Raw genomic sequence first — 46,448 nt, 5'->3', positions numbered from 1 at the left:
GCCCTGAGGAGGGGCGGCCCGACGGCGTTCACGGCGCTTCAGCGCTCGGCCAGCCTCATGACACCGGCGCCGGCCGGTCCGGCGCCCGGCTCACCGAGCGAGCCGATCCGGCCCAGCAGGTCGACGATCCGCGACTGCACGTCCGCGGTGGTCGAGCGCTCGGCCAGGAACAGCACCGTCTCGCCCGTCCGCAGCCGGGGCAGTTCGCTCCGGTCGAGGCCGTCCGTCGTGTAGACGACCAGCGGGGTGCGGTGCAGCCGGTCGTTGGCGCGCAGCCAGTCCAGCAGGCCGACCCGGCGGCGCCGGATCTGCACCAGGTCCATCACCACCAGGTTGGGCTGCACGCTGCTGGCCCGGGCAACCGCGTCGTTCTCGTCCGAGGCGTGCTCGACGTGCATGCCGCGCCGCTCCAGCGAGCCGATCATGGCGGCCGCGATGTCCGGGTCGCCCTCGACCAGCAGCACCCGGGGCGCGTGGTTCTCGCCGTCGCGCGGCGCGAGGGCGCGCAGCAGGACGGCCGGGTCGGCCCCGTACGCGGCGTCCCGGGTGGCCTGGCCGAGCCCGGCCGTGACCAGCACCGGCACCCGGCTGTTCAGCGCGGCCGTCCGCAGTGACTGCAGGGCGGTGCGGGTGATCGGGCCGGTCAGCGGGTCGACGAAGAGCGCCGCCGGGAAGCCGGAGGCCTGCGCGTCCACCTCCTCGCGGGAGCGGACGATCACCGGGTGGTAGCCGCGGTCCTCCAGGGCCTGCCGGGTGGCCGGGTCGGGCTCGGGCCAGACCAGCAGGCGGCGCGGGTTCCCGTCGACGGCGGGAGTGATCATCGTCGGCGGGTCCGCCGCCGGGGCGGGCGCGCCCTCGCCGGTGCCGGCGGGCGCCAGCTCGGCCATCGGACGCGGGGGAGTGCGGGCCTCCACCGCCCCCCCGCCCTCTGCCTGTGCGGCGGGCGCGGGAACGGGCGGAGCGGCCGGGAAGGCCGCCGGGAAGGCACCGGCGAAGCCGCCGCCCGGGGCGCCCATCGGACGCGGCGGGCTGAGCTCGCCCAGCCCGCTGCCCACCGGCTGCGGCGGCGTCGGCTCGCTGTCGCCGGCCTCGGCCGGCAGGGCGGCCTGCGCCGTCGCGGTCGTGGTCGCGGGCAGCGCCGGCCGGGCGATCTCCAGCTCGCCGGATGCAGCCGGACCAGCGGCCGCCGCAGGGGCCTGCGCCGGGGCGCTCTGCTCCTCGGGGCGGGCGTCGGCCTCGCCGCCGGGCGGCACGGCCAGCCGGCGCCGGCGGCCGGTGGGCTGCACGGCGCCCGCCTCGGGCGGAGCCGGGGCCGGGCCGGTGGGCAGCGCGTTCTCCAGGCCGGGGTACAGGGGCGTGCCGGGGTCCGGGACACCGGGGAGTGAGAACGTGGCCGGCTGTTCCTCGCCGGACGGCAGCGCCCGCCGCCGCCGGGAGGGCTGGGCCGGGACGGGCTCGCCGTCGGCGGCCGGGCCGCCCGGACCGAGGGCCAGCGGTCCGCGCTCGGCACCACTCGCGGCGGGCGCCGGCACCGGCTCGGCCGGCGCCGCCGGAGCGGGCACCTCGGCCGGGGCGGACGGCCCGGGGCCGAGCGCGATCGGTCCGAGGGCGGGCTTCTGCGCCTGCGACTCGGCCTGCGCCTGGGCCTGCTCACGGCGCTCTCGTCTGCGGTCGCTGCCCCCGACGGGCAGGGCGTACGCCGTGCCGCTGCCGTCGTCGCCGCGCCAGGGGTCGTCCTGCTCGGGCTGCTCCGAGGCACCGGCGGCCGGCCGGCCGTAGGCGGGGTCGCTCCCGTCGCCGTTCCACTGGCCGGGGGCGGGGCGCCCGAGGGTCACCCCGCCGCCCGGGGCCGTCCTGGGCGCGGCGGGCGCCTCGTGCCAGTGCTCGGGGCCGGCGGGCCGCTGTGCGGCGGGCGCCTCGGCCTCGGGCGGCCGGCTCGCGGCCGGCTCCTCGGCGGCGGGCCGGGGGACGGGGGCGTCCTGAGCCGTCTTCTCGTCCTCGGCGTTCCCGCTGCCCTCGCCGTCCTGCGCGCGGGGCGCCTCCGGCAGCTGCGGGATGCCCGGCAGGTCGGGCAGCACCGCGGTGTCGCTCTCCTTGGGGGTGTCCCGGCGTCCGGTCGTGGCGGCGCGCTCGGCGGCGGCCTTGGCCGCGACCGGGTCCAGCGGCAGCTCGACCACGTACGTGGTGCCGGCCCGGTTCGGCAGCTCGTGCGACTGCAGCACGCCGCCGTGCCGCTCGACCACGCTGCGCGCTATCGGCAGGTGGACGGGGCTGCCACCGAGGCCGGGGCCGCGGATCTCGACCCGGGCCACCTCGCCGCGCTGCGCGGCGGCCAGCACCACGGTCGGCGCGTCCCCGCCGGTGGAGGGGAGCCCGGCCGGGGCGGGGGCGGCGCCGTCGGCGGGGGACACCGCGTCCAGTGACAGGGCGACGCCGCTGACGTCCGCGACCAGGTGGGCCAGCGCCTGCGCGAGCCGGTCCTCGTCCGCGATCACCTCGACGGCGGCAGCGTGCACGGAGAACCGCACCCGGCCCGCGCCGACCAGCTCCCCGGCGTCCGCGACGGCCTGCCGGACGACCTCGTCCAGGCCGACGGGCACGCGCTGGAGCGGGCTCTGCCCGTTCTCCGCGCCGTCCTCGAAGCGCTGGTACGAGAGCACGCCGTCGATCAGCTTGCCGAACCGCCGGCATTCGTCCGCGAGCCGGCGCAGCGTCCAGTTGGCCTCCGGCCAGAGCTGGCCGGCCGGGTCGCCGGCGAGGGCGTCGATCCGCCGGTGCAGAGCGGTCAGGGCGCCGCCGAGCTCGGACTCCAGGACGGCGGTGAGGTGCTCGTTGCGGGCGACCAGCGCCAGCTCGCGGGTGCGGTCGGTGAACGTCATCACCGCGCCGACCAGCTGGTCGCCGTCCCGGACGGGGGCGGTGGTCAGGTCGACCGTCACCGGCCGGCCGTCCTTGCGCCACAGCACGGTGCCGCGCACCCGGTGCTTGCGGCCCGAGGTGAGGGTGTCGAGGAGGGCGGACTCCTCCAGCGTCAGCGGGGTGCCGTCGGCCTTGGAGTGCTGGATCAGCGGGTGCAGCTCGCGCCCGCCCAGCTCGCTCGCCCGGTACTCCAGGATGTGCGCGGCGGCCGGGTTGACCAGCACGCACCGGCCCTCCAGGTCCACGCCGAGGACGCCCTCGGCGGCGGCCCGCAGGATCATCTCGGTCTGCTTGTGCTGGCGGCGCAGCTCCGCCTCCACACCGAGCCGGCTGGAGAGGTCGCGGACGAGCAGCAGCAGCAGGTCGCTGCCGGAGGACTGCCGCGGGCCGTCCCGGTACGGGTCGTGGGGCACGAGCGGCGACAGCGCGTAGCCGCGGCCCTCGCTCGCCCCGTCGTCCGCGAAGTCGTTGCCGGAGACCTCGACGGGGAAGGCAGTGCCGTCCGTGCGCCGGGCGGTCATCCGTACGGGTCGGTCGAGCTCGTCGTCCTCCCGCGGCGCGGGGCGCATCGACCCCGGGATGCGGCTGGGGTCGAACTCGGGCAAGAGATCGAGCACGCCCATGCCGACCAGCGAGGTGCCGGGTGCCTGCAGGCTCTGCACGGCGGCGTTGTTGGCATCGACGACGGTGCCGTTGCTGTTCACCAGCAGCAGCGCGTCGGGCAGGGCGTCGAGTATGGCGGCGAGGCGAGCAGCGCCTCGGATCGGCCTGCTGCTCACGTCGACAGGTCTCCTCGGCTCAGGGCAGCTCCTCCGGAGACGGAAGTATCTCATTGTTCTTTGCGGACGGGACGACCCGCCTAGTAACGTACGCAGTGGTTGGTGCCGGGCCGGTAGGTTGTGGCATCATCACTGGCACACGGAACGGATCCGCCATGCGGGAACGCTCCTTGTGTGGAGGAGGCTTCGCCTAGTCCGGTCTATGGCGCCGCACTGCTAATGCGGTTTGGGCCTTCAAGCCCATCGAGGGTTCAAATCCCTCAGCCTCCGCCTCCGAAAGCCCCGTCGGCCACCAGGCCGGCGGGGCTTTTCCGTGCGGGCTCCTGCGGCCCCGCCGGGGGCGGGATCAAACGATTTCGCCCCACGTCGCAGGTCATGTAATGTTGTTCCCGCACCGCCCCGGCAGAACGAACACCAGGGCGAGCGCTCATAGCTCAACGGATAGAGCACTTGACTACGGATCAAGAGGTTGCAGGTTCGAATCCTGCTGAGCGCACCGCAATCGTGAGGCCCCGGGCTCCGGCCAGGGGCCTCGCCGTTTGCACCGCACACGCCGGGCCGGGTGTGCGGGGAGGGCTCCCGGATCGGGTAGGCTTTCCCGAGTACCGCAGGGCGCCGCAAGGCATCCGAAAGCGCTCATAGCTCAACGGATAGAGCACTTGACTACGGATCAAGAGGTTGCAGGTTCGAATCCTGCTGAGCGCACCAGCTGAAACAGGAGCCCCGTCGGCCATCAGGCCGGCGGGGCTCCTGCGTTGTCCCCGGCGGCTCAGATCTCGACGTCCACCACGGCCGGCGCGGTCTCCTCCACGGCGGCCGGACGGTCGTCCGCCCCGGTGCCCAGCTCGGTGCGGTTGATCCACGGCACGTCCCGCTGGTCCAGGAACCAGTCGGACGGGACGAGCGGCCGGGTCCGGTTGAACGTCTCCGGCACCGGGTCGTGCCGGATCAGGGCGGGGTCGGCGCCCAGCCCGACCAGCAGCCCGGTGAGTTCGGGGGCGAGGTCGGGCGGCCCCGAGAGGTGGATGTCCCAGCCCTCCCAGTCGCCGCGCTCGGTCAGCCTGCTGGTGATCAGCCGGGCGCCCGTCTCGCGGTCCGCACGGTCGGCGGGGGCGGCCAGCAGCACCTCCAGCCGGTCGTAGCGCCCGACCAGCTCCCGGACGGCGCCCAGGTCGTACTGGTCGGCGTCGTCGCGGGCCGCGAGGAAGACGACGGCCCGGCGCGGCTCGGGCGCCCGGACGAGTTCCTCCAGCAGCGCCTTGACCTGCCCCCAGCCGGTGCCGCCGGCCACCGCGAGCAGCGGCCTGCGTGAGCCGGGCACCAGGCCCGCGTCGCCGAGCGCCGGGCCGAGCCGCAGCCGCTCGCCGGGCAGCACGTCGTCGACCAGGGCGGTGCTGAGCTGCCCGTTCCGCACCCGGCGCACGTGCAGTTCCAGGGTCCCGTCGGCGCGCGGCGCGTTGGCGATCGAGTACGGGCGCCACACCCGCGGCACCCGGGGCGAGCAGACGGTCAGGTACTGACCGGCCCGGAACGGGTACGGGCGTTCCGGCCTGAGCGTGAGCACCACGATGTCGGGGGCGCCCCGGCGGCGGCCGGTCACCTCGGCCTCCCACCAGGCGGGGGAGTCCGGCTCGGCCTCCGCCTCGGCGGCGGCGCCGGTCATCACCTCGGTGATCACCGCGTACGCGGCGGCCCAGGCGCTCTCGATCTCGGGCGTCCAGGAATGGCCGGAGAAATGCCGCAGGGCGGCGATCAGGCTGGCCCCGACGGCGGGGTAGTGCTCGGGCGCGGCCTGGAACTTGCGGTGGTCGCGCCCGAGCGCACGCAGGTAGCCGGTGAGCTGTTCCGGGGTCTCCAGCCGCAGGACCAGCTGGGTGAGCGCGGCGAACAGCCGGTCGCGCTGTTCCTCCATGTGTTCGGGAAAGAAGTCCCGGACGCCGGGATTGTTGGTGAACAGGTGTGCGTAGAAGTACTTGGCCATGTGGTCGGCGCGGCGCTCGACGACGGCGAAGCTGGCGCGGATGACCGCGGGGTCGAAGGGCACCGCGCCGGCCTCAGGAAGCGCTGTTCTTGGCGGCGGTGAGCGCCTCGGACATCGTGCCGGAGACGACTCCGTACACGGCCGTCCAGGACTCCTCGACCTCCGGCGTCCAGGCCTCCTCGCCGGCGAAGTGGGCCAGGGTCGCCAGCAGGCTCGCCCCGACGGCCGGGAAGTGCTCGGGCAGCGCGCCGTAGGCGGCGTGCCGGCGGCCGAGGTCCTGCAGGATGCCGACGAGCGTCTCGGTGTCCTCCAGGTGGGTGACCAGTGCGCCGAGCGCCGCCCAGAGGCGGTCCTGCTGGTCGCTCAGATGCTCGGCGAAAAGGCTGCGGACACCGGGGTTGTGCTCGAACAGGTGCTGGTAGAAGTACCCGGCGACGTCGGCGCCGTGGGGTTCGACGATCGCGAAACTGCTCTTGATGAGTACCGGATTTATGGTCACGGGCGCCGACTCTACTGAGCCCCCGGGCAATTCGAACAGATGGGGCCGATGAATGGTCAAATACTGGTCAGTAACGGGAGGTTGTCGCCAGGCCGGTACCGGCCGGAATATCTCACTCCGAGTGACATCACCCGCCACTGCGCCACTCGGTCGAGGACGGGGCCGGGAGGGGGGCGGCCATTTGGGTATGACCTGGACAATGCCGTTGGTGTCGCAGTATTACCGGCTCAGGATCGTGATTCCGTTTTGTCGGATCTTGTGCCCAGACTGCCCCCGGGCAGCCGACATCGAAGGAGAGCCGGATGAGCCGACAGTATTCCCACGACGCCATCCGGCCCGACCACGGTCCGCACCCGGCCGGCCCGCGCCGCGCACGCCGACGACTGCCGGGAGCCGCGGCGGCCGCCACCCTGGCGACCGGGCTGCTTCTTGGCTGGAACTCGCCGCTCTCCCAGGCCCAGCAGTCACCTGACGCCTGGTCCGCCCAGCGCGAGGCGAGACTGCCCTCCGGGCTCACCGTCCGACTCGACTTCGCCGCCGTTCCCGGCGTCACCGTCACCGCCGAACCCGGCCGGCTCGCCGACCGTCCCCCGGGTGCCGGCCGGGCCGCCGGCTACGCCGACGGGCGCAGGCCGGGCGACCCGGCCGAGACCTTCCGCAGCACCGAGGACCGCCCACTGGCGGACGGCTCCTGGCGGACCGTCGGGAGCCTCCAGATCTCCTTCTCCCGCGCGGTGCGCAACCCCAGGGTGCACGTCAGCGGCCTGGCCGGGCTCGCCACCGGCAAGGGCGGCACCACCGGCACCGCCACCCGGCTCACCGTCACCGGCGGCTCGCCCGCCGCACCCGCCCTCCTCGCCCGGACGGACTGGACCGGCTGGACGGTGGCCGGGAACGCGCTCGCCCCCGCCGGGGCCGACGGCGCCGCCGACGGCGCGCCCGACGCGGCGGCCGAGGGCAGCCTCGAACTCGCCGGCACCCTCACCACCGCCACCCTGCGGGTCGAGCAGCGCAGTACCGCCCGCGCGGGCAGCACCACCGAGCCCGCCGCGCTGAAGCAGGCCTACACCGTCACCCTCGACGAGCAGGTCGGCAGCGCACCCGCCGGCTACGCCAACGCCTCCCACCTCGCCACCGACCTCCTGCTCGGCTCGGACGCCCGCCCGGCGGCCAGGGCGGCGAGTCGGCCGGACACCGCCGCGCCGCCGGTCGAACGGGACGGCGGCGCCGGCCGCCGCAGCGTCTTCGCCGGCCAGCCGCCACCACCGGCACAGCCCGGGCGCACCGAGTACCAGGGCGCCGACCCCGCCGTCGGGTACCCGGCGGCCGCCGCCATCGGGCACTACTACCGGCTGAGCGTGCCGGTCGCCGCCGGCAGCGGCCCGGCCACCCTGGCCGGGTGGATCGACTTCGACCACAACGGGAAGTTCGACGCCACCGAACGCGTGCAGGCCGAGACCCCCGCCGGGGCCACCACGGCGGACCTGGAGTGGATTGTCCCGGCCGGAGCCGCGGCCGGTGACACCTGGGCCCGGCTCCGGATCGGCCGGGACGCCTCGCAACTGGTCGCCCCCGGCGGCTTCGCCGACTCCGGCGCGGTCGAGGACCAGCGGATCAAGCTGACCGTCGGCGCCGCCAGGCCCGAGATCGGCACCCCCGTCCCGGGAACCACGGTGGCCGACGCCCGCCCGGGGATCCACGGCGAAGGCGCCGTCCCGGGCGCGGGCCTCGACGTCCGGGAGGGCGACGCCACGCTCTGCCGCGCCACCGCCGACCAGGCGGGCGGCTGGAGCTGCCGCCCCGACGCCCCACTGGCCGAGGGCGTCCACCAGCTGACCCCGGTCGAGACCACCACCGGTGGCCTGGTGCTGACCGGCGACCCCGTCCGGATCACCGTGAAGACCCGCCCGCCGGCCGCCCCCGCCCTCACCCTGCCCGAGTACACCAACGACCCGGGCCTGCTGCTGACCGGCACCGGCGACCCCGACAGCACCGTCTCGGTCACCGACCAGCCGGACGGCGCCCGCCCGGTCGCCGAACTCTGCAGCACCGCCGTGCGCCCCGACCGCGGGTGGTCCTGCCTGCCGGTCGAGACCCTCGTGGACGGCCCGCACCGGCTCACCGCCACCGCCGTCGACGCGGCCGGCCACCGCACGCCCGGCCCGGCCACCCCCCTGGTCGTCGACACCGTCGCGCCGGCCCGGCCCGTCCTCACCGCCCCGGTGGCGGGCGAGACCGTCCGCGTCGCCCGGCCCCGCTTCACCGGCCGCGCCGAGCCGGGCACGACCGTGCTGGTCACCGCCCGCCTCGGCGCGCCCGCCACGGCCGTCCGGGCGGTGGCGTGCACGGCCGTGGCCGCCGTCGACGGCAGCTGGAGCTGCACGGCCTTCCGGGATCTCGCGGACGGCGACCAGGCGCTCGTCGTGACCGCCACCGACCGGGCCGGCAACGGAACGGCGGCCGACCCGGTGGCGGTGCGGGTGGCGGTCCCCGCCGCCGTCCCCGTCCCCGTCCCCGTCCCCGTTCCTGTTCCCACTCCGGTGCCCGCCGCCTCGCCGTCGCCCTCCCGCCCGGCTGCCGCCTCCCCACCGCCGTCCGGACGGCCTTCGGAGTCCGCGTCCGCGTCGGCGTCCGCGTCGGCGCCCCAGCTCGTCCCGTCGACCCCTGCCCCGGCGGTGTCCCCGTCGCCGGCGCCCGTGGTGCCCGGGCAGCCTTCGGCTGGGCCGAGCGCAGGGCCGAGCGCAGGGCCGAGCGCGGGCCCGAGCGTGCTGCCGAGCAGTCTGCCGAGTACGCCGGTGCCGTCCTCCGCGCCGGCCGGCGTCCCGGTCACGAGCCCCGTCGCGAGCCCGGCCGCAGGTCTGTCCGCAGGGCCCGCTCCGAGCCCGTCCGCCCGTCCGTCCGGCGGCCCGTCCGGCAGTCCGACGGCCGTCCTGACGACGGCTCCGCCCCAGTCCGCCCTCCCGGTCGCCCCGTCCCGCGCCGCGTCGCCCACGCCGTCGGCGGTTCCGTCCGGCACAGGCACCCCGTCCCCGTCCGCCCCGGCTGCCTCGTCCGCCCCGGCCTCGCCCCTGGCCACCCCGGCCACCCCGGCCCCGGCCGGGCCCAAGGGATCCACCCGGGCGCTCCCGCTGTCGGCCGACCTGCTGGGCGTGCCCGTCGCGGCGGCGGGGGAGGAGGCCGACCGTACGACCGGCGGGCCGGGCCGGGCGCTGGCCGCGCCGCCCGCCGGTGCGGCCCACCAGCAGTCCCGTCCGGCGCAGGGAGGCTGGCGGGCGGTGCTCTCCGGCGTCCTGTTGCTCCTTGCCGCCGTGGGGCTGATCACCCGCCGGGTGTTCGGACACGGCTCCGGACGCCGCAGGCGTACTACGTACGAGGACTGACTTCGTTCGCCAACCCACCAATCATGTGCCTGCGCGTCAGTTCGGACTCGGACGGTTCGTCAGCGGATGTCGACACGCTAAGCGTTAAATGTCGCATTTGATGACGTATGAACTTAGCCTGAGTCTGGCACTGCCCGTCAGATCCGGGCCGCCCGTTGCGCGACACACCGACCCTGAGGATCCGTGCATGGACGTCACCCGCGATTCTTCGCAGCGACCCGACAATCAGGCGAACGCCCTGCCCAGGGCGCTGGCCGAACTCCCCACGGCGGGTTCGAGCCCGCTCCCCAAGGCGGCGAAGCCGGCGATCGACACGCCCACCCGGCGGTCGGCGCTGCGGACCGTCGCCGACCCGCTGGAGGGCGGCCCGGTCACCGAGCCGACCGCCGTCCGGCCGGCGCCGCCCGTGAACGCCGTGCAGGCGCCGTCGGCCGACCGGCCGTCGCCACGGGGCCGGACGGTCAAGGCCGCCCCGCACGACGAGGACGCGGCGGTGCCCGCGACGACCTCCCGCCGCCCGCCGCGGATCGACCCCGTGCTGCGCGAGCACAGTGCGATCGCGCTGCCCGGCTGGATCGGCCTGCTCGCTCTGCTGACCGGTCTCGCGACGGTCCTCGTGGTGCTCAGCCGGGCGGGCGTGATCCCGTACTGGAGCGTGCTGCCCGACATCCGCACCGACGTCGCAAGGGCGAGCGGCAGCCCGGACGTCACCGTCCGGTCCGTCGCCGCCGTCAGCGCAGGCGGACTGCTGATCCTGTTCACCCTGGCGGGGCTGCTGGCCAACGCGGGCGGTGAGACCCGGGTCCTCACCCGCTGGGGCCGCTACCGCGGCACCGTCCGCCGGACGGGCCTGGTCTGGGTCAACCCGCTGCTGCGCCGCCGCCGGGTGGACGTCAGGCTGCGGCACTGGCGCAGCGAGCCGGTCAACGCGGTCGACCGGACGGGCACGCCGATCGTCGTCCGGCTGCTGATCGTGTGGCGGGTCAAGGACACGGCCCGGGCCCTGCTGTCCATCGCCGACCACGAGGACTACCTGCGCGAGCAGGTCCACGCGGTGTTGACCCGGACGGCGTCCGCCCTGCCCTGCGACAGCAACGCGGGCCCCGGGCCGGCGCTGCGGGACGGGCAGTGGTTCGCCGACGAGCTCACCCGCGCGCTGGCGGCCGAGGTCGCCCCGGCCGGCCTGGAGGTCTACTCCGTGCAGCCGATGGCGCTCGACTACGCGCCGGAGGTCGCCGACTCGATGCGCCGGCGCCGCCTCGCGGACCTCGACGCCGGGTTGCGCACCGTGCTGGTCGACGACGCGGTGGAGGCCGCCGCCCTCGCGGTCCGCCGCCTGGAGCGGGCCACCGCCCACGAGTTGGACGAGGCCGCCCGCAGCGCGCTGATGGAGCACCTGCTGGTGGCGTTCGTCGCCCCGGCGGGAGTGGCCGCCTCGGTGCCCTCTCCCGGTGTCCGGGCCGGGGGACCGTCCCCGGCCGTCCGGGCCGGGCGAAAGGAAGGACGACCCGCATGAGGATAGCCACCGCACCCGCGGCCGCCGATCCGGCGCTGGCCGGCTTCGAGGAGGGCCTCGGCGGCCTCCCGGTGATGGCGGGCTGCACCTGCCTCGACTGCCGTGCCCGGGCCCGCCGCCCCGGCCGCCCGGCCCCGGCGGGCCGCCCCGGGGAGAGCCGAATACACCGCACCGTACGGAGTACCTGCCTGGCCACCACGGTGGTCGCGGGCGCGGGCGTCGTCGGCCTGACGGCCGGTACCGGAGCGGCCCACGCCGCGCCGACGCCGGTCAAGCAGGGCTGGGACGGCTCGAAGTACTGGTTCAGGGGTGCCGGCGGCGAGTGGCGCTACACCAGCCACTACGACGTCTACCTGAGCCGGACGGCGGCCAAGGCCGCCGCCCCTGCCCCCGCCCCGTCGGCGCCCGTGGCCGCGAGCGGTGCGAACTCCGGTGTCAAGCAGGGCTGGGACGGCTCGAAGTACTGGTTCAGGGGCGTCGGCGGCGAGTGGCGCTACACCAGCCACTACGACGTCTACCTGAGCCGGGTCGGCCAGGGCGCGGCCCCCGCCGCGCCGGCCCCGGCCCCGGCGCCCGCGTCCGGCGCGGACGGCGGCTCGACCGGGTCGGGCAGTACCGAGGCGGCCGTCGACTTCGCCCTCGCCCAGCTGGGCAAGCCGTACGTGTGGGGCGGCAACGGGCCGGCCGGCTTCGACTGCTCGGGGCTCGTCCAGCAGGCCTACCGCAGGAGCGGGATCAGCCTGCCCCGGGTCGCCGACGACCAGTACGCGGCGACGTCCCCGATCGGGGCGGACGACCTGCGGCGCGGGGACCTGCTGTTCTGGTCGGACAGCGGCCGGGCCTCCGGCATCCACCATGTCGGGATCTACCTGGGCGGCGGCAAGTTCGTCGAGGCCCCCCGGCCGGGCCGCAACGTGCGGATCTCCACCATCAGCAGCGGGTTCTACCCGACCCACTTCGGGCGGCCGTAACCGGCCCGCCCGGAGCCGGGAAGTTGTCCACAGGCTGTGGACGGACTCGCCTCCCCGAGTCCGTCCACAGCCTGTGGACAGTGCGCACCGGCTACGCCGAGGCCTCGTCCAGCAGTGCCAGCTCCGCCGGGGCGAGCCGCAGGCCGGCGGCGGCCAGCAGCGGGGGCAGCTGCTCGACCGTCCGCGCGCTGGCGATGGGCGCGGCCACCGTCGGCCGCGAGGCCAGCCAGGCCAGGGCGACGGTGGCGAGCTCGACCCCGTGCTCCGCCGCGACGCTGTCCAGCGCCTCCAGCACCTTCGGACCGCGCGGTTCCTCCAGGTACCGGCCGGCGCCCTGCGCCCGCGCACTGTCGACCCCGGCGCCGCCCGGCCGGTACTTGCCGGTCAGGAAGCCCGAGGCCAGCGCGAAGTAGGGCAGCGCCGACAGCCCGTGCTCGGCGACGACGTCCGCGAGCGGGCCCTCGTACGTCGAACGGGAGACCAGGTTGTAGTGCGGCTGGACGGCGATGTACTTCGCGAGGCCCTCCCGCTCGGAGAACGCCAGCGACTCGGTGAGCCGCTCCGCGCTGATGTTGGAGGCCGCGATCTCCCGGACCTTGCCCTCCTTCACCAGCTCGTCCAGCGCGCCGATGAACTCCTCCACCGGGGTGTCGGTGTCGTCCCGGTGGGTGTAGAGCAGGTCGATCCGCTCGATGCCGAGCCGGCGCAGCGACTCCTCCGTCGCGGCCTTCACGGTGTGCGCCCGGAGACCCGTCGAGTCGGGGTGCGCGCCGACCTTGGTGGCGACCACGATCTCGTCCCGGTTGCCCCGGCTGCGCAGCCAGTTGCCGATGATGGTCTCCGACTCGCCGCCCGTGTTGCCCGGCACCCACGCCGAGTAGACGTCGGCGGTGTCGACGAAGTTGCCGCCGCCGGCCGCGAACGCGTCGAGCACGGCGAAGGACTGTGCCTCGTCGGCGGTCCAGCCGAAGACGTTGCCGCCGAGGGAGAGCGGGAACACCGCGAGGTCGGAGGTGCCGAGCGTCACACGGGCGCGGGAGTCACTGCGGTTATCGGTCATGACCGAAGTCAACCTGATCCCCGCGGCGGCCATTCCACCGCCGTCGAGGTCTTCACGAGGTTGTCGTACCGCCGTTGCACGACGCCGGCGGTCAATCCGGTGGGGGTCCGGGGTGTCGGCGGGGTGGCCGGATTCGTTAGAGTCCCTGCCATGGCTGACAACGACTACGACCCCGCCGGCAACACCCAGATGTTCCGGGCGTTCGTCGACGAGACCCCGGCCCCCCAGGCGCCCGGCTCCGTCTCCACCTATGGCAGCAGTCGCGGCAACAGCCGCACCGGCGTGATCGTCGGCGTGGCCGTCGTGGTGGTGGCCGTGCTGGCCGTCGTCGTCTGGCTGGCCGTCAAGTAATCCTCCGGCTCCCCGCGCCTGGCGGCTCAGGCACCACCCCGCTGCTCAGCAGGGCTGCCGCCAGGCGTCCAGTTCCAGGTGCTTGGACATCGAACTCAGGCCCAGTGCCTTGGCCTGGGGGCAGAACTTGCTCGTCGGTACCTTGTACTCGACGTGCAGGACGGCCTTGCCCGCCTTGATGAACGGGCTGAGCTTCTCGCACTCGTCGTACTCGGCGCACTGCTCGTTGACGGCGAAGTCGAAGTCGCCGACCAGGGCCGGGATCTGGTCGAGGTCGTTCTTCAGCGCCACCGCCAGGCCGCGCTCGTGCGCGAGTGCGGCGATCATGCGGTTGTACTTCAGCTGGTCGTCGGCGGTGAGCGGGAAGCCGGTCTCGTTGATGTAGGCGTCCAGCAGGTCGGGCTCCACGGCGTCGAAGCCCTTGGCCCGGCACATGTCGAAGCGGGTCGCCATCAGCGGCTTCAGCTTGTCGAGCTGCCGGATGTCGAACCACTTCTCGCCCTGCCAGCCGTTGCCCGAGCCCTGCAGGCTCTTGGAGAACGCGGCGGCGTCCGGCCGGAAGTCCTCCCAGGAGCCGGCGTTGACGTAGCAGATCACCTTGCGGCCCTTGGCGTGCAGCGCGGCGACCACCGAGGCGTCGTGCTCGAAGCCGTCGATGTCGTAGACGGGGACGTCCACCGACTGGTCGAGGGTGCCGCCGAGCTGCCACTGCCAGGTCACCCCCGGCTTGGGCTGCCAGACCGCTCCGCCGGGCTTCGGCGCCGGCGGCTGCCCCGCGGGCGAGGTGGGTGCGGCGCCCGAGGGGCTGCCGGGCGCCGGTGGCGTCGCGCCCGGTTTCGTCGCGCCCGGGGACGAGGGGGTGCCGGGCGCCGGGGTGGCCGGCGCCGTGCTGCCCGGCGGGGTCTCCGACGGCGTGGTGGCCGTCGGGGTGTCCGGGCCGGGGACGGCCGGGGCCGAGGCCGCCGGGGAGTCCGGGCCAGTCGCTTCGGCGGAGGTGTCGTCGTCGCCCTCGTCCGAGCCGCTGCACGAGGTGGCCAGCAGGGCGGTGGTCAGGGCGATGGCGGCCAGCATGGGCCTGGAACGGCGGGTCACAGTACTCGAACTCCGGGTCGGGTCGGTTCTGGAAACGGGCGCTGGATGCGGGTACGGGCCGGTCAGTGTTGCGGCTGGGCGGCCGACAGGCCGAACGGCAGGGACGACCAGGGGTTGTCCCCGGAGCCGGGGACGGCGCAGCCCACTCCGGCCCGGCGGGCCGTGATCAGCGCGAGGACGTCCTGGGCGGCCTCGGCCGGTACGTCGTACACCAGGTGGCAGAAGTGGGCGGCGGCATGACGGCCCGTCCACAGCGGGAGGGTCATCTCGCGGTACGCCTCCCAGTCTCCCTCGAAGGTGACCAGGAGATCGGCCAGGCCGATCTCGGCGTACCCCGGTTCGGGGTGGTCGCCGTGCCCGAAGACGACGGTGCCGCAGCCGGCCGCGCGGGCGGCGGTGGCCAGCCGGCGGTAGTGCGGCAGGGCGCCGGCGTGGGCGGCGACCTGGTCGAAGTAGACGCCGTCGGTGGTGTACCACTGGCGGTAGGTCAGCAGGTCGGCGACCACGGCCGCGTGGGGCCGGCGGCCGTAGTCGGTGTCGGAGTAGCCGAGCAGCGGTATGCCCGCCGCCCGGACTTCGTCGGCGGCGGCGGCGAACACGTTGTCCGGGGCGTCGCCGGGGCCGTCCGCGATGTTGAGCACGACCGCCGCGACCCTGGAGGGGCCGGCGGCGGCGACCGCCTGCCAGGCCGCCGGGTCCACCGCGGGGTGGACGTACAGCGGCACCAGCAGGCGGCCGTCGGTCGTGTGTCCGGCGGTCATCCGGCAGCCGGTTCGGTGCTCAGCCACAGGTCGCGCAGGGTGTCGCCGAGGGTGATCTCCGGCTTCCACCCCAGCTCCTGGGCGGCGAGCGAGATGTCGGCCTGCTGCCAGGAGACGGCGGCGGAGCGCTCCGAGCCCGCCCCGCTCTCGTCGATCCGGCCGTCGAAGCCGGCGGCCGCGACGAGCCCGTCCGCGATCGCGCGGACCTGCTGGGCCTGTCCGGAGGCCAGGTTGACCACCCGGGGCAGCGGCCGGTCGGCCTGCACGGTCAGCGCGACCGCCCGGGCGATGTCCCGGGCGTCCACGAAGTCGCGGTACGCGGAGAGGTCGCCGACCTCCACCACGCCGCCGGGCTCGGCCCGGCGCAGTTCGCCGGCGAGCCGGCCGGGCAGCGAGCCGGCCGGTGAGCCGGGGCCGACGGGGTTGAAGACCCGCAGGACGACGGCGTCCAGCGCCGAGCCGGCCACCGCGAGGCTGCCGGCCAGCTTGGTGGCGCCGTACACGCCGACCGGGCGGGCCTGCGCGGTCTCGGCCAGCGAACTGCCCGGGTCGCAGACGCCGTACTCGCCGGCCGAGCCGATGTGCACGAGCCGGGCCTGCGGGGCGCCCTCCCGGAGCGCCTCGCAGAGCACGGCCGGGCCACGGGCGTTGACCTCGGAGAGGGTGACGGCGCTGCCGGAGACGGCCCCGGCGAAGTTCACCACGACGTCGACCGAGAGCTGCCCGAGCCGGTCGGCGAGGTCGCCGGGTCCGGCCGTGGCGAGGTCCACGGCGAGGTCGTGCGTGGGTCTGCGGCCGCCGGTGAGCACGGTGGCTCCCGGCAGTTCCCGCAGGGCGGCGGAGGCGTGGCGGCCGAGGAAGCCGTCCGCGCCGAGGAGCAGGATTCTCACGCGGCCCGCCCGTCGGCGCCGATCGGCTCCGCCGCGTCCGCGGTGGCGTCCGGTGCGGTGCGGGCGGCCGGCACGGGTGCGACCGCGGGCTCGCTGCGGACGGCCGGTACGGAGTGCAGGCCCCCGGGGGCCTCGTCGCGCAGCAGCAGTCCGCGGTTCGCCGCGAAGTCGGCGTTGGCCCGGTCGTAGTCGTCCGGGCGGCCGATGTCGAGCCAGTAGCCGTTGAACTCGTAGGCGGAGGGCGGGGTGCCGGCGCCGAGGAGGTCCAGGACGAGCTCGTCGAAGCCGAGCGGCAGGCCGGGGGTGTAGCGGGCGAGGGTGGAGCGGGACACGCCGTACACGCCCATCGAGACGCGGTAGTCGATGCTCGGCTTCTCCTGGAAGCCGGTGATGCTGGTGCCCTCGGTGGTCAGCACGCCGAAGTCGATCTTGACCTGGCGGGCGTAGGTGGCGATGGTCAGCGGCGCGGCCGACTCCTCGTGGTGCTTGAGCACCCCGGCGAAGTCCAGGTCGGTCAGGATGTCGCCGTTCATCACCAGGAAGTGCTCGGGCAGCCGGTCCTGCATGGTGAGCAGCGGGCCCATGGTGCCGAGCGGAGTGTCCTCGACGGCGTAACCGACGCGCAGCCCCCACTGCGAGCCGTTGCCGACGTAGGCGCGGATGATGTGGCCGAGGTGCCCGATGGCCAGCGTCACGGTCTTGAAGCCCGCCGAGGCGAGCTGGCGCATCACGATCTCCAGGATCGCGTGCTGGTCGCCGATCGGGACGAGCGGCTTGGGCAGGGCGGTGGTGTAGGGCCGGAGCCGGACACCCTTGCCACCGGCCAGGATTACTGCGTGCATGGTATTTCCCCCACGAAGACGTTGTCTGAATGTTGCTGGACGGGTCAGACGATGTGGCGGTCGGACGGTGTGGTCGTCGGACGGTGTGGTCGCCGGACGACGGGATCAGACGTTGTACAGGTCGGTCTTGTAGCGGGCCAGGTTCGCCGGGTCGCGGAAGAACTCGATGGTCTGCTCCAGGCCCTCCTCCAGCGAGTGGCCCGGGGTCCAGCCGGTGGCGGTGCGCAGCCGGGTCGCGTCCGCGACCAGGCGCATCACCTCGGAGTTGGTCGGGCGGATGCGCTGCTCGTCCTCCTTGACGGTGACGTCGACGCCCATCAGCTTGCCGACCAGGGTGACCAGGTCGCCGACCGAGATCTCGCCGCCGGTGCCGGCGTTGAACGTCCGGCCGACGACGGTCTCGGCGGGCGCGGTGCCGACGGTGCGGAACGCGGCGGCGGTGTCCTTGACGAAGGTGAAGTCGCGGGTCGGCCGCAGGTCGCCGAGGGTGATCGTGGTCTCGCCGGCGGCGAGCTGGGCGATCACGGTCGGGATCACGGCGCGCATCGACTGCCGCGGGCCGAAGGTGTTGAACGGGCGCAGCGTCACGACGGGCGTCTCGAAGCTGGCGTGGTAGCTGTCCGCGAGGCGGTCGCCACCGGCCTTCGAGGCGGCGTACGGGGACTGCGTGTTGATCGGGTGGTCCTCGGTGATCGGCACGGTCTGCGCGGTGCCGTACGTCTCGCTGGTCGAGGTGTGCACCAGACGCGGGATGTCCAGGTGGCGCACGGCCTCCAGGACGTTGAGGGTGCCCGTGACGTTGGTCTCGATGTAGGAGTGCGGGGCCTGGTAGGAGTACGGGATCGCGATCAGCGCGGCCAGGTGGTAGACCGCCTCGGTGCCCTTGACCAGGCCGTTGACGGAGCCCGGGTCACGGACGTCGCCGAGGACGATCTGCACCGAGTCCAGCACCTCGCGGTCGAGGGTCTCCAGCCATCCGAAGGACGAGAAGGAGTTGTACTGGACCATCGCGCGGACGTGGTGGCCGTCGGCGACCAGGGTCTCGACGAGGTGGGAGCCGATGAATCCCTCGGCTCCGGTGACGGCGACGGTGCTCATGCTTGTGAGGTCTCTTTCCGGTAAGTGTGCGGCTGAGGGTGGGTGGTGCACCGGCCGGCCCGTGGTGGGGGCCGCCGGAGATCAGCGGTGTCTCGTGGTGCGGCCGAGCGCGGGCCCGGCGATGGAGGTGAGGACGAGGGCGGCCGCCCCGCAGCCGAGGAGCTGCAGGACGGTGGGGTCGTAGCCGGCCAGCAGCCCGGCGCACTCGGCGCCCGCCGCGGCCAGGCAGATCAGGGTGGTGCTCCAGCTGAACCCGAAGGCGTTCAGCAGCAGGGCCAGCCAGAGCGCCCCGCCGAGCACCAGCAGCGCGCCGAGCTGGACGATGCCGAGCGTCGGCGCTCCGGGCCAGAGCACCGTGGCGGCGGCGTCCAGGCAGGCGACCGTGGTGAGGTAGGTGAACAGGCAGCCGAGCAGCACGCTGCCGGTGCGCAGGACGAACCGGCCGGGGGTGTGGCTGGTGCGCAGCGAGGCCACCGCCATCGCCCGGTAGCGGAAGAGCAGCCACTCGGCGAGGCCGAGACTGAGCGTCAGCGCGACCATGGCCGGCCCGGTCGGGGTGGCGGCCGTCCCGGCGAGCACGCCGGGGCCGACGGCCTGCTCGATGGTGGTGCCGAGCCCGGCGATCAGCGTCAGGGTGCCGACCGCGAGCCCGAACAGGCCGTGCGGCAGCTCCTGGAACACCGGCAGTCTCAGCACGGTGGTCTCCTGCTCGGCCTTCAGGCAGCGCAGCACCTCGCGGGTGGCCAGCGCCAGCGCGAGCCCGAGCGTGGCCAGCAGCACGGCGGTGCGGACGGCCTGCGGCACGTCGACCGCCAGCACCACGCCCGCGCCGAGCGCCGACGGCGCCAGCGCGACCAGCAGGGACTTCTCGCGGCCGAGGACGAGCAGCACGGTGGCGGCCGCGAGGTAGCCGGACTGCCCGGCCGCGAACAGCAGGGAGGCGAGCGGCCCGCCCACCACGTACGAGGCGGTGGCGGCGACCAGGGCGCCGGCCGGTGCGCCGACGGCCAGGCAACGGCCGGCTGCCCGGCGCCGGCCGCGGCCGAGCCAGGCGTACGAGCGGTGCGCGAGGGCCTGGTTCCAGGCCCAGCTGACCAGCGTGGCGACGGACAGCGCGACCATTCCGGACGGCAGGCCGAAGCGCATCCGGTCGACCGCGAAGAGGTTGGCGCCGAGCAGGTAGCCGAGGCCGGGCAGGGCGAACACCAGGCCGCGGACGACGCAGCGCCACGGGTCGGCCCGCCACGGGTTGGCGAACTCGGCGCTCGGGCCGGGGTAGCGCCGGTCGATCTTGACGAACAGTTCCTCGGCGAGGGTGAAGGAGTCGGGCCGGCCGTAGTTCAGCGCGGCCTGCTCGTCGGTCAGCCCGTCGGACTCCAGGAACGCGGCGATCTCGTAGGGGTGCACGGCGTCGGCGCAGACGTCCGCGAGCCGCTCGGCGAGGGCGTCGATGGGGTCGGCGCAGACGTCCGGGCCCTCGTCCGCCGGCTGCGGTGGGGCGGGCCGGCGGCGCTGGCGCGGCAGGGTGCGCAGCTGCATGGTCTGCTCGGCCCAGTCGGGGCCGGCCTCGTCCGGAACGAGGCGCAGTGGGCCGCTCATGCGCCCACCTCGCCGCTGCCGCCGGTGGGCCGCGGGGTCTGCTCACTCATCGGGCCTCCTGGAGCTTCTCGGTGCGGCCCCAGGTGACGGGCCCCTCGGCCGGGATGTCCGCCGGGATGTCCTCGCCGACGGCGATGACGCCCTCGGGGAGCCAGCGGGCGGTGCCGAGCAGTTCGGTGTAGATGCTCCGGAAGCCGTCGATGTTCTGGCGCAGGGTGAACTGGTCGATCACCCGCAGCCGGGCCTGCTCGCCGAGGCGGGCCCGCCGCTCGGGGTCGCGCAGCAGTTCCAGTGCGGCGGCGGCCATCGGCTCGGGCTCGCGCGGGGGGACGACCAGGCCGGTGTCCCCGACGGCCTCGCGGACGCCGCCGACGTCGGTGGAGACGGTGGAGCGCCCGCAGGACATCGCCTCGATCAGGGTGAACGGGAAGCCCTCGCTGATGCTGGAGAGCATCACCACGTTCCCGGCGGCGTACGCGTCGGTGATGTCGGCGACGCGGCCCTCGAAGACGACCGAGTCGGCGATGCCGAGCTCGGCCGCCAGGGCTATGCAGCCGTCGCGGTAGCCCTCGCCGCCCTTGGGGGTGCCGCCGAACAGGCGCAGCTTCGCGTCCGGCATCTCCTTCAGGACGATCGCGAACGCCCGGATCAGCGTCTCCAGGTCCTTGATCGGGTCGACCCGCCCGGCCCAGCTGAGGGTCGGGGTCTCGGGCTCGGGGCCGGCCGGCGGGAAGGCCGCCGGGTCGACGCCGTTGTACACGGTCCGGATGTGCGCGGACGGCGTGCCGCCGCGCTCCTCCCAGCGCCGGTTGTACCGGTTGCCGGGGGTGACCAGGGCGGCCCGCGCGTAGCTCTCCTCGGCGAGCATCCGGTAGAAGCCCAGCAGCAGGGCCTTGACCGGCCAGCGGTAGGGGCCGGTGCGGTAGCCGAGGTAGCGCTCGCGCAGGTAGATGCCGTGCTCGGTGAGCAGGAACGGGACGCCGTACTGCTGGGCGGCGATCAGGCCGGGCAGCGTGGCGAGGCCGCCGCTGGCCGCGTGCGCGACGCCGTTCTGCGGCGGCTCGACCGACAGCGGACGCAGCGCGTGCTCCAGCAGGTCGGTGGCGTTGAGCGCGTCGTGCAGGGTGGGTCGGGAGACGGCGGTGGGCAGGTAGTCGCGGGTCCAGACGCGCTGGAGGGTGCGCAGGGCGGGTTCGCTGCGCAGCGCTGGGCTGAGCAGTCCGCGCCGGGCGAGGTCGGCGAAGCCGTACAGCTCGGTGCCGAAGTGGGTGGTGTAGACGGGGTCGAGGATGGAGTGCAGGAAGCGCTCGTACGCGTCGAGGAACCGCCGCATCTCCTTGCGACGCGGTGGTTTCGCACTGGAGGCCGGGCCCCAGAGCGGTGCCATGGTCACCGACCGGACATTGGCGGGCAGTTCCCAGGCAAGCGACTCGTGACCGGTACCGGTGACCGCGATGATGTCGAACTCGACGTCGGGCATGCCGACGACGAGCTGGTCGCACCAGACGCTGACGCCACCGTGCTGGTGCGGATACGTCCCCTCGGTGAGCAGGGTGACGCGCATCCCTGACCCCCCTCCTTTTCTTCCCCTCGGCGCCCGCTGTGGTGGGCGGGCGTACAGCCGGTGGTGGGGCGGGATCGCCCGCCCCACCACCGTCGTGCGGACTAGCGGCCGGTCTTGCCGGCGGTCTTCTTGGCCGGGGCGGTGGTGGCCGCCGTCGGCTTGGTGCTGGTGGTCGTCGCCTTGCCCGCGGCCGGCTTGGTACCGGTCGTGGTGCTCTTGCCCGTGGCGGCCTTGCCGGTGAGGGCCTTGCCGAGGACGGGGACGCCGCTGCCGGGCACCAGCGTCTCGGCGTCCGTCCGGGCGGTGTCGCTCGGGCCGGCCGGCACTGCGGTGGCGGCGCCGCTCGGGACGACGGTCTCGGTGGTGGCCGGGGCCGCGAGCGACTTCGCCGCGGTGGTGGCCGCGACGGCGCCGGCCGGAGCCGCCGGGGTCTGGGCCGCCGTCAGCTTGAGCGTGATGGTGCTCTGCAGTGCGGCGGGCTTGACCCAGCCGGACAGCGTGCCCGCGTAGGCGGTGCCGAACGCGGTGCTGCCGAAGGCCAGCTTCTGGGTGGTGCCGGCCGGCATGGTTGCCTCGGCCTGAACGCCGGTGGGCGCGGTGACCGTGACGGTGTCGCCGATGCGGTAGCCGGTGACCTGGCCGGCCGCGACGGCGGTGTTCCAGGCGGCGCGGCGCTGGAACTCGGCGCCGATGTCCTTCTGCGCCAGGTTCACGATCGGCGCGCTGTCCGCGTACAGGTTGCGGTAGGTCGAGAGCACCGTCTCCAGCACCGGGTACAGGATCCGGCCCTCGGACAGGTTCGACTGGTGGATGAAGTGCGGCCGCGGGTCGTTGCTGAGCACGTGGCCCAGGTCGATCCGCGCCTCCAGCGGCACGATGTACGAGGCGTACCCGGTGGTGGTGTCCAGCGGGGTGGCCAGGCAGGTGGAGTTCGCGTTGACCTCGCAGACCCCGCTGCCGCCGTTGGCGACGCTGGTGTAGATCCAGTTGTACTCGTCCGTCTCCTCCTGCGCCGTGGCGGCGTTGTAGAAGACGTTCATCGGGTACCGCGGCACGGTCAGCGTGGAGGTGCCGACGGCGCGCTGGCCGCTCTCGCGGGAGGCGTCGCTCGCCGTCCACTTGACCCCGTTGGCGGCCAGCGAGGGCGCCAGGTAGGGGTTGTCGCTGGTCTCCTGGGGAGCGGTCAGCAGGCCGGAGTGCTCGCCGGTGACGAGCTCGGCCTTGTCGATCACCAGGCTGTGCGCGGCGGCCCAGTCGATGTTGTTCTTGACCTGGGCGGTGATGGTCGCCTGGTCGACCCAGACGGTGTTGCCGCCCGCGTCCTTGGTGCACTTCCACGGCACCACGGTGACGTCCTGCAGGCAGCCGATGTACGGGTGCGTGTAGGTGTGGTTGATCCAGCGGTAGCTGGTCTGGTCGGCCACCATCTGGTCGACGACCGGGTCGGCGGTGACCTCGTGGTCGGCCTTCCAGTCCTCGCTGCCGCCACCGTTGAACACCATGTCCAGGGTGAAGTTGTGGTCCAGCTGCCACTGCTTCGCGTACTGGGCGTCCGCCTGCGTCATCCGGATCGGGTTGGCCGTCTCGGGGGTGCCGGGCGGGCAGGTGACGTCACCGGGGGTGCACTTGAGGACGGTGTCCCAGCGGTCGTCGGCGAGGAAGACGTCGTCGACGTGGGCCGCGAAGTAGTTGCGGTCGTAGCCGAGGTGGATGCCCTGGGTCACCCAGTCGACTATGCCGCGGGCCAGCAGCCGGTACTGCTGCTGGTACTGGTTGTAGACGAACGTGACGACGAGTTCCTTGCGGCCGTCGTGGGTGTACTCGCCGACCAGCGAGCCGCGCGCGGTGGTGCCCGGGATCGGGGCGTCCACCAGCGGCTTGAAGTCGGCGCCCGCCAGCGGCGTGGCGAGGTAGCCGTAGCTCTCACCGACGGTGGGGGAGTTGTCCTCGAACGGGACGCTGCCCTTGAGGTAGCCGAACGGGCCCGCGATGCCGTCGGTGGTGACCTGGCCCTGGGCACCGTCGAGGCTGCCGATGTAACCCGGTGCCTGGGCCCAGTTCAAACCCACGTCGGGACGGGCATAGGTGTAGGCATCGACCTGACGGATGCCGAAGGTGGCCTCGAAGGCGGCGAGGGCCGTCATCTCGGCCGACCCGGCGGCGAAGGGGTTGTCGTTGGGCATGACGACACCCTGGAACTTCGCGCGCGGGATGCCGTTGACCGTGTCGCTGAGGAAAGCGGCATCGATCACCGGACGGTTGGCGTCGTTCAGGTTGACGATCTTGTACGGGGTGCCCTGGCTCGCCAGTTCGGCGGCGATCGCGGCGGTCGCGGGACCGCCGTCGTCGATCACGAGCACCGTGAGGTCAATGCGGTTGCTGGTCGTGGCGTGGGCGATGGACGACTGGAGACCGCCGGCCAACAGGACTGCCGCCGCGCACGCGGCAACTCTTCGGGTCGCTCGACCCATGGTGGTTCCTCCCCTGGGGCAGGGGCGGCGCTGCTCTGCGCCCGCATGCCCTGACTCTGTTCGAAGGCAGCAGGCTGCCAGCCACACATCTTGCTGGACGATCAGGGGTGCATGGGACCAAATGGGTGAGAGTGCAGCGAATCTGTTACCAACGTTCATGTCGATGCCATAAAGGCCTCGAACGCGGTCAGAAAGGCTCAATCTGCGCAAATATTTTAATAATCACAACAATCAGTCAGTGACTGACAACAATCTGTCGACGATCCCGCCCCCCGGGTGGATCTTCGCTGGTCACCGCCTACTGCCGGGTACGCCGAGGCAGACCCGCCTAGACTGGCGACGTCTGCCACTCTCGCACATCCGTGCCTTTGATCGGGCAGGTTCATGCAACATCGCACGGTTCTGCGCCGCTGCGTTCCGGATATCCGTACGGAGGCCCTCCCGTGACCGAGCAGCAGACCTTGATCACCGAAGTGGAGGGCGCAAACAAGGCGCCCGTAATCACCCCCGCGCACGCCCCGGGCGCCCCTTCGGACAATCCCGGTGAGACGGCCGCCGCCCGCAGCCTCGGGCTCCACGGCGCCGTCAACGCCCGCGATCTCGGAGGCTACCGGACAGCCGACGGTAAGGTCCTGCGACACGGCCGGGCGTTGCGCAGTGACGGCCTCAACCGCCTCACCGACGCGGACCTCGACACGCTGGTCGCCCACGGCCTGCGCCACGTCGTCGACCTCCGCAGCCTCGACGAGGTCCGTGAGGCGGGCCCCGACCGGGTACCCGGCCTGCCCGTCGCCGAGATCGCCGCCGCCGAGCTCTCCGCCACCCCGCTCACCGTCGAGCCGGCCGGCCCGGGCGGCATCACCCTGCACCACCTTCCGGTCTTCGCCGCCGACTTCGACATCTACGTGGCCCTGCGCGACGCGCTGGCGGACCGCAGCGCCGAGAAGCAGCACGCCCTGCTCGGCGACGGCCGCGCGGCCGCGATGATGGTCGGCCTGTACCGCTGGTTCGTCACCGACGCGGTCGCCCGCGAGCGGTTCGCCACCGTGCTGCGCCTGCTGGCGGCCCCGGACGGCGCGCCGCTGCTCTTCCACTGCTCGGCGGGCAAGGACCGCACCGGCTGGACGGCCGCGGTCCTGCTCACCGCCCTGGGGGTGGACCGCGACACCGTCTACGCCGACTACCTGCTGACCAACGAGCGCTCGGCCGCGATCATCGAGACCATCGTCGACAGCTTCGGCACCCGCGGCCTGATGCAGGAGCCGGCGCTGCTGCTGCCGGTCTTCCGGGCCGACCGCGGCTATCTGGACGCGGCCTTCGAGGAGGTCGCCCTCGGCTGGACGTCCTTCGAGGAGTTCTGGCAGGACGGCCTGGGCCTGGACGACGGCGTGCTGGAGGGCCTGCGCGCCAACCTGTTGGCCGGTTGACGCGCAGGCCCTCCCCGGCCCCGTCAGGCCTCGCTGATGAGGCCCTCACGCAGCTGGGTGAGGGTCTTGGTGAGCAGCCGGGAGACGTGCATCTGCGAGATGCCGATCTCCTCGCCGATCTGCGACTGTGTCAGGTTCCCGAAGAACCGCAGCATGATGATCCGGCGCTCGCGCGGCGGGAGCTTGGCCAGCAGCGGCTTGAGCGACTCGCGGTACTCCACGCCCTCCAGCGCGAGGTCCTCGTAGCCGAGCCGCTCGGCCAGCGGGCCGTCGCCGTCCTCCTCGCCGGGGCTGGAGTCCAGCGAGCTGGCGGTGTACGCGTTGCCGACCGCCAGGCCCTCGACCACGTCCTCCTCGCTGACGCCCAGGCAGACGGCCAGCTCGGCGACGGTGGGGGAGCGGTCGAGCCGCTGTGCCAGCTCGTCACCGGCCTTGGTGAGGGCCAGGCGCAGCTCCTGGAGGCGCCGGGGCACCCGGACCGACCAGCTGGTGTCGCGGAAGAAGCGCTTGATCTCGCCGACCACGGTCGGCATCGCGAAGGTCGGGAACTCGACCCCGCGCTCCGGGTCGAACCGGTCGATCGCCTTGATCAGGCCGATCGTGCCGACCTGGACGATGTCCTCCATCGGCTCGTTGCGGCTGCGGAAGCGCGCGGAGGCGTACCGGACCAGCGGCAGGTTGAGCTCGATCAGGGTGTCGCGGACGTAGGTGTGCTCGTCGCTGCCGGTCTCCAGGGTGGCCAGCCGCAGGAAGAGCGCGCGGGAGAGCGTACGGGTGTCCAGCGCCCCGCCGGTGGCAGGGGGCGGCGGCGCGGGGGCGGCCGGCGTCGGCCCCCCCTGCGCAGGGATCTGATCGACGACCGTCGTGGCGTCGTGGATCTCAGCAGTGCCCAGCTCTCCGGACATGCACCCACCCCCTTGTGACTGACTGTTCAACGGGTGTCACCGTCCGGCGGTTCCCGTGCGGCGCCCTTCCCCTGCATACCGGCCCATGGCCCGTCGCAAACCCGAACGTCGCAAGATGTCACGCGGCAGTAACGCGCAGCAATGCCCGTGGTCCGTGGTGATCCGGTGGCAGGAGAGGGTCTGTGACGATCATTCTTCCCAGGAGTTGCCGCTCCGAAGCCTCGTCAGGATCCGCGAGAGCAGCCGGGAGACGTGCATCTGCGACATCCCCAGCTCGTTGCTGATCTGGGACTGCGTCAGGTTCGCGAAGAACCGCAGCATGATGATGCGCCGCTCCCGCTCGGGCAGCTGCACCAGCAGGTGGCGCACCATGTCCCGGTGCTCGACCTCGGCGAGCGCGGAGTCCTCGTAGCCGAGCCGGTCGAGCAGCGCCAGGCCGCCCTCGTGCTCCTGCGCGGCCTCCAGCGAGGCGGCGTTGTAGGCGCGTCCGGCGTCCAGGCAGGCCCGGACGTCCTCCTCCGGGATGCGCAGGCTGGCCGCGATCTCCGGCACCTTCGGCACCCGCCCGTGCGTGACGGTCAGCTCCTCCATCGCACCGCTGACCTGAACCCAGAGCTCCTGGAGCCGGCGCGGGACGTGCATGGTGCGGACGTTGTCGCGGAAGTACCGCTTGATCTCGCCGAGGATGGTCGGCAGCGCGTACGTCGGGAACTGCACGCCCCGGCTCGGGTCGAACCGGTCGATGGCGTTGATCAGGCCGATCGTGCCGACCTGGACGACGTCCTCCATCGGCTCGTTGCGGCTGCGGAACCGGGTCGCGGCGTAGCGCACCAGCGGGATGTTGACCTCGATGAGCGCGGCCCGCACGCGTTCCCGTTCGGGAGCTTCGGGCGGCAGTTCGGAGAGCCGCTCGAACAGCACCCGGGTGAGGGTCCGTACGTCGATCGCGGGCCGGCCGGGCGCCTTCGGCCCGGCGGAGCGCCACGCGCCGGACCGCAGCTCGCCGGCCGGGCCGAACACGGCGGCCACGGCCTCGTCCGGGGACGGCCCGGCGGGCGCCTCGGCGGCCGGCTTGCCCGGCATCACGTCCGCTGGCATCACATCGGCGGGCAGCACGTCCGTGGGCAGCACGGTGCAGGGCATCGCGGTGCCGGGCAGGCCGGCGTCGGGCAGTGTGGCCGGCGGACCGGCACCGGTATCAGGCGCACTCCCTTGAGTCCGCATGGACTCACCCTCCCGAAGTCGACAATGGTGGGACCTGCGGGTCGGGTGCCCTACCCCCGTTCATCACCTCGGCATGTCCGGCAAAACCGGTCATAGCATCACAAGGCGGGCACAGTTCGTTCAAGCACCGCGCCCAGGTGTGTTGAAGCACCGTTGGGTCATCCGGCGCAGCGCCCGCGACGGCCGGGCGGACGGACGACGGCGCCCCGCCCCGGTCGGGGGCGGGGCGCCGAAGGGTCGTACGGATGCGACCGACGCGTTCGCGGGCTCAGACCTCGATGTCGGCAATCACCCAGGTGGCGAACTCCCGCCACTGCCCGGCCGCGGCCTGGTGGGCCGGATGGGCGATGTACGACTGCAGCGCCGCGCGGTCCTCGACGAGGCTGTTGATCGCGTAGTCGTAGGCGATGTCGCGCTCGGTGATGTTCCAGGCGCACTCCCACTCGCGCAGCTCGGGGATCAGCGTGCCGAGCTCCGCGAAGGCCTTGGCGCCGGCGATCGCCCGCTCGTCGTCCTTCGTGATGCCTTCGTTGAGCTTGAACAGGACCAGGTGCCGGATCATGAGGCCGCTCCCAGCGGGTGAGGGTCGGTGGACCCAGCCACGTTAGCCGCCGGCCCGCCCGCCGCCGCACCGGCCCCGGTGCGGGGCCCGGCCGCTGCGGCCTACTTGACCAGCCCCGTCATGAACGTCCCGGCCGCCTTCGCCGCGGTCGAGATCCCCTCGAACCCCGACTGGACCAGCTCGGCCGCCCTGGCGGGCGAGGTGATGATCGTGTAGAGGACGAAGATGAGCAGGAGGTACATGCCGATCTTCCGCGCCTGAGCCATCGAACTGCCCTGCCTCCCTGCTGTGGGCCGCCGTCGTCCGGTCCCCGAGCGTCCCGCCTCGCACTGCTCTGCTGCCTCGCAGCAGCTTATCCATCGGATGGCCCAGCGGGTCAGCATCCTGTTCGGCCGTCGGGACGAAGGTCCCCGCGAGTGGGGGCTTTCTGCGGGTGCCCCTGGCCGGGCGGTGCAGCAGGATGGTTGTTGTACCGAGGATCTGGCAGGAATCGCCGGTACACGGATCCGGAGCTCCCCGCTGTGGGACCGGCCGCCGCGGCTTCCCCCCGACGCGGTGCCGGTTGTGGGACTCCGCCGGGGGAGCGGCCCGCCCCCCTGGGGCTGCTCCCCCTCCATGCTCCGTACTCAAGGCGTTGGTGGTCATCGGCCGGAGTACGGAGCTTTTCCGTGCCCGGCCGCCGGGCCGCACCCGCACTCAGTAGTCACGGGACGCGGGCGGCGGGAACGGCCCGTCCGGTTCGTCCTCCCCCTCCTGCGGACGGGACAGGTACGGGCGCCGGGTCATGCTCTCGCTGCGCGACCAGGTCCGGTAGGCGGCGGCGGACTCCGCCCGGCCCGGCGACAGCCATTCCGCCTCGGCGGACCGGAAGGCCCGCAGGGGGTCGCGCCCCTCTCCCGCCGCCTCGATCAGGTCGAGCACCATCCGGGTGGTGAGGGCTGCCGTGAGGTCCCGCGTCGCCTCCTCCGCCCCCCAGCGGACGACGGTCTCCGCTGCCCGGGTGAGGCCCTCCGCGCTCGCCGTCGGAAGGGCGAGGGCCAGCGCTGCGCGCACGATCTCGACGGCGTCCTCGGAGCGCACGGTCACCGCCTCTTCTCACAGACGATGCACAGGCCCGACCGGCCGGAGATCTTGAGCGTGATCAGGCTTGCGTTCCGGACCTGGCGCAGACACTCGTGCCGGTCGAGGTGGGCGTACTGCTGGGTCGACATCATGTCGCGGACGAACACCTCCCAGTGGTCCTGGGCGCGGGCCCAGTCGTTGCGGTGCGCCACCCTGACCCAGGCGTCGACGAAGTCCTGCTCGCCGTAGCTGCCGTGGAAGTAGGGGACGAGGTCGTCGATCAGGCCCGGCGGCCTGAGCCGCTGCCCCATCGGCCGCCGCCGGAAGAGGGTGCGGGTGGAGACCGACTTCACCCTGCTGATGCGCTGAGCGATGACATGGCCCGCGAAGCCGCCGAGAATCGCCGGCACGAGCAGCCAGCCCACCAGCGACGCCAGCCACAGGGGCAGGTGCTTCGGCGGGTCGATCAGGGTCAGCGTGCGGTACACGCCGCCCGGGCTCGCCGTCCGGACGGCGAACAGGTAGAGCGCGAAGAGCGCCGCCGCCATCGGCAGGCACCAGTCGATGATCCACTGACTGGTGCCCTTGAGCGCCTTCCGGGAGCGCCAGGTCCGACGGATCTGTCGGAGGAATCCTCGGCCGTGGGACGGTAACTTCAGATGTACGGGGATCGGAATGGGTCCGACGGTCACGTCCGCTCCTTCGGTGTCCGCGTCGTTGCCTCCGATCATTGCCGTCGCCCACCGCCGCATCCGCGCGAAGTGGGTGACTGTTACCGGATTCTGATGTACCGCCGCGGAGGGCCGCCGTGAAGGAGCCGGCCGGGACCGGACCCCGGCAGCGCACGACGAAGGGCCCGTCCGGATCGGACGGGCCCTTCGTTCAGCTGGCGGTAGCGGTGGGATTCGAACCCACGGTGAAGTTGCCCCCACACACGCTTTCGAGGCGTGCTCCTTTGGCCGCTCGGACACGCTACCGAGAAAGACTGTACCGGACGGCGGCGGCGGTCACGAAATCCTTTGGCCCAGGCCGGGGCGATGGCCGTCGAAGAAGGCCCGGAGCTGCTTGCCGCAGTCGTCCGCGAGGACGCCGGGGATCACTTCGGGCCGGTGGTTGAGGCGGCGGTCGCGCATCACGTCGAAGAGCGAGCCGGCCGCGCCGGCCTTCTCGTCCAGGGCGCCGTAGACGACGCGGTCGATCCGGGACAGCACGATGGCGCCCGCGCACATGGTGCAGGGCTCCAGGGTGACGACCAGGGTGCAGCCGCTCAGCCGCCATTCGCCGACGGCCCGGGCGGCCTCGCGGATGGCGACCACCTCGGCGTGCGCGGTCGGGTCGCCGACCGCCTCGCGCTCGTTGTGGCCGCGCCCGAGGACGGCGCCGTCCGGGCCGAGCACGAGCGCCCCGACCGGTACGTCGCCGGTGGCCGGCGCGAGGGCGGCCTCGGCGATGGCGAGGCGCATCGGCGCCGTCCAGCGGTCGCGTACCGGGTCGGGGCGGACGGGTGCGGGCAGCGGGGCGATCTGCATGCCCCCAGTGTCCGGTATCGCCGGCGGGCGCCGGTACCGGACACCGCGCGGCGGCTACCGCACGGCCTCCAGGATCTCGCCGCAGCCCAGGGCGTCGGCGATCTCGGCCAGTGCGTCGCCGGGCACCGCGCCCTCGCCGCTCAGGTCGAGCAGGTCCTTGGCGGCGAGCCCGAACTCGACGAGCACCTCGGAGTCGCCCAGCGGGCCGACCGGCACCCCGCCGGGGCCGACGGCCGGGCCCTCGTCGTCCTCGGTGTCGTCGTCCCGCTCGGAGGCCTCGGCCTCGTCGTCGAGTTCGGCGACCAGGTCGTCCAGGTCGTCGAACTCGCTCTCTCCGGCCTGTTCCACCAGTTCGTCGGTGAGGACGGATCCGTAGGAACTGCGGGCGGCTGCGGCGCCGTCCGAGACGAAGATCCGTGGGTCCTCCTCACCGTCCACGCGGACGATGGCGAACCACGCGTCCTCCTGTTCGATGAAGACCAGCACGCTGTCGTCGTCCTGTGCCGCTTCGCGGGCGAGGTCGGTCAGGTCGGCGAGGGTTTCGACGTCGTCGAGTTCCGTCTCGCTCACATCCCACCCGTCCTCGGTGCGAGCAAGCACTGCAGCGAAGTACGCCACCAGGGACACTCCCAAGATTGGTCTCGGCTGTAGGCGATCCCGGGCGGATGCGGTCCGGCCGCCCCCGCGCCAGGGGCGGTCCGCCGTTCGGACCGTCCCCCCGGAATCGTGACAGAAAGCCCGCCGTTGCGGGGGGTGTTCGGCAGCGCGTCTTCGCAGGTCGTGTCGGAAGAATCGGGCCGGGGCCCCGATATCGGGCGACACGCCGTCAGATCCGGAAGGTTCGCATCCGCATGGCCTCGCGCATCCGGCGCTCCTTGGTGCGCCGCGGCTGCACCCGGGCCCGCAGTTCGCGGGCCTCGGCGAGTTCGCGCAGGAACAGGGCGCGTCGCTTGCGCCGTTCCGTCTCGGTCTCGGGGTGCTCCGGGGCCGCCCGCTCGGGCCCGCCCGACGGCCCGTGGGGTTCGTCCGTCGAGCCGCGCCCGGCCTTCGGGTTGCTCGTCATAGGGTCTGACCTTCCCAGATCCGCCGGATTGATACCACAGCAGTGGCAGCGGGCCGGGGATTCGCGGTGTGTCACGGCGTGCCGCCCCTGGGTGACGGAACGCCCCCACCGGCCCGGGGGCCGCGCCGGTGGGTCGTACGCCTGTCCGCCCGCGGTTATGGTCGAGACATGCGGATCCACGTCGTCGACCACCCCCTGGTCGCCCACAAGCTCTCCACCCTGCGCGACGAGCGCACCGACTCACCGACCTTCCGTCGCCTCACCGACGAGCTGGTCACCCTGCTCGCGTACGAGGCGACCCGGGACGTCCGCACCGAACAGGTGGAGATCACCACGCCGGTCGCGGTCACCACCGGTACCCGCCTGAGCTACCCGCGGCCGCTGGTGGTCCCGATCCTGCGGGCCGGCCTCGGCATGCTGGACGGGATGACCCGGCTGCTGCCGACGGCCGAGGTCGGCTTCCTGGGCATGGTGCGCAACGAGGAGACCCTGGAGGCCTCCACGTACGCGACCCGGATGCCCGACGACCTCTCCGGCCGCCAGGTGTACGTGCTCGACCCGATGCTGGCGACCGGCGGCACGCTGGTGGCGGCCATCCGGATGCTGATCGACCGCGGCGCCACCGACGTCACCGCGGTCGTGCTGCTGGCGGCGCCGGAGGGCGTCGCCGTGATGGAGAAGGAGCTGGCCGGCCTGCCGGTCACCGTCGTCACCGCCGCGGTCGACGAGCGGCTCAACGAGAACGGCTACATCGTGCCGGGCCTCGGTGACGCCGGCGACCGTCTCTACGGCACCGCGGGCTGAGCCCCGCACCCGCCCGCCTGCTGGTACCGCGAAGGCCCCCGGGTGACCGGGGGCCTTCGTGCTGTGCGCCTGTGCGGGTGTGTTCAGCAGCTTCCGTTGACCGGCGAGGCGGTCGGTGTCGGCTTGGTGGCCAGCGCGAGTGCGGCGGCGGCCTGGGTCTCGTCGAGCAGGGCGTTGTAGCTGTCGCCGATCACGAAGTCGACGCTGGCGTCGGTCCGCGCGTCGGGGGTGCTGGTGGCACCGGCGATCTGCGAGCTGAGCAGCGTCATGGCGCCGAGGGCGGCCGGGCCGCCGACGACGGTCGCGGTGCCGGGCACCTTCTTGTCGAGGGCGGTGGGGGCGTTGCCGACCTTGCCGATGACGAAGCCGCGCTTCTTGAGCTCGTCGGCGGTGCGGGCGGCCAGGCCGGCCTTGGCGGTGGCGTTGTAGACGTTCACCGTCACGCTCTGGGGCTGCGGGACGGCGCCCGGGTCGACCGGTGCGGCCGGGGTGGCGGCGGTACCGGGCGGGGCGTCGGTGGCCGGGGCGGCCAGGGGTTTTCCGGCCACGGTGGCCGAGGGGGACGCGCAGGCCTGGGCGGAGGCGTGCTTGAACTTGCCGCTGAAGATGTCCACCAGCTGTACGCCGCCGAGGCCGATGAGCGCCAGGGCGAGCAGGGAGCCGATCACCGCGAGGATCTTGCGGCTCTTCTTGGGGGGCCTGCCGAGCCGCGGATACGCGGTGCCGGTGACCCGGTACTGCTTCCCCTTCAAGCCTTGGGGAGTCAACATGCTCACGGTTTGTCTCCCCCTCGTGCCAGGGCGGGGTTCGGTGACGGGTACGGCCGGATGGGCGGAGCGCCAGGGAGATTTCGGCCGTAGTCAGCAGACTAGTGCGGGACCGCTCCGAAGGTACTAAAGGATCATCATCTGGAGTACGGCGGCACCCGAAAGGATGTACGGGCCGCCTGGTGGGAGCAGCTCCGGGCGCGCGGCAGCGGGCCTGCGGGCAGGGCCCGCAGGCAGCCGGACGGACGGGTGGGGAGTGGCGGGCGGAGCCGTCACTCCATGTCGAGGACCCGGGCGTGCAGCACCTGACGCTGCTGCAGGGCAGCCCGGACGGCGCGGTGCAGCCCGTCCTCCAGGTAGAGGTCGCCGCGCCACTTCACCACGTGGGCGAAGAGGTCTCCGTAGAACGTGGAGTCCTCCGCCAGCAGGGTTTCGAGGTCCAACTGCCCCTTGGTGGTCACCAGCTGGTCCAGCCGCACCGGTCGTGGGGCGACGTCCGCCCACTGGCGGGTGCTGGTCCGGCCGTGATCCGGGTACGGCCGCCCATTGCCGATGCGCTTGAAGATCACACGGAAAGCCTACCGTTTGGGTGGCCGGTGGCGCAGCAGACGCGGCCCGGCCGGACTTCCTTCAGGTGGCCGACCTGCATCGATGCCCCGGAGTGCGGGCGAAATGTTCCCCCGTGAAGGGGCCTGTCGGAGACGGCCCGCGGGCGATTGCGGTTGTTTCATGGGATATGTCGCGATCGTTGCTCAGCCTGCCCAGGAGCGTGCCCCGATGACAACCGACGAGACGACCGGCCCGCTGCCCGCCGCCGTCCGGGAGATCGCCGACGGCTACGCCTTCACCGGGCCCGCCCTGGACCTCGGCGCCGCTCTCCAGGGAGCCACGGCCTACCCGGCCGCCGCCGTCCGGATCCCGCTCGGGGTGCTCAACCGGCACGGGCTGGTGGCCGGGGCGACGGGCACCGGCAAGACCAAGACGCTCCAGCTGATCGCCGAACAGCTCTCCGCCCAGGGCGTCCCGGTGTTCCTCGCCGACATCAAGGGGGATGTCTCCGGCATCGCCGCGCCGGGCACCCCCGGTGACCGGGTCGCCGCCCGCGCCGCCGACGTCGGGCAGACCTGGACGCCGCGGGGCTGCCCGGCCGAGTTCTACGCGCTCGGCGGCCAGGGCACCGGAATCCCCGTCCGAGCCACCGTCACCAGCTTCGGGCCGCTGCTGCTCTCCAAGGTCCTCGACCTGAACGAGACCCAGGAGTCCTCGCTCGGACTGGTCTTCCACTACGCCGACAAACAGGGCCTGGAGCTCTACGACCTCAAGGACCTCACCGCGGTCATCACCTTCCTCGCCTCCTCCGAGGGCAAGGAGGAGCTGAAGGGCATCGGCGGCCTCTCCGCCGCCACCGCGGGCGTCATCCTGCGCTCCCTGACGGTGCTCGACAACGAGGGCGCCGGGGCGTTCTTCGGCGAGCCCGAGTTCGACACGGCCGAACTGCTGCGCACCGCCGCCGACGGCAGGGGCCTGGTGTCCGTCCTGGAGCTGCCCGCCGTGCAGGACCGGCCGCGGCTGTTCTCCACCTTCCTGATGTGGCTGCTGGCCGACCTGTACCAGGAGCTGCCGGAGGTCGGCGACCTCGACCGGCCCAAGCTGGTGTTCTTCCTCGACGAGGCGCACCTGCTGTTCGAGGGCGCGTCCAAGGCCTTCCTGGAGGCGATCACCCGGACGGTGCGGCTGATCCGGTCCAAGGGCGTCGGGATCTTCTTCGTCACGCAGTCCCCGAAGGACGTCCCCGGGGACGTGCTCGCCCAGCTCGGCAACCGGGTGCAGCACGCGCTGCGGGCGTTCACCCCGGACGACGCGAAGGCACTCAGGGCGACCGTCTCGACCTTCCCGAAGTCCTCGTACGACCTGGGCGAGGTGCTCACCTCGCTCGGCACCGGCGAGGCCGTGGTGACGGTGCTCTCCGAGACGGGCGCGCCGACCCCGGTGGCGGCGACCCGGCTGCGGGCCCCGCAGTCGCTGATGGGCCCGCTGGGGGCGGACGCCCTGCTGGCGGCGGTGGACGCCTCGCCGCTGACCGCGCGTTACCGCGACGCGATCGACCGGGAGTCCGCGTACGAGAAGCTGGCGGCCCGGGCCGCCCGGCCGGAGCCGCAGGACGCGCCGCCGGCGGCCGGGGCGGGTCGGCCCGGCCCGGAGCAGGCGGAGCGGGCGGAGCAGGCGCCGAAGGACGGCGGCGGGCTGCTGGGCTCGCTGCTGGCCAACCCGGCGCTGAAGTCCTTCGCCCGCTCGGCCGGCTCGCAGCTCGGCCGGGAGATCTCCCGCAGCCTGTTCGGGACGTCCCGCAGGCGGCGGTAGGGCCGGTCAGCCGGCCAGCGCGGCGCCGATCCGGTCCATCGAGGAGAGCCGCATCAGGCCGTAGTTGTAGAACTCGACCTCGGGGACGCCGAGCGAGCGCAGCACCTCGATCTTGGCGGCGAGGTTGGCCGGGCCGTCGCAGTCGGAGGCCATCGGGCGCAGGATCACCGCCATGTCCTCGGGCCGGACGCCGTGCAGCGCGAACGCGGCGACCTTCTCGCGGACGGCCTCCGGGGTCTTCGCGTAGCCGAGGGTCTCGATCTGGTGGGCGGCCTTGGCGAGGGCCGGCAGGTCGATGCCGGAGAGCCAGCCCTTGCCGGGGCCGCCGCCGTCCATGAAGGTCAGCCGCATGCCGTGCTGCGCGGCCGCCTCCGCGACCTCGGCGGCCAGTGAGGTGACGGTCGACGCCGAGGCGTCGACGTACGCGGCGACCGCGCCGCCGGCCAGCTCGTCCAGCGGGGTCTGCTCGGCCGCGGCGCTCTCGTCGGCGAGGCGGCGGCGCAGCTCGTCCCGGACGGCGTCGCGGACCTCCTCGGCGGGGACGCCCGCGCGCACCGCGTTCGCCCGGCAGTGGTCGCAGAAGCAGATCCCGAGCAGGGCCTCGGCGAGCGGGCCCAGCTCCTCGAAGTAGCGCTCGTGGTGGTAGCCGTGCCGCAGGCCGTGGAAGTGCAGGGACTCGGCGCGGATCGCGTCCACGCCGTACCGGGCCAGCTCGGCCACCAGCGTGGTCGCGTACTCGCGGACCTCGGGGTTGGCCGGGCACAGCTCGGTGAGGTGCCGGTCGCCGAAGGCGTTGGCGGGGGCGCAGTCGGGGTGCTGGAAGCCGAGCCGGTCGTTGTGGCAGAAGACTGTCCAGGCGTGCAGCTTCAGGCCCCGGCGGCGGGCCTGATCGGCGGCCTCGGCGAACGGGTCGCGGTCGCCGATCGCGGTGGACGGGGCCGGGGCGAGCCGGCGGCCGGCCCAGCGGGCCGGGTCGGGCCGGAAGTACGCGGCGCCGGGCTCCAGGTACCGGATCACCCGGCCGGGGTTGTGCGGGAAGACGTCGCGGGCCTCGTGGTAGACGGCGGCGAGCGTGACGCCGCCGACGCCGGCCCGGTCGGTGAGGTTGCCGAAGAACGTGTCGGCGCCCTCGTCGATCAGGTCGGTGGCGAAGGCGAGGACGGACGACTCCACGGTGCGGCTCCGGAGCAGGGGGGTACAGGTGCCCTCACGCTAACCCGGCGCCCGGCATTGGTCTATACCTTGAGAGGTCAGATGCCGAGGTCGTCCAGCTCTTTCAGCAGGTCGGCGCGCGTGCTGCGGGTCTGCCCGGGCACCGGGGCGGCGGTGGCGGGCCCGGCCTTCGCCCGCCGGTCGCGGAAGACCCAGGCACCGGCGAGCCCGCCGAGCAGCCCGCCCAGGTGGCCCAGCCAGCTGATGCCCGGGTCGCCCGGCACGACGGCGAGCAGGATGTAGGCGTAGGACGCGCCCAGCAGGACGCCGATCGCCGTGTCGAGCAGGTTCCGGTCGAAGATCCCGCGCAGCACCACGTAGCCGAAGTACCCGTAGACGACGCCGCTGGCGCCGACCGTCACGGTGCCGGCGTCCTCCAGCAGCCAGACCGCGCCGCCGCTGGTCAGCACCGTCAGCAGGGTCAGGGCGAGGAAGCGGCGCATGCCCCGGTAGGCGGCCAGCACGCCGAACACGAAGAGCGGGAACGAGTTGCTCTCCACGTGTTCCCAGGTGCCGTGCAGCAGCGGCGCGCTGAAGACGTCGCCGAGTTCGCCGACCTGGCGCGGGTGGATGCCGTAGTCCCGCACCAGCTGGTAGTCACCGGTCCAGTTGGCCAGCTGCACCAGCCAGATGACGGCCAGTGCGCCGGTCATCACGATCAGGGCGGTGCGGGCGCCGATGATCACCCGGGTGAGGGGACCGGTGGAGGCGGTGCTGCGTTCCGAGGCCATGCCCAGACTGTAGAGCGGCGTGCACCCGGGGCGGGAGGGGGGAACCCTAAAGTGGGGACGGCCCAGGAGCCCCCATCGAAAGGTGACCCATCGTGAGCGCCCGTCCGCCGCTTCCGTACGACTTCCTGCCGCAGGTGCCGTCCTTCGGCCTGACCAGCCGTGACATCACCGACGGTGAGGTGCTGCCCGCGGAGTTCGCCCACGGCGGCGGCAACCTCTCCCCCCAGCTGGCGTGGTCCGGCTTCCCGCCGGAGACCCGCGGCTTCGCCGTCACCTGCTTCGACCCGGACGCGCCCACCGGCTGCGGCTGGTGGCACTGGCTGGCCCTGAACCTGCCCGCCGACACCACCGAGCTGGCCCGCGGCGCCGGCGCCTCGGACGCGGACCTCCCCGGCGCGGCCTCGTTCCACGCCCGCAACGACTTCCCCGGCCACCGGTACGACGGCGCCGCGCCGCCGCCCGGCCCGGCGCACCGCTACGTCTTCACCGTGCACGCGCTCGACGTCCCCGCGCTGGACGTCACCCGCGACACCCCGGCCGCCCAGATCGGTTTCAACCTGTCCTTCCACGCCCTCGCCCGGGCCTCCGTCGTCGTCGGGTACAGCTCCTGACCGGCGCTCAGCCGGGGCCGCCCGCCGTGGCGCGGGCGGCCCTGGCGCCCAGCTCGCGCAGGTAGCCGGCCAGCTCGGGCGGCTCGTGCACCTCGAACTCGCAGCCGAGCATGACCAGCCGCATCGCCAGCCACTCCAGCTGGTCGGCCCGGCTGTGCAGCCGGCAGCTGTGCTCGTCCAGGGGCACCACCTCCTCGACGCCGGAAAGGCGCCGGGCGGCCTCCTCGGCGGGCATCCGGAGGGTCACCACGGCCCGGTAGGTGGGGGTGAGCCGGGAGAACTTGGCGGCCACGTAGGCGGCGGCGTCCTCGGCGGGCAGTTCACGTGCGGGGGCGCGCGCGCCGGTGGCGAAGGGCTCGCTGATCCGGTCCACCCGGAAGATCCGCCAGTCGTCCCGGTCGTTGTCGTACGCGACCAGGTACCAGCGGCGCCCGGCCGAGACCAGCCGGTGCGGCTCCACCAGCCGTTTGCTGTCGGCCCCGTCGACGGCCCGGTAGCCGAAGCGCAGCCGCTCGCGGTTGGTGATGGCGGCGGCCAGCAGGGTCAGGTCCTCGGGGTCGACGGTGGGCCCGTCGCCGGTCAGCAGCGGGACGGTGGCCTCGTTCAGCGCGCTCACCCGGTGCCGCAGCCGCGACGGCAGCACCTGGACGAGCTTGGCGAGCGCCCGCAGCGAGGCCTCCTCCATCCCGACCACGGCGTGCCCGGCCGCCGCGCGCAGGCCGACCGCGATGGCCACCGCCTCCTCGTCGTCGAGCAGCAGCGGCGGCATCGCGGCGCCGGCGACCAACCGGTAGCCGCCGACGGCGCCCATGGTGGCCTGGACGGGGTAGCCGAGGTCGCGCAGCCGCTCGATGTCGCGCCGGATCGTGCGCGGGCTGACCTCCAGCCGCTCGGCGAGTTCGCTGCCGGGCCACTCGCGCGGGGTCTGCAGCAGGGACAGCAGATTCAGCAGTCGTGCCGGGGTGTCCGTCATGGGGCCAGCATGCCGGACAAGGAGGACAGGATCTGACCTATATCGCCCCTAGAGTCGGGGACGTGCCCCGGACAGTCAAGGAAAGGCAGCGTGCGATGACCGCCGCAGCAGTACCCGCCGACACCGAACAGGCGGCGGTCTCGGCCGACCGCCGTCGCTGGATCGCCCTCGCCGTCGTGATGATGGCCTCCTTCATGGACCTGGTCGACGTCACCATCGTCAACATCGCCATCCCGAGCATCCAGCAGGACACCGGTGCCTCGTTCAGCGCCGTCCAGTGGGTCACCGGCGGGTACGCCCTGGCCTTCGCGATCGGGCTGATCACCGGCGGCCGGCTCGGCGACATCTACGGCCGCAAGCGGCTCTTCCTGCTGGGGATCGGCGGCTTCACCGTCGCCTCCGCGCTGTGCGGCCTGGCCACCGGGCCGGAGATGCTGATCGCCACCCGCGTCCTGCAGGGCGGCACGGCCGCGCTGATGGTGCCCCAGGTGCTGTCGATCATCCACGCGACCTTCCCCGCCCACGAGCGCGGCAAGGTCTTCGGGATGTTCGGCGCGGTGGTCGGCCTCGGCGCGGTCTCCGGGCCGCTGATCGGCGCGCTGCTGACGCAGTGGGACCTCTTCGGCCTGCAGTGGCGCCCGATCTTCCTGATCAACCTCCCGGTCGGCATCGCCGGCCTGCTGCTCGGCCGCCGCTACATCGCGGAGTCCAGGGCCGAGAAGGCCCTGAAGCTGGACCTGGTGGGCATGGCGCTGGCCAGCGCGGGCCTGCTGATGCTGCTCTACCCGCTGACCCACGGCCGCGAGGCGGGCTGGCCGCTCTGGGGCTACCTGTCGATGGCGGGCAGCCTGCCGGTGTTCGCGCTGTTCGTCCGCTACGAGCAGGCCAAGACCCGCCGGGACGGCTCTCCGCTGGTCGAGCTGACGCTGTTCCGGGTCAAGAGCTTCGCCGCCGGGATCGGCGTCCAGCTGACCTTCGGGATCGTCTCGGGGATCTTCTTCCTCGTCTGGACGCTCTACATGCAGATCGGCCTCGGCTGGAGCGCGCTGCGGGCCGGTACCACCGGCATCCCGTTCTCGATCGCGGTCTCGGTCGCCGCCGGGATGTCCGTGCAGAAGCTGGTGCCGAGGTTCGGGCGCAAGGTGCTCCAGGCCGGCGCCCTGGTGATGGCGGCCGGCGTGCTGCTCTACATCTGGGAGGCCGACCGGTACGCGGCCGGCATCCAGCCCTGGCAGATGGCGCTGCCGCTGGTCGTGATGGGCGCCGGCATGGGCCTGATCGTCGCCCCGATCACCGAGGCGATCCTCTCCGAGGTGCCGCGCGAGCACGCCGGCTCGGCCTCCGGGCTGATCAACACGGTCGGCCAGCTCGGGATGGCGCTCGGCCTCGGCCTGGTGTCGGTGGCCTTCTTCGGCGCGATCGACGAGCACGTGGCGCCGCAGGCCATCGGTACGGAGTTCACCGGCGGTTTCATCCACGCCATGTGGTGGGTCGCCGGGGTGCTGATGGCGGTCTTCGCGCTGATGTTCGCGCTGCCCGGGCACTCCGCGGGCACGGGGGAGCACGCCGAGGCGGAGGAGCCGGTCGAGCGGGAGGCCGTGCTCGTCCCCTGAGCCCCGCCCTCCTGCGGGCCCCTGGAACACACCCGTTCCAGGGGCCCGCTCGCGTTGTCGGCGCCGCGGCGGACACTGGGGCGGGGGCCGGACGGCGAGGCTGGTGGACCGATGGCACAGGCGGGCGGGAGCCGCACGGCGGTGGAGTCCTCGGCGCTGCGGTCGGTGGGCTACGACGCGGCGGCGCGGCTGCTGGAGATCGAGTTCGTGAGCGGCGCGGTGTACGCGTACGCGGACGTGCCCCCGGCGGTGCACCGGGAGCTGATGGAGGCGCCCAGCCACGGTCGCTGCTTCGGGCAGGTCGTCAGGGGCCGCTACGCCTACCGGCTGCTGCGCCCTCCCGGAGTTGCCGGGCGGCGCTCAGGTGCACCAGAAGATGACCCGGGTGCAGGTGGGCGAAGGCGACGGTGACGGGACGGCCGTCGGCGTGGGGCTCGGTGCGGCCGTCGGCGTGGCGCCGGAGGTCGGCGTCGGTGCGGGCACCGGGGGCGTCGGCGCGGGTGGCGCGGGCGGGGCCGTGCTGCCGGACGTCGGCGCCGTGCTGCCGGGAGCGGGCGCGGACGCGCCGGGCGCCGCGGAGACGGAGGCGGACGTGCTGGGGCTCGGGCGGGCCGGGGTGGCCGTGCCGCTCGGCCGGGCGGTCGCCGTCGCGGCCCGGCTGCTGGGCGCGCCGGGTGCGGGGGCGACGGCATCGGCGGTGCCGACCGGGGCGGACGGCCCGGCGGTGGCCGCGGTGGCGGGCGGCGGCGGGGCACCGCCGGTGTCGCCGGTCGCGAGGGCGGTCGCGCCCAGCCCGGCGAGCACCAGGGCCGCGGCGGCCGTCACGAGCAGGCCCCGGCGGCGCTGCGGGCGGCGCCGGCCGGCCGCGCGCCGGGCCGCCCGGGCGGGCGGCGGGGGTGCGGGTACCGGCCCGGCCTCGGGTACGGCGGGGAGTGCTTCGGTCGGTGCGGCGTCGTCCGGGTTCTGCCACCGGCCGGCCGGGGGAGCGGCGGCCGCGTTCGCGGCCCGTCCGCAGCCGGGGCAGGACAGGGCGCCGTTGAGATGCCGTCGGCATGATGCGCAGTAGTCCACGAGATCTTTCCGTCCGTGCGGCGCGGCAGGAGGCCGCCGCCGGCACCGGGGCCCGCACAAGCTCGGGTCTGTACGCGTGAGCCTAGGCAGCCCGTCCGTCCGGGGGACAGGCGTTCCTGTGAGACTTCTGCGGAGATTGCATGGACGCGTCAGTGCGACGGGTAGGTGCAGGTCGGGTAGGTGCAGGTCGGGTCAGGTCTTCTTGGCCGCGCGCTTCGCCTCCTGCTTGAAGGCCCGGACCTCGGCCAGCGACTGCGGCCCGGTGATGTCGGCGACCGAGCGGTGGCACCCGGCCTCGCCGTACGGGCCGGCCGCCTCCCGCCAGCCGTCCGGGGCCACCCCGAACTGCTTGCCGAGCAGGGCGAGGAAGATCTGCGCCTTCTGCCGGCCGAAGCCCGGGAGGTCGTTCAGCCGGGTGAGGAGCTCCCCGCCGCTCTCCACGCCCTGCCAGACCGCGGCGGCGTCCCCGTCGTAGTGCCCGACCAGGTACTGGCAGAGCTGTTGCAGCCGCTTGGCCATCGAGCCCGGGTAGCGGTGCACGGCGGGCTTCTGCGCGAGCAGTGCGGCGAAGTCCTCGGGGTCGTGGGCGGCGATCTCCCGCGCGTCCAGGTCGTCCCTGCCCAGGCGCTGCGCGATCGTCCAGGGCGCGGTGAACGCCCACTCCATCGGTACCTGCTGGTCGAGCAGCATCCCCGTGAGGGCGGCCAGCGGGCTGCGGCCGAGCAGTGCGTCGGCCTCCGGCTGCTGGGCGAGCCGAAGCGTGATGTCCATGGTCACCAGTCTCCCGCAGCGGGCTGCCGCAGGCCCTGCGGCGGCGCGCGGTCAGGGCGTGGCGGGCGGCCCGGCGGCGGCGAGGACGGTGCCGAGCAGGCCGGGGAACCGCCCGTCGAGGTCGTCCAGGCGCAGGCTGGTCAGCCGCCGGTTGCCGTCCTCGCGCTGGTGGATCACCCCGGCGTCGCGCAGGACCCGGAAGTGGTGGCTGAGGGTGGACGGCGCGACGTCCACCGGGAAGGTGCCGCAGGCCCGCTCGGGGTCGCCGTGCAGGGTCTGCACGATGGTCATCCGGGTCGGGTCGGAGAGTGCGTGGAGCACGTCGAAGAGGTCGACGTCGGCGGCGTCGGGGTGGGTCAGCGGGGTGCGGCGCTGGTGCGAGCGGGGCATCGGTGCTCCTGGTCGGGCGGGCCGGAGGTATTTCGACAGTCATCGTACAACATGTGCTATGAATTACGTCGTACGTCGAACATCGAACTAGTGCGGGGAGCCCAGTGATGCGCGCTTTGGTGATGACAGCTCCGGGGGGAGCCGAGAACTCCGAGGTCCGGGAGGTGGCCACGCCCCGGCCCGGACCGGGCGAGATCTCGGTCGACGTCGCCCACGCGGGCCTGAACTTCGCCGACGTGATGGCCCGGCGCGGCGACGCCGGATACGCCTCCGCCTGGCCGTACGTCCCCGGCATCGAGGTGGCCGGCACCGTCCGGGAGGTCGGCCCGGGCGTCGAGGGCCTGGCCGTCGGGCAGCGGGTCGCCGCCGTCACGCCCGGCGGCGGCATCGCCGAGGTCGCGCTGGCCCGGGCCGAGGTCACCGCCCTCGTACCGGACGGCGTGCCGCTCCCGGCCGCCGCCGCCGCGCCCACCGGCCTCGCCACCGCCCTGCTGCTGCTCGCCGACGTCGGCCGCTTCGCAGCCGGTGAGACCGTGCTCGTGCACTCCGCCTCGGGCGGCATCGGCGCGGCCCTGGCCCGGCTCGTCCCGCTGCTCGGGGGCGGGCGGCTGATCGGCACCGTCGGGCGCCCGGACAAGGTGGCCGCCGCCGAGCGGGGCGGCTACCACGCCGCCCTCGCCCGGGACGGCCGGGACGACGCGCTCGCCGCAGCCGTCCTGGCGGCCAACGGCGGCCGGGGTGTGGACCTCGTCCTCGACCCGCTGGGCACCGCCGCCCTCGACCTGGACCTCGCCGTCACGGCGCCCGGCGGCCGGATCGTGCTGTTCGGCAACGCGGGCGGCGCCGCCCCCGCACCGCTGCCGCCCGCCGGGCGGCTGCTCGGCGGCAACCTCACCATCAGCGGCTTCAGCCACCGCGGGCTGGTCGCGGCGGCGCCGCACCGGGTGGCGGCCGCGCTGCGCCGCACCCTCGCCCTGCTGGCCGAGGGCCGGCTCGCGCTGCCCGTCACCGAGGTCGCCTCGCCGGCCGGGGTGCCCGCCGTCCACGACCTGCTGGCCGCCGGCCGGGGCGCGGGCAAGTACGTGGTCCGGCTGGGCGGGGAGGCCTGACCCCTAGGGGCAGGGCACCCGCGACCGCGGTACCCGGGGGCGGCCGGGTACCGCGGTCGCGGTATGCCGGGTGTCTGCGGACGGGTGACGACAACGCGCGCCCCGGACGGCAGGGTTGGACAGACCGGGGAGAAGGCCCGCGGCCCCTGCGGGCCGGGGCGTCGGACACTGCCGTCCGCCCCCGACGTACCCGAGGCGCCGAGACACGCCCGACCCCCTGGAGAGCGAATGTCCGTCCTTGCCCGCTGGTGCCATCGGCACCGGCTCGTCACCGTCCTGCTCTGGGTGGGCCTGCTGGTGGGCCTCGGCGCGGTGTCCGGCGCCATCGGCACCAAGTACAGCGACAGCATGTCGATGCCGGCCACCGAGTCCAGCAAGGCGATGGACCTGCTGAAGGCCGGCATGCCGGCCGCCGCCGGCGACACCGACACGGTCGTCTGGCACACCACCGGCGGCTCGGTGAACGACGCCGCGACCAAGGACCGGATGAGCCGGGCCCTGGAGGAGATCTCCACCAGCCCGTCCGTCGCCTCGGTGGTCAGCCCCTACTCCCCGCAGGGCGCGCTCCAGGTCAGCCAGGACGGCGCCACCGCGTACGCGCAGGTGACGTTCACCGGCAACGCCCACGACATCCCCAAGGCCGACGTCGAGCACGTGGTCGAGCTGGCGAAGCAGGCCGGCACCGACGGCCTGGACGTCCAGCTGGGCGGGCAGGCGATCCAGAACACCGAGAGCGAGATGGGCGGGACCAGCGAGATCATCGGCATCGTCGCCGCGCTGATCGTGATGACGCTGGTGTTCCGCTCGATCTGGGCGGCCGCGCTGCCGATCCTCACCGCCGTGGCCGGCGTCGGCACCGGCGTGGTCGGCACCGGCCTGCTCAGCCACGGCATGTCGATCGCCTCGGTCGCGCCCACCCTCGGCGTCCTGGTCGGCCTCGGCGTCGGCATCGACTACGCGCTGTTCATCGTGAACCGCCACCGCAAGGGCCTGATGGCGGGCCTGAGCGTGCAGGACTCGGTGGCCAAGGCGCTGAACACCTCCGGCCGCGCCGTGCTGTTCGCCGGCCTGACCGTGGTGATCGCCCTGCTCGGCATGCTGATCCTCGGCATCGGCTTCCTCAACGGGATGGCGATCTCCGCAGCGCTCACGGTGACCCTCACCGTGCTGGCCGCGATCACCCTGCTGCCCGCGATGCTCGGCATGCTCAAGCTGAAGGTGCTCAGCCGGGCCCAGCGCAGGCAGCTCGCCGAGCACGGCCCGTCCGAGGTGCACGCCTCCGGTTTCTGGGCCCGCTGGGCCGCGAAGGTGCAGGCCCGGCCGACCGGCAAGGCGCTCGTCGCGCTGCTGCTGATGGTCGCCGTCTCGCTGCCGGTGCTCTCGCTGCGCCTGGGCAGCTCCGACGCGGGCAACAACCCGAAGTCCACCACTTCCCGGCAGGCGTACGACCTGATGGCCGGCGGCTTCGGCCCCGGCTCCAACGGCCCGCTGCTGCTGGTCGCCGAGGCGTCCACCGCGCAGGACAAGGCGGCGCTGGACAAGCTCGTCACCGAGCTGAAGGGCCTGGACGGCGTCGCCCAGGTGGCAGCGGCGCCGATGCAGCCCGGCCAGGAGGTCGGGACCGTCCGGGTCGTGCCCACCACCTCCCCGCAGTCCGTCCAGACCTCCGACCTGATCACCGAGCTGCGCGAGCACGTCGTCCCGCAGGCCGAGGCGGGCACCGGGCTGCAGGTGTACGTCGGCGGCGCCACCGCGACGGCGGCGGACTTCGCGGACGTCCTGATCTCCAAGCTGCCGCTGTTCATCGGGATCATCGTCGGCCTGGGCTGCCTGTTGATGATGGTGGCCTTCCGCAGCCTGCTGGTGCCGCTGATCGGCGTCGCGATGAACCTGCTCACGATGGGTGCGGCGTTCGGTGCGATCGTCGCGGTGTTCCAGTGGGGCTGGGGTTCCGAGGCGCTGGGGGTCGGCGCGGCCGGGCCGGTGGAGGCCTTCGCCCCGGTCATGATCATCGCGATCCTGTTCGGCCTCTCGATGGACTACCAGGTCTTCCTGATCAGCCGGATGCACGAGGAGTGGACGCACACCCGGGACAACCGCCGGGCCGTCCGGGTCGGCCACGCCGAGACCGGCCAGGTCATCACGGCCGCGGCCGTCATCATGGCCTGCGTGTTCGCCGCCTTCATCTTCGCCGGCCAGCGCATGATCGCCGAGTTCGGGCTCGGGCTGGCCCTGGCCGTCCTGCTCGACGTGCTGGTGCTGCGGATGGTCCTCGTCCCGGCGCTGATGCACCGCTTCGGCAAGGCCAACTGGTGGCTGCCGCGCTGGCTCGACCGGCTGCTGCCGCACGTGTCCGTCGAGGGCGAGCCCGACCCGGCCCCCGCCCCGGCCGCCGACCGGCAGCCGGCCCGCGACCGGGAGTTCGAGCCGGCCGACGCCGGCCGGCAGGGCGACCAGGGTGTCCGCGAGGACCCCCGCGCACCCGTGGGT

Annotated in this window: 40 protein-coding genes, 4 tRNA genes and 1 pseudogene; 15 read left to right on the top strand and 30 right to left on the bottom strand. The window is 73.7% G+C overall.

Annotated features, from left to right (window positions below; all coding sequences use genetic code 11):
* Nucleotides 1-38: 38 nt before the first annotated feature.
* Nucleotides 39-3,698 (bottom strand): PAS domain-containing protein, encoded by a 3,660-nt coding sequence (locus tag ACFUK0_RS22935; protein ID WP_380253068.1) that lies wholly within the window; start codon nucleotides 3,696-3,698, stop codon nucleotides 39-41.
* Between the two features lie 179 nt (nucleotides 3,699-3,877).
* Here ACFUK0_RS22935 and ACFUK0_RS22930 point away from each other — a divergent pair.
* The 3 genes from ACFUK0_RS22930 to ACFUK0_RS22920 all read left to right on the top strand — a co-directional run bounded on the left by ACFUK0_RS22930 (nucleotide 3,878) and on the right by ACFUK0_RS22920 (nucleotide 4,406).
* Nucleotides 3,878-3,968 (top strand) — tRNA-Ser (locus ACFUK0_RS22930).
* Nucleotides 3,969-4,121: 153 nt separating this feature from the next.
* Nucleotides 4,122-4,194 (top strand) — tRNA-Arg (locus ACFUK0_RS22925).
* A gap of 136 nt (nucleotides 4,195-4,330) precedes the next feature.
* Nucleotides 4,331-4,406, top strand: a tRNA-Arg gene (locus ACFUK0_RS22920).
* A 61-nt stretch (nucleotides 4,407-4,467) separates the two neighbouring features.
* Here ACFUK0_RS22920 and ACFUK0_RS22915 read toward each other — a convergent pair.
* Together ACFUK0_RS22915 and ACFUK0_RS22910 are read right to left on the bottom strand one after the other, a co-directional pair.
* Nucleotides 4,468-5,742, bottom strand: a complete 1,275-nt coding sequence (locus ACFUK0_RS22915; RefSeq protein ID WP_380253066.1) for a globin domain-containing protein — start codon at nucleotides 5,740-5,742, stop codon at nucleotides 4,468-4,470.
* A gap of 10 nt (nucleotides 5,743-5,752) precedes the next feature.
* Nucleotides 5,753-6,178, bottom strand: coding sequence for a globin family protein (locus ACFUK0_RS22910; protein WP_380253064.1), 426 nt, complete (start codon nucleotides 6,176-6,178; stop codon nucleotides 5,753-5,755).
* A gap of 302 nt (nucleotides 6,179-6,480) precedes the next feature.
* Between ACFUK0_RS22910 and ACFUK0_RS22905 the strand changes: the two genes are divergently transcribed.
* From ACFUK0_RS22905 to ACFUK0_RS22895, 3 genes are all read left to right on the top strand, one after another.
* Nucleotides 6,481-9,558 (top strand): Ig-like domain-containing protein, encoded by a 3,078-nt coding sequence (locus ACFUK0_RS22905; RefSeq protein ID WP_380253062.1) that lies wholly within the window; start codon nucleotides 6,481-6,483, stop codon nucleotides 9,556-9,558.
* Between the two features lie 187 nt (nucleotides 9,559-9,745).
* Nucleotides 9,746-11,074: an SPFH domain-containing protein gene (locus ACFUK0_RS22900; protein ID WP_380253060.1), complete on the top strand. Its 1,329-nt coding sequence runs from the start codon at nucleotides 9,746-9,748 to the stop codon at nucleotides 11,072-11,074.
* Nucleotides 11,071-12,045, top strand: coding sequence for a C40 family peptidase (locus tag ACFUK0_RS22895; protein ID WP_380253058.1), 975 nt, complete (start codon nucleotides 11,071-11,073; stop codon nucleotides 12,043-12,045). Before ACFUK0_RS22900 ends, ACFUK0_RS22895 begins: the two co-directional genes overlap by 4 nt.
* A 91-nt stretch (nucleotides 12,046-12,136) precedes the next feature.
* Here ACFUK0_RS22895 and ACFUK0_RS22890 read toward each other — a convergent pair whose 3' ends face one another.
* Entirely contained in the window at nucleotides 12,137-13,105 is a 969-nt protein-coding gene (locus ACFUK0_RS22890; protein ID WP_380253056.1) for an aldo/keto reductase, read from the bottom strand.
* A 150-nt stretch (nucleotides 13,106-13,255) separates the two neighbouring features.
* On the opposite strand from ACFUK0_RS22890, the gene ACFUK0_RS22885 reads away from it, so the two are divergent.
* Complete coding sequence (locus tag ACFUK0_RS22885) at nucleotides 13,256-13,456, top strand: hypothetical protein (RefSeq protein WP_380253054.1); 201 nt, start codon at nucleotides 13,256-13,258, stop codon at nucleotides 13,454-13,456.
* A 45-nt stretch (nucleotides 13,457-13,501) separates the two neighbouring features.
* On the opposite strand, the gene ACFUK0_RS22880 is transcribed toward ACFUK0_RS22885, so the two are convergent.
* The 8 genes and pseudogenes from ACFUK0_RS22880 to ACFUK0_RS22845 all read right to left on the bottom strand — a co-directional run bounded on the left by ACFUK0_RS22880 (nucleotide 13,502) and on the right by ACFUK0_RS22845 (nucleotide 23,773).
* Nucleotides 13,502-14,548, bottom strand: a complete 1,047-nt coding sequence (locus tag ACFUK0_RS22880; protein WP_380253053.1) for an endo alpha-1,4 polygalactosaminidase — start codon at nucleotides 14,546-14,548, stop codon at nucleotides 13,502-13,504.
* 62 nt (nucleotides 14,549-14,610) lie between these two features.
* On the bottom strand, nucleotides 14,611-15,309 hold the full coding sequence (locus ACFUK0_RS22875) for a spherulation-specific family 4 protein (protein ID WP_380253051.1): 699 nt from the start codon (nucleotides 15,307-15,309) through the stop codon (nucleotides 14,611-14,613).
* Complete coding sequence (locus tag ACFUK0_RS22870; RefSeq protein ID WP_380253049.1) at nucleotides 15,306-16,199, bottom strand: NAD-dependent epimerase/dehydratase family protein; 894 nt, start codon at nucleotides 16,197-16,199, stop codon at nucleotides 15,306-15,308. Before ACFUK0_RS22870 ends, ACFUK0_RS22875 begins: the two co-directional genes overlap by 4 nt.
* A gap of 137 nt (nucleotides 16,200-16,336) precedes the next feature.
* Nucleotides 16,337-17,041 (bottom strand): annotated as a pseudogene (locus ACFUK0_RS22865) (NDP-sugar synthase); the annotation flags it as partial.
* A 105-nt stretch (nucleotides 17,042-17,146) separates the two neighbouring features.
* The gene (locus ACFUK0_RS22860; protein WP_380253047.1) at nucleotides 17,147-18,139 is read right to left on the bottom strand and encodes an SDR family NAD(P)-dependent oxidoreductase; all 993 of its coding nucleotides are present in this window, start codon (nucleotides 18,137-18,139) and stop codon (nucleotides 17,147-17,149) included.
* A gap of 81 nt (nucleotides 18,140-18,220) precedes the next feature.
* Complete coding sequence (locus ACFUK0_RS22855; protein ID WP_380253045.1) at nucleotides 18,221-19,738, bottom strand: hypothetical protein; 1,518 nt, start codon at nucleotides 19,736-19,738, stop codon at nucleotides 18,221-18,223.
* A gap of 46 nt (nucleotides 19,739-19,784) precedes the next feature.
* Complete coding sequence (gene pelF, locus ACFUK0_RS22850) at nucleotides 19,785-21,302, bottom strand: GT4 family glycosyltransferase PelF (RefSeq protein ID WP_380253043.1); 1,518 nt, start codon at nucleotides 21,300-21,302, stop codon at nucleotides 19,785-19,787.
* A gap of 101 nt (nucleotides 21,303-21,403) precedes the next feature.
* Entirely contained in the window at nucleotides 21,404-23,773 is a 2,370-nt protein-coding gene (locus ACFUK0_RS22845; protein WP_380253041.1) for a hypothetical protein, read from the bottom strand.
* Nucleotides 23,774-24,216: 443 nt separating this feature from the next.
* Here ACFUK0_RS22845 and ACFUK0_RS22840 point away from each other — a divergent pair, with 443 nt between their 5' ends.
* Nucleotides 24,217-25,200, top strand: coding sequence for a tyrosine-protein phosphatase (locus ACFUK0_RS22840; RefSeq protein ID WP_380253039.1), 984 nt, complete (start codon nucleotides 24,217-24,219; stop codon nucleotides 25,198-25,200).
* 23 nt (nucleotides 25,201-25,223) lie between these two features.
* Here the strand turns inward: ACFUK0_RS22840 and ACFUK0_RS22835 are convergent, their stop codons facing one another.
* From ACFUK0_RS22835 to ACFUK0_RS22790, 10 genes are all read right to left on the bottom strand, one after another.
* On the bottom strand, nucleotides 25,224-26,105 hold the full coding sequence (locus ACFUK0_RS22835) for an RNA polymerase sigma factor SigF (protein WP_380253037.1): 882 nt from the start codon (nucleotides 26,103-26,105) through the stop codon (nucleotides 25,224-25,226).
* A gap of 189 nt (nucleotides 26,106-26,294) precedes the next feature.
* Nucleotides 26,295-27,236 (bottom strand): RNA polymerase sigma factor SigF, encoded by a 942-nt coding sequence (locus tag ACFUK0_RS22830; protein ID WP_380253035.1) that lies wholly within the window; start codon nucleotides 27,234-27,236, stop codon nucleotides 26,295-26,297.
* Nucleotides 27,237-27,597: 361 nt separating this feature from the next.
* Nucleotides 27,598-27,891: a Dabb family protein gene (locus ACFUK0_RS22825; protein ID WP_380253033.1), complete on the bottom strand. Its 294-nt coding sequence runs from the start codon at nucleotides 27,889-27,891 to the stop codon at nucleotides 27,598-27,600.
* Between the two features lie 101 nt (nucleotides 27,892-27,992).
* The gene (locus ACFUK0_RS22820) at nucleotides 27,993-28,157 is read right to left on the bottom strand and encodes a hypothetical protein (protein WP_380253031.1); all 165 of its coding nucleotides are present in this window, start codon (nucleotides 28,155-28,157) and stop codon (nucleotides 27,993-27,995) included.
* A gap of 430 nt (nucleotides 28,158-28,587) precedes the next feature.
* Entirely contained in the window at nucleotides 28,588-28,977 is a 390-nt protein-coding gene (locus ACFUK0_RS22815; RefSeq protein WP_380253029.1) for a hypothetical protein, read from the bottom strand.
* Complete coding sequence (locus tag ACFUK0_RS22810; protein ID WP_380253027.1) at nucleotides 28,974-29,645, bottom strand: DUF6313 family protein; 672 nt, start codon at nucleotides 29,643-29,645, stop codon at nucleotides 28,974-28,976. Before ACFUK0_RS22810 ends, ACFUK0_RS22815 begins: the two co-directional genes overlap by 4 nt.
* Nucleotides 29,646-29,840: 195 nt before the next feature.
* Nucleotides 29,841-29,930, bottom strand: a tRNA-Ser gene (locus ACFUK0_RS22805).
* A gap of 30 nt (nucleotides 29,931-29,960) precedes the next feature.
* Nucleotides 29,961-30,482, bottom strand: a complete 522-nt coding sequence (gene tadA / locus ACFUK0_RS22800; RefSeq protein WP_380253025.1) for a tRNA adenosine(34) deaminase TadA — start codon at nucleotides 30,480-30,482, stop codon at nucleotides 29,961-29,963.
* A gap of 54 nt (nucleotides 30,483-30,536) precedes the next feature.
* Nucleotides 30,537-31,100, bottom strand: a complete 564-nt coding sequence (locus tag ACFUK0_RS22795; RefSeq protein ID WP_380253023.1) for a hypothetical protein — start codon at nucleotides 31,098-31,100, stop codon at nucleotides 30,537-30,539.
* Nucleotides 31,101-31,308: 208 nt separating this feature from the next.
* A complete protein-coding gene (locus tag ACFUK0_RS22790; RefSeq protein ID WP_380253021.1) occupies nucleotides 31,309-31,545 on the bottom strand; it encodes a hypothetical protein in 237 nt (78 codons plus the stop codon).
* 168 nt (nucleotides 31,546-31,713) lie between these two features.
* Between ACFUK0_RS22790 and upp the strand changes: the two genes are divergently transcribed.
* On the top strand, nucleotides 31,714-32,349 hold the full coding sequence (upp, locus tag ACFUK0_RS22785; protein ID WP_380253019.1) for a uracil phosphoribosyltransferase: 636 nt from the start codon (nucleotides 31,714-31,716) through the stop codon (nucleotides 32,347-32,349).
* Nucleotides 32,350-32,432: 83 nt separating this feature from the next.
* On the opposite strand, the gene ACFUK0_RS22780 is transcribed toward upp, so the two are convergent.
* Nucleotides 32,433-33,101: a LytR C-terminal domain-containing protein gene (locus ACFUK0_RS22780; protein ID WP_380253017.1), complete on the bottom strand. Its 669-nt coding sequence runs from the start codon at nucleotides 33,099-33,101 to the stop codon at nucleotides 32,433-32,435.
* Between the two features lie 287 nt (nucleotides 33,102-33,388).
* A complete protein-coding gene (locus ACFUK0_RS22775) occupies nucleotides 33,389-33,685 on the bottom strand; it encodes a type II toxin-antitoxin system VapB family antitoxin (protein WP_329927244.1) in 297 nt (98 codons plus the stop codon).
* Between the two features lie 208 nt (nucleotides 33,686-33,893).
* On the opposite strand from ACFUK0_RS22775, the gene ACFUK0_RS22770 reads away from it, so the two are divergent.
* A complete protein-coding gene (locus ACFUK0_RS22770; protein WP_380253014.1) occupies nucleotides 33,894-35,477 on the top strand; it encodes a helicase HerA-like domain-containing protein in 1,584 nt (527 codons plus the stop codon).
* A gap of 6 nt (nucleotides 35,478-35,483) precedes the next feature.
* Here ACFUK0_RS22770 and ACFUK0_RS22765 read toward each other — a convergent pair whose 3' ends face one another.
* Entirely contained in the window at nucleotides 35,484-36,650 is a 1,167-nt protein-coding gene (locus ACFUK0_RS22765) for a hypothetical protein (RefSeq protein WP_380253012.1), read from the bottom strand.
* 77 nt (nucleotides 36,651-36,727) lie between these two features.
* Nucleotides 36,728-37,420, bottom strand: a complete 693-nt coding sequence (locus ACFUK0_RS22760; protein ID WP_380253010.1) for a rhomboid family intramembrane serine protease — start codon at nucleotides 37,418-37,420, stop codon at nucleotides 36,728-36,730.
* Nucleotides 37,421-37,512: 92 nt separating this feature from the next.
* Between ACFUK0_RS22760 and ACFUK0_RS22755 the strand changes: the two genes are divergently transcribed.
* Nucleotides 37,513-38,031: a YbhB/YbcL family Raf kinase inhibitor-like protein gene (locus ACFUK0_RS22755; protein ID WP_380253008.1), complete on the top strand. Its 519-nt coding sequence runs from the start codon at nucleotides 37,513-37,515 to the stop codon at nucleotides 38,029-38,031.
* Between the two features lie 7 nt (nucleotides 38,032-38,038).
* Here ACFUK0_RS22755 and ACFUK0_RS22750 read toward each other — a convergent pair whose 3' ends face one another.
* On the bottom strand, nucleotides 38,039-39,004 hold the full coding sequence (locus ACFUK0_RS22750; RefSeq protein WP_380253006.1) for a helix-turn-helix transcriptional regulator: 966 nt from the start codon (nucleotides 39,002-39,004) through the stop codon (nucleotides 38,039-38,041).
* Between the two features lie 95 nt (nucleotides 39,005-39,099).
* Between ACFUK0_RS22750 and ACFUK0_RS22745 the strand changes: the two genes are divergently transcribed.
* Nucleotides 39,100-40,617, top strand: a complete 1,518-nt coding sequence (locus ACFUK0_RS22745) for an MFS transporter (protein WP_380253004.1) — start codon at nucleotides 39,100-39,102, stop codon at nucleotides 40,615-40,617.
* A gap of 111 nt (nucleotides 40,618-40,728) precedes the next feature.
* A complete protein-coding gene (locus tag ACFUK0_RS22740; RefSeq protein WP_380253002.1) occupies nucleotides 40,729-41,028 on the top strand; it encodes a KTSC domain-containing protein in 300 nt (99 codons plus the stop codon).
* Here the strand turns inward: ACFUK0_RS22740 and ACFUK0_RS22735 are convergent.
* The 3 genes from ACFUK0_RS22735 to ACFUK0_RS22725 form a co-directional block, all read right to left on the bottom strand.
* On the bottom strand, nucleotides 40,978-41,688 hold the full coding sequence (locus ACFUK0_RS22735) for a hypothetical protein (protein WP_380253000.1): 711 nt from the start codon (nucleotides 41,686-41,688) through the stop codon (nucleotides 40,978-40,980). The genes ACFUK0_RS22740 and ACFUK0_RS22735 overlap by 51 nt on opposite strands.
* A 192-nt stretch (nucleotides 41,689-41,880) precedes the next feature.
* Complete coding sequence (locus ACFUK0_RS22730) at nucleotides 41,881-42,459, bottom strand: HhH-GPD-type base excision DNA repair protein (protein WP_380252998.1); 579 nt, start codon at nucleotides 42,457-42,459, stop codon at nucleotides 41,881-41,883.
* A 51-nt stretch (nucleotides 42,460-42,510) separates the two neighbouring features.
* Complete coding sequence (locus ACFUK0_RS22725) at nucleotides 42,511-42,849, bottom strand: ArsR/SmtB family transcription factor (protein ID WP_380252996.1); 339 nt, start codon at nucleotides 42,847-42,849, stop codon at nucleotides 42,511-42,513.
* A gap of 107 nt (nucleotides 42,850-42,956) precedes the next feature.
* Between ACFUK0_RS22725 and ACFUK0_RS22720 the strand changes: the two genes are divergently transcribed.
* Nucleotides 42,957-43,958, top strand: a complete 1,002-nt coding sequence (locus tag ACFUK0_RS22720) for a zinc-binding alcohol dehydrogenase family protein (protein ID WP_380252994.1) — start codon at nucleotides 42,957-42,959, stop codon at nucleotides 43,956-43,958.
* A 228-nt stretch (nucleotides 43,959-44,186) separates the two neighbouring features.
* The coding region (locus ACFUK0_RS22715; protein WP_380252992.1) for an MMPL family transporter at nucleotides 44,187-46,448 on the top strand (2,262 nt) is incomplete at its 3' end.

The sequence above is a fragment of the Kitasatospora sp. NPDC057223 genome (assembly GCF_042669755.1).
GTDB lineage: Bacteria > Actinomycetota > Actinomycetes > Streptomycetales > Streptomycetaceae > Kitasatospora.
The sequence above is the reverse complement of the archived record's forward strand: the minus strand, read 5'-3'. Positions and strand labels throughout refer to the sequence as shown.

Excerpts from the sequence above, each read along its gene's own strand:
- tadA (WP_380253025.1), bottom strand. The coding sequence starts at position 30,482 with ATGCAGATCGCCCCGCTGCCCGCACCCGTCCGCCCCGACCCGGTACGC.
- ACFUK0_RS22750 (WP_380253006.1), bottom strand. The coding sequence starts at position 39,004 with ATGACGGACACCCCGGCACGACTGCTGAATCTGCTGTCCCTGCTGCAG.
- ACFUK0_RS22875 (WP_380253051.1), bottom strand. The coding sequence starts at position 15,309 with ATGACCGCCGGACACACGACCGACGGCCGCCTGCTGGTGCCGCTGTAC.
- ACFUK0_RS22725 (WP_380252996.1), bottom strand. The coding sequence starts at position 42,849 with ATGCCCCGCTCGCACCAGCGCCGCACCCCGCTGACCCACCCCGACGCC.
- ACFUK0_RS22825 (WP_380253033.1), bottom strand. The coding sequence starts at position 27,891 with ATGATCCGGCACCTGGTCCTGTTCAAGCTCAACGAAGGCATCACGAAG.
- ACFUK0_RS22835 (WP_380253037.1), bottom strand. The coding sequence starts at position 26,105 with ATGTCCGGAGAGCTGGGCACTGCTGAGATCCACGACGCCACGACGGTC.
- pelF (WP_380253043.1), bottom strand. The coding sequence starts at position 21,302 with ATGCGCGTCACCCTGCTCACCGAGGGGACGTATCCGCACCAGCACGGT.
- ACFUK0_RS22745 (WP_380253004.1), top strand. The coding sequence starts at position 39,100 with ATGACCGCCGCAGCAGTACCCGCCGACACCGAACAGGCGGCGGTCTCG.
- ACFUK0_RS22730 (WP_380252998.1), bottom strand. The coding sequence starts at position 42,459 with ATGGACATCACGCTTCGGCTCGCCCAGCAGCCGGAGGCCGACGCACTG.
- ACFUK0_RS22900 (WP_380253060.1), top strand. The coding sequence starts at position 9,746 with ATGGACGTCACCCGCGATTCTTCGCAGCGACCCGACAATCAGGCGAAC.
- ACFUK0_RS22860 (WP_380253047.1), bottom strand. The coding sequence starts at position 18,139 with ATGAGCACCGTCGCCGTCACCGGAGCCGAGGGATTCATCGGCTCCCAC.
- ACFUK0_RS22895 (WP_380253058.1), top strand. The coding sequence starts at position 11,071 with ATGAGGATAGCCACCGCACCCGCGGCCGCCGATCCGGCGCTGGCCGGC.
- ACFUK0_RS22790 (WP_380253021.1), bottom strand. The coding sequence starts at position 31,545 with ATGACGAGCAACCCGAAGGCCGGGCGCGGCTCGACGGACGAACCCCAC.
- ACFUK0_RS22855 (WP_380253045.1), bottom strand. The coding sequence starts at position 19,738 with ATGAGCGGCCCACTGCGCCTCGTTCCGGACGAGGCCGGCCCCGACTGG.
- ACFUK0_RS22760 (WP_380253010.1), bottom strand. The coding sequence starts at position 37,420 with ATGGCCTCGGAACGCAGCACCGCCTCCACCGGTCCCCTCACCCGGGTG.
- ACFUK0_RS22820 (WP_380253031.1), bottom strand. The coding sequence starts at position 28,157 with ATGGCTCAGGCGCGGAAGATCGGCATGTACCTCCTGCTCATCTTCGTC.
- ACFUK0_RS22905 (WP_380253062.1), top strand. The coding sequence starts at position 6,481 with ATGAGCCGACAGTATTCCCACGACGCCATCCGGCCCGACCACGGTCCG.
- ACFUK0_RS22845 (WP_380253041.1), bottom strand. The coding sequence starts at position 23,773 with ATGGGTCGAGCGACCCGAAGAGTTGCCGCGTGCGCGGCGGCAGTCCTG.
- upp (WP_380253019.1), top strand. The coding sequence starts at position 31,714 with ATGCGGATCCACGTCGTCGACCACCCCCTGGTCGCCCACAAGCTCTCC.
- ACFUK0_RS22740 (WP_380253002.1), top strand. The coding sequence starts at position 40,729 with ATGGCACAGGCGGGCGGGAGCCGCACGGCGGTGGAGTCCTCGGCGCTG.
- ACFUK0_RS22890 (WP_380253056.1), bottom strand. The coding sequence starts at position 13,105 with ATGACCGATAACCGCAGTGACTCCCGCGCCCGTGTGACGCTCGGCACC.
- ACFUK0_RS22720 (WP_380252994.1), top strand. The coding sequence starts at position 42,957 with ATGCGCGCTTTGGTGATGACAGCTCCGGGGGGAGCCGAGAACTCCGAG.
- ACFUK0_RS22770 (WP_380253014.1), top strand. The coding sequence starts at position 33,894 with ATGACAACCGACGAGACGACCGGCCCGCTGCCCGCCGCCGTCCGGGAG.
- ACFUK0_RS22885 (WP_380253054.1), top strand. The coding sequence starts at position 13,256 with ATGGCTGACAACGACTACGACCCCGCCGGCAACACCCAGATGTTCCGG.